The sequence below is a fragment of the Enterobacter sp. K16B genome (genome assembly GCF_020216105.1).
GTDB classification, from domain to species: Bacteria; Pseudomonadota; Gammaproteobacteria; order Enterobacterales; family Enterobacteriaceae; genus Enterobacter; species Enterobacter sichuanensis.
Genome location: NZ_JAIWJZ010000031.1, coordinates 55,203 through 100,336, shown reverse-complemented (window position 1 = coordinate 100,336; position 45,134 = coordinate 55,203). Strand labels below are relative to the sequence as shown.

Annotated in this window: 39 protein-coding genes, 1 other RNA gene and 2 pseudogenes; 27 read left to right on the top strand and 15 right to left on the bottom strand. The window is 55.0% G+C overall.

Annotation, left to right across the window (positions count from 1 at the left end; genetic code table 11):
- Window positions 1–137: 137 nt before the first annotated feature.
- Both aroH and LDK53_RS08650 read right to left on the bottom strand, forming a co-directional pair.
- Window positions 138–1,184 (bottom strand): 3-deoxy-7-phosphoheptulonate synthase AroH, encoded by a 1,047-nt coding sequence (gene aroH / locus LDK53_RS08655; protein WP_025757322.1) that lies wholly within the window; start codon window positions 1,182–1,184, stop codon window positions 138–140.
- 152 nt (window positions 1,185–1,336) lie between these two features.
- Window positions 1,337–2,170 carry a pyruvate, water dikinase regulatory protein gene (locus LDK53_RS08650; RefSeq protein ID WP_023311315.1) on the bottom strand — a complete coding sequence of 278 codons (834 nt, stop codon included), beginning with the start codon at window positions 2,168–2,170 and terminating at the stop codon, window positions 1,337–1,339.
- A 335-nt stretch (window positions 2,171–2,505) separates the two neighbouring features.
- On the opposite strand from LDK53_RS08650, the gene ppsA reads away from it, so the two are divergent.
- From ppsA to LDK53_RS08635, 3 genes are all read left to right on the top strand, one after another.
- Window positions 2,506–4,884, top strand: coding sequence for a phosphoenolpyruvate synthase (gene ppsA, locus LDK53_RS08645; RefSeq protein WP_025757321.1), 2,379 nt, complete (start codon window positions 2,506–2,508; stop codon window positions 4,882–4,884).
- A 233-nt stretch (window positions 4,885–5,117) separates the two neighbouring features.
- Entirely contained in the window at window positions 5,118–6,518 is a 1,401-nt protein-coding gene (locus tag LDK53_RS08640) for an MFS transporter (RefSeq protein WP_225285491.1), read from the top strand.
- A 3-nt stretch (window positions 6,519–6,521) separates the two neighbouring features.
- Entirely contained in the window at window positions 6,522–8,897 is a 2,376-nt protein-coding gene (locus LDK53_RS08635) for a glycoside hydrolase family 3 N-terminal domain-containing protein (RefSeq protein ID WP_225285490.1), read from the top strand.
- 5 nt (window positions 8,898–8,902) lie between these two features.
- On the opposite strand, the gene rprA is transcribed toward LDK53_RS08635, so the two are convergent.
- Together rprA and ydiK are read right to left on the bottom strand one after the other, a co-directional pair.
- An RNA gene (rprA, locus tag LDK53_RS08630) (antisense sRNA RprA) lies at window positions 8,903–9,010 on the bottom strand.
- A 209-nt stretch (window positions 9,011–9,219) separates the two neighbouring features.
- Entirely contained in the window at window positions 9,220–10,335 is a 1,116-nt protein-coding gene (gene ydiK, locus LDK53_RS08625; RefSeq protein WP_025757318.1) for an AI-2E family transporter YdiK, read from the bottom strand.
- A gap of 200 nt (window positions 10,336–10,535) precedes the next feature.
- On the opposite strand from ydiK, the gene LDK53_RS08620 reads away from it, so the two are divergent.
- The 3 genes from LDK53_RS08620 to LDK53_RS08610 all read left to right on the top strand — a co-directional run bounded on the left by LDK53_RS08620 (window position 10,536) and on the right by LDK53_RS08610 (window position 14,280).
- Entirely contained in the window at window positions 10,536–13,592 is a 3,057-nt protein-coding gene (locus LDK53_RS08620) for an FAD-binding and (Fe-S)-binding domain-containing protein (RefSeq protein ID WP_225285485.1), read from the top strand.
- The gene (gene menI / locus LDK53_RS08615; RefSeq protein WP_045285297.1) at window positions 13,589–13,999 is read left to right on the top strand and encodes a 1,4-dihydroxy-2-naphthoyl-CoA hydrolase; all 411 of its coding nucleotides are present in this window, start codon (window positions 13,589–13,591) and stop codon (window positions 13,997–13,999) included. Before LDK53_RS08620 ends, menI begins: the two co-directional genes overlap by 4 nt.
- Before the next feature lie 86 nt (window positions 14,000–14,085).
- Window positions 14,086–14,280 carry a YdiH family protein gene (locus tag LDK53_RS08610; protein WP_003857766.1) on the top strand — a complete coding sequence of 65 codons (195 nt, stop codon included), beginning with the start codon at window positions 14,086–14,088 and terminating at the stop codon, window positions 14,278–14,280.
- 44 nt (window positions 14,281–14,324) lie between these two features.
- Here the strand turns inward: LDK53_RS08610 and LDK53_RS08605 are convergent, their stop codons facing one another.
- Together LDK53_RS08605 and LDK53_RS08600 are read right to left on the bottom strand one after the other, a co-directional pair.
- Window positions 14,325–14,954, bottom strand: a complete 630-nt coding sequence (locus tag LDK53_RS08605) for a helix-turn-helix domain-containing protein (protein WP_225285481.1) — start codon at window positions 14,952–14,954, stop codon at window positions 14,325–14,327.
- Between the two features lie 66 nt (window positions 14,955–15,020).
- A complete protein-coding gene (locus LDK53_RS08600) occupies window positions 15,021–15,680 on the bottom strand; it encodes a helix-turn-helix domain-containing protein (protein WP_094918978.1) in 660 nt (219 codons plus the stop codon).
- 444 nt (window positions 15,681–16,124) lie between these two features.
- Here LDK53_RS08600 and LDK53_RS08595 point away from each other — a divergent pair, with 444 nt between their 5' ends.
- From LDK53_RS08595 to fliB, 7 genes and pseudogenes are all read left to right on the top strand, one after another.
- The gene (locus LDK53_RS08595) at window positions 16,125–16,655 is read left to right on the top strand and encodes a fimbrial protein (RefSeq protein WP_025757313.1); all 531 of its coding nucleotides are present in this window, start codon (window positions 16,125–16,127) and stop codon (window positions 16,653–16,655) included.
- 56 nt (window positions 16,656–16,711) lie between these two features.
- A pseudogene (locus LDK53_RS08590) lies at window positions 16,712–17,390 on the top strand (molecular chaperone).
- 44 nt (window positions 17,391–17,434) lie between these two features.
- On the top strand, window positions 17,435–19,975 hold the full coding sequence (locus LDK53_RS08585; RefSeq protein ID WP_225285477.1) for a fimbria/pilus outer membrane usher protein: 2,541 nt from the start codon (window positions 17,435–17,437) through the stop codon (window positions 19,973–19,975).
- 1 nt (window position 19,976) lies between these two features.
- The gene (locus tag LDK53_RS08580; RefSeq protein ID WP_225285473.1) at window positions 19,977–20,924 is read left to right on the top strand and encodes a fimbrial protein; all 948 of its coding nucleotides are present in this window, start codon (window positions 19,977–19,979) and stop codon (window positions 20,922–20,924) included.
- Window positions 20,925–20,935: 11 nt separating this feature from the next.
- The gene (locus tag LDK53_RS08575) at window positions 20,936–21,448 is read left to right on the top strand and encodes a fimbrial protein (protein WP_225285471.1); all 513 of its coding nucleotides are present in this window, start codon (window positions 20,936–20,938) and stop codon (window positions 21,446–21,448) included.
- A gap of 48 nt (window positions 21,449–21,496) precedes the next feature.
- Entirely contained in the window at window positions 21,497–22,159 is a 663-nt protein-coding gene (locus LDK53_RS08570) for a LuxR C-terminal-related transcriptional regulator (protein ID WP_225285468.1), read from the top strand.
- 88 nt (window positions 22,160–22,247) lie between these two features.
- The gene (fliB, locus tag LDK53_RS08565) at window positions 22,248–23,465 is read left to right on the top strand and encodes a flagellin lysine-N-methylase (protein ID WP_225285463.1); all 1,218 of its coding nucleotides are present in this window, start codon (window positions 22,248–22,250) and stop codon (window positions 23,463–23,465) included.
- A gap of 43 nt (window positions 23,466–23,508) precedes the next feature.
- On the opposite strand, the gene fdhF is transcribed toward fliB, so the two are convergent.
- The 4 genes from fdhF to ycgZ form a co-directional block, all read right to left on the bottom strand.
- The gene (gene fdhF / locus LDK53_RS08560) at window positions 23,509–25,659 is read right to left on the bottom strand and encodes a formate dehydrogenase subunit alpha (protein ID WP_225285460.1); all 2,151 of its coding nucleotides are present in this window, start codon (window positions 25,657–25,659) and stop codon (window positions 23,509–23,511) included.
- A gap of 190 nt (window positions 25,660–25,849) precedes the next feature.
- Entirely contained in the window at window positions 25,850–26,128 is a 279-nt protein-coding gene (locus LDK53_RS08555; protein ID WP_023327185.1) for a biofilm development regulator YmgB/AriR family protein, read from the bottom strand.
- 29 nt (window positions 26,129–26,157) lie between these two features.
- Entirely contained in the window at window positions 26,158–26,478 is a 321-nt protein-coding gene (locus tag LDK53_RS08550; RefSeq protein WP_045284951.1) for a hypothetical protein, read from the bottom strand.
- Between the two features lie 4 nt (window positions 26,479–26,482).
- A complete protein-coding gene (gene ycgZ, locus LDK53_RS08545; protein WP_024909397.1) occupies window positions 26,483–26,722 on the bottom strand; it encodes a regulatory protein YcgZ in 240 nt (79 codons plus the stop codon).
- A 337-nt stretch (window positions 26,723–27,059) separates the two neighbouring features.
- On the opposite strand from ycgZ, the gene LDK53_RS08540 reads away from it, so the two are divergent.
- On the top strand, window positions 27,060–28,280 hold the full coding sequence (locus tag LDK53_RS08540) for a diguanylate phosphodiesterase (protein WP_225285452.1): 1,221 nt from the start codon (window positions 27,060–27,062) through the stop codon (window positions 28,278–28,280).
- 188 nt (window positions 28,281–28,468) lie between these two features.
- A complete protein-coding gene (locus LDK53_RS08535; protein ID WP_025757302.1) occupies window positions 28,469–29,200 on the top strand; it encodes a MerR family transcriptional regulator in 732 nt (243 codons plus the stop codon).
- A 59-nt stretch (window positions 29,201–29,259) separates the two neighbouring features.
- On the opposite strand, the pseudogene LDK53_RS08530 reads toward LDK53_RS08535, so the two are convergent.
- Window positions 29,260–29,394: pseudogene (locus tag LDK53_RS08530) on the bottom strand (type VI secretion system tube protein Hcp); the annotation flags it as partial.
- A 181-nt stretch (window positions 29,395–29,575) separates the two neighbouring features.
- On the opposite strand from LDK53_RS08530, the gene LDK53_RS08525 reads away from it, so the two are divergent.
- The 9 genes from LDK53_RS08525 (at window position 29,576) to ldtE (ending at window position 37,263) form a co-directional block, all read left to right on the top strand.
- On the top strand, window positions 29,576–30,082 hold the full coding sequence (locus tag LDK53_RS08525; protein WP_225285448.1) for a YbjP/YqhG family protein: 507 nt from the start codon (window positions 29,576–29,578) through the stop codon (window positions 30,080–30,082).
- Window positions 30,083–30,334: 252 nt separating this feature from the next.
- Window positions 30,335–30,571 carry a hypothetical protein gene (locus LDK53_RS08520; RefSeq protein ID WP_225285446.1) on the top strand — a complete coding sequence of 79 codons (237 nt, stop codon included), beginning with the start codon at window positions 30,335–30,337 and terminating at the stop codon, window positions 30,569–30,571.
- Window positions 30,572–30,634: 63 nt separating this feature from the next.
- Window positions 30,635–31,003, top strand: a complete 369-nt coding sequence (gene sufA / locus LDK53_RS08515) for a Fe-S cluster assembly scaffold SufA (protein WP_025757299.1) — start codon at window positions 30,635–30,637, stop codon at window positions 31,001–31,003.
- 8 nt (window positions 31,004–31,011) lie between these two features.
- Window positions 31,012–32,502, top strand: a complete 1,491-nt coding sequence (gene sufB / locus LDK53_RS08510; RefSeq protein WP_225285444.1) for a Fe-S cluster assembly protein SufB — start codon at window positions 31,012–31,014, stop codon at window positions 32,500–32,502.
- 9 nt (window positions 32,503–32,511) lie between these two features.
- The gene (sufC, locus tag LDK53_RS08505) at window positions 32,512–33,258 is read left to right on the top strand and encodes a Fe-S cluster assembly ATPase SufC (RefSeq protein ID WP_225285442.1); all 747 of its coding nucleotides are present in this window, start codon (window positions 32,512–32,514) and stop codon (window positions 33,256–33,258) included.
- Window positions 33,233–34,504: a Fe-S cluster assembly protein SufD gene (sufD, locus tag LDK53_RS08500; protein ID WP_225285440.1), complete on the top strand. Its 1,272-nt coding sequence runs from the start codon at window positions 33,233–33,235 to the stop codon at window positions 34,502–34,504. Before sufC ends, sufD begins: the two co-directional genes overlap by 26 nt.
- Window positions 34,501–35,721, top strand: coding sequence for a cysteine desulfurase SufS (gene sufS / locus LDK53_RS08495; protein WP_047958366.1), 1,221 nt, complete (start codon window positions 34,501–34,503; stop codon window positions 35,719–35,721). Before sufD ends, sufS begins: the two co-directional genes overlap by 4 nt.
- Before the next feature lie 14 nt (window positions 35,722–35,735).
- Window positions 35,736–36,152, top strand: a complete 417-nt coding sequence (sufE, locus tag LDK53_RS08490) for a cysteine desulfuration protein SufE (protein WP_025757294.1) — start codon at window positions 35,736–35,738, stop codon at window positions 36,150–36,152.
- Between the two features lie 97 nt (window positions 36,153–36,249).
- On the top strand, window positions 36,250–37,263 hold the full coding sequence (gene ldtE, locus LDK53_RS08485; RefSeq protein ID WP_045284944.1) for a L,D-transpeptidase LdtE: 1,014 nt from the start codon (window positions 36,250–36,252) through the stop codon (window positions 37,261–37,263).
- Between the two features lie 60 nt (window positions 37,264–37,323).
- On the opposite strand, the gene lpp is transcribed toward ldtE, so the two are convergent.
- The 4 genes from lpp to LDK53_RS08465 all read right to left on the bottom strand — a co-directional run bounded on the left by lpp (window position 37,324) and on the right by LDK53_RS08465 (window position 42,187).
- Window positions 37,324–37,560 carry a murein lipoprotein Lpp gene (lpp, locus tag LDK53_RS08480; RefSeq protein WP_001082307.1) on the bottom strand — a complete coding sequence of 79 codons (237 nt, stop codon included), beginning with the start codon at window positions 37,558–37,560 and terminating at the stop codon, window positions 37,324–37,326.
- A gap of 309 nt (window positions 37,561–37,869) precedes the next feature.
- Entirely contained in the window at window positions 37,870–39,282 is a 1,413-nt protein-coding gene (pykF, locus tag LDK53_RS08475; RefSeq protein ID WP_045284943.1) for a pyruvate kinase PykF, read from the bottom strand.
- A gap of 377 nt (window positions 39,283–39,659) precedes the next feature.
- On the bottom strand, window positions 39,660–40,805 hold the full coding sequence (locus tag LDK53_RS08470; protein ID WP_025758305.1) for a trans-sulfuration enzyme family protein: 1,146 nt from the start codon (window positions 40,803–40,805) through the stop codon (window positions 39,660–39,662).
- An 11-nt stretch (window positions 40,806–40,816) separates the two neighbouring features.
- Window positions 40,817–42,187: a pyridoxal-phosphate dependent enzyme gene (locus tag LDK53_RS08465; protein ID WP_025758307.1), complete on the bottom strand. Its 1,371-nt coding sequence runs from the start codon at window positions 42,185–42,187 to the stop codon at window positions 40,817–40,819.
- 400 nt (window positions 42,188–42,587) lie between these two features.
- On the opposite strand from LDK53_RS08465, the gene LDK53_RS08460 reads away from it, so the two are divergent.
- From LDK53_RS08460 to LDK53_RS08450, 3 genes are read left to right on the top strand one after another with little or no spacing between them, the layout of a single operon-like run.
- Window positions 42,588–43,610 carry a methionine ABC transporter ATP-binding protein gene (locus LDK53_RS08460; protein WP_225285434.1) on the top strand — a complete coding sequence of 341 codons (1,023 nt, stop codon included), beginning with the start codon at window positions 42,588–42,590 and terminating at the stop codon, window positions 43,608–43,610.
- Window positions 43,603–44,271, top strand: a complete 669-nt coding sequence (locus tag LDK53_RS08455; RefSeq protein ID WP_047958370.1) for a methionine ABC transporter permease — start codon at window positions 43,603–43,605, stop codon at window positions 44,269–44,271. Before LDK53_RS08460 ends, LDK53_RS08455 begins: the two co-directional genes overlap by 8 nt.
- A 23-nt stretch (window positions 44,272–44,294) precedes the next feature.
- Window positions 44,295–45,107 (top strand): MetQ/NlpA family ABC transporter substrate-binding protein, encoded by an 813-nt coding sequence (locus LDK53_RS08450; protein ID WP_225285430.1) that lies wholly within the window; start codon window positions 44,295–44,297, stop codon window positions 45,105–45,107.
- Window positions 45,108–45,134 lie beyond the last annotated feature (27 nt).

The following is a 45,134-nucleotide window of genomic DNA, read 5'->3' as shown; positions in this document are numbered from 1 at the left end:
TTTGTGAAAAAAGGGTGAGGGGATCAACTTTGGGGGTGAAGTGCGGTTTGATGCCCTCACCCCGACCCTCTCCCACGGGGAGAGGGAGAAGGGCACAAATCGTAGGCCGGGTAAGCGCAGCGCCACCCGGCAGGATGTTAAAAGCGAGTGTCCACGGCGGCAGCCAGCTTCTCCAGCAGCAGTTCACTGTCTTCCCAGCCCAGGCACGGGTCGGTGATGGACTGCCCGTAAACCATCTGCTGTCCGGCAACGATCTTCTGCGTGCCTTCCTTGATGAAACTTTCGGCCATAATGCCGGCGATAGCGGTTGAACCGCTGCGGATCTGCTGGCAGATCTCATCGCACACATCCAGCTGGCGGCGATGCTGTTTCTGGCAGTTGCCGTGGCTGAAATCCACCACCAGATGTTCCGGCAGGTCGAATTCGGCCAGCGACTCGCAGGCCGCCGCAATATCTTCTGCATGGTAATTGGGCTTCTTGCCGCCGCGCATAATGATGTGGCCGTACGGGTTACCGCTGGTCTGGTAGATGGTCATGTGGCCGCTCTTGTCCGGTGACAGGAACATATGGCTGGCACGGGCTGCGCGGATGGCATCCACCGCGATACGGGTGTTGCCATCGGTACCGTTTTTAAAGCCCACCGGGCAGGAGAGGGCAGAAGCCATCTCGCGGTGGATTTGGCTCTCGGTGGTGCGCGCGCCAATGGCGCCCCAGCTGATCAGGTCAGCGATAAACTGCCCGGTCACCATGTCGAGAAACTCGGTTGCCGTCGGCACGCCCAGCTCGTTGACCTGTAACAGCAGCTTACGCGCCAGCTCAATACCGTGATTCACACGATAGCTGCCGTTCAGGTCAGGGTCGGAAATCAGGCCTTTCCAGCCCACCACGGTGCGCGGTTTTTCAAAGTAGGTTCGCATCACGATCTCAAGGCGATGCTGGTACTTATCCCGCAGCCCCTGCAGCCGTTTGGCATAATCCATCGCCGCATCCAGATCGTGGATGGAGCACGGCCCAATCACCACCAGAAGACGCGGGTCTTCACCATTGAGGATTTTTTCAATGCGTCGACGGGAGGCCGTCACATGTTCCGCAACGGTGGCGGAAACGGGATGCCGCTGTGCCAGTTCAGCCGGCGTAACCAGGCTGTCAATGCGCGCAGTGCGGAGTTCATCGGTTTTATTCATGGAATGTCTCAGAAAATTTTTGCTTCATCGGCAGACTACCGGGAAGTGATGGGCATCACCTTAAACCAATCCCTGCTGATTTCAAGTTCGGGGCGACACCGCCCCGTGGTTGCCGATGATGATACCTGAATCTGAGTTAATGTACTAGCATGTTAGTACATGCGGCGGTTAAGCCCCATGATGTCGAGAATTTTGGTAGCGATCTCTTCTACCGAATAGTTGGTGCTGTTCAGCCACGGGATCTGGTTTTTACGGTACAGCGCTTCCACTTCGGAGACTTCCATTCGGCACTGGCGCATCGAGGCGTAGCGGCTATTTTCACGGCGCTCTTCGCGGATGGCGGCGAGGCGTTCCGGGTTGATGGTCAGGCCAAACAGCTTGTGCTGCAGCGGCTTCAGGGCGGCGGGCAGCACCAGGTTATCCATGTCGTCAGCAATAAACGGGTAGTTGGCGGCGCGAATACCGAACTGCATCGCCAGATAGAGGCTGGTCGGGGTTTTGCCGCAGCGCGACACGCCCAGCAGGATCACCTGCGCCTGGTCGAGATTACGCAGAGAGATACCGTCATCGTGCGCCAGGGTGTAATCAATGGCGGCGATACGGGCATCGTACTTGGTCAGGTTACCGGGATTAAGCCCGTGGGTACGGTGGGCGATGGGCGTCGGGTCGAGCTTCAGTTCGCTTTGCAGCGGGGCCACCAGCGCCTGCACGATGTCCTGACAGAAGCCTTCACTCTGCAGAATGATCGAGCGAATCTCGGGGATCACAATCGAGTAAAACACCAGCGGGCGGACGCCGGTCTGCTGATAGATGGCGTCTATCTGGTCTTTCACCGCTTTGGCGCGGCTCTCATTTTCGACAAACGGCAGCGTGATGCTGTTAATCGAAACGGGGAACTGCGACATCACCGCGTGGCCCAGCACCTCGGCGGTGATCGCCGTCCCATCAGAAATATAAAAAACGTGGCGATCGACAGCACTATCCATTTTACCCACCCTGAATATCATACGTAATTGTCTGAAAGCATAAATTAAAAAAGTAATTTATACAGCAAAGAACTTATCCTAATTATGAATGAAACGCTGTTTTTGATTTTCCTGAAAAGTGGATTTCATTTTTCAAATAGCGACTTTATTTTTGGGGTTTCTGGCTGAATATAGAGGAATCATCGGCTTAATCGTTGATGGGAAAGTATCCGAAAAGTTGAAAATTTAAATTGCTTACACGATTCACCGTTTTTTTAGCGGAAATAAATATGCCACTATAAATACGTAGTCAGGCGTTACTTACTCCGATCAAATATCACAAAAGGATTGTTTCGATGTCCAACAATGGCTCGTCACCGCTGGTGCTTTGGTATAACCAACTCGGCATGAATGATGTAGACAGAGTTGGGGGCAAAAATGCCTCCCTGGGTGAAATGATTACAAATCTGTCAGGTATGGGTGTCTCCGTACCGAACGGGTTTGCCACCACCGCCGATGCCTTTAACCTGTTTTTAGACCAGAGCGGTGTTAACCAGCGCATTTACGACCTGCTGGATAAAACGGATATTGATGACGTTACCGAGCTTGCGAAAGCCGGGGCGCAGATCCGCCAGTGGATCATCGACACACCTTTCCAGCCGGAACTGGAAAAAGCCATTCACGACGCGTACAACCAGCTCTCCGCTGATGACGCACAGGCCTCTTTTGCCGTGCGCTCTTCTGCTACCGCAGAAGATATGCCGGACGCCTCGTTTGCCGGGCAGCAGGAAACCTTCCTGAACGTTCAGGGTTATGACGCCGTGCTGGTGGCGGTGAAACATGTCTTTGCGTCCCTGTTCAACGACCGCGCTATCTCCTATCGCGTGCATCAGGGCTATGACCACCGTGGCGTCGCGCTTTCCGCTGGCGTTCAGCGCATGGTGCGCTCGGATGTCGGTTCCTCCGGCGTCATGTTCTCCATCGATACCGAATCCGGCTTCGACCAGGTGGTGTTTATCACCTCTGCATGGGGTCTCGGTGAGATGGTGGTGCAGGGGGCGGTTAACCCTGACGAATTCTACGTCCACAAGCCGACGCTGGCCGCAGGCCGCCCGGCGGTGGTGCGCCGCACCATGGGCTCGAAAAAAATCCGCATGATCTATGCCCCGACGCAGGAGCATGGCAAGCAGGTGAAAATTGAAGATGTGCCGCAGGAGCAGCGCGATCGCTTCTCCCTGACCGACGCCGAAGTGCAGGAGCTGGCGAAGCAGGCGGTGCAGATCGAAAAACACTATGGCCGTCCGATGGATATCGAATGGGCGAAAGACGGTAACACCGGCAAGCTGTTTATCGTGCAGGCGCGACCGGAAACCGTCCGTTCTCGCGGCCAGGTAATGGAGCGTTATACGCTGCACGCGCAGGGCAAAATCGTGGCGGAAGGCCGTGCGATTGGTCACCGTATCGGTGCCGGTCCGGTGAAAGTGATCCACGACATCAGCGAAATGAACCGTATTGAGCCTGGCGACGTGCTGGTAACCGACATGACCGACCCGGACTGGGAACCGATCATGAAGAAAGCCGCGGCTATCGTTACCAACCGCGGTGGCCGTACCTGTCACGCTGCCATCATCGCGCGTGAACTGGGTATTCCTGCTGTTGTCGGCTGCGGTGACGCTACCGAGCGCATGAAGGACGGGCAGAACGTGACCGTCTCCTGTGCCGAAGGCGATACCGGCTACGTGTATGCTGATATCCTCGACTTCAGCGTGAAGAGCTCCAGCGTGGATACCATGCCGGACCTGCCGCTGAAGATCATGATGAACGTCGGTAACCCTGACCGCGCGTTTGACTTCGCCTGCCTGCCGAACGAAGGCGTAGGTCTGGCGCGTCTGGAATTCATCATCAACCGTATGATTGGCGTTCACCCACGCGCGCTGCTGGAGTTTGACGACCAGGATCCGAAACTGCAGAACGACATCCGCGAGATGATGAAAGGCTACGACTCGCCGAAAGAGTTCTACGTCGGCCGTCTGACCGAAGGGATCGCCACGCTGGGCGCGGCGTTCTGGCCGAAACGCGTGATTGTGCGTCTGTCAGACTTTAAGTCTAACGAATACGCCAACCTGGTGGGCGGCGAGCGCTATGAGCCGGAAGAAGAGAACCCGATGCTGGGCTTCCGCGGAGCCGGACGCTACGTATCCGACAGCTTCCGCGACTGCTTCGCGCTGGAGTGTGAGGCGGTGAAACGCGTGCGCAACGACATGGGGCTGACCAACGTCGAGATCATGATCCCGTTCGTGCGTACCGTGGATCAGGCGAAAGCCGTGGTGGACGAGCTGGCACGTCAGGGGCTGAAGCGCGGCGAGAACGGGCTGAAGATCATCATGATGTGTGAAATTCCGTCCAACGCCCTGCTGGCTGAGCAGTTCCTTGAGCACTTCGACGGCTTCTCTATCGGTTCGAACGACATGACGCAGCTGACGCTGGGTCTGGACCGCGACTCCGGCGTGGTCTCTGAGCTGTTCGATGAGCGTAACGAGGCGGTGAAAGCGCTGCTCTCTATGTCCATCCGCGCAGCGAAGAAGCAGGGTAAATACGTCGGGATTTGTGGTCAGGGCCCATCCGACCATGAAGACTTTGCCGCATGGCTGATGGAAGAGGGGATTGATAGCCTGTCCCTGAACCCGGATACCGTGGTGCAAACCTGGCTGAGCCTGGCGGAACTGAACAAGTAACCGCTAAAAAACGGATAAAGGCGAGGAGATATCTCCTCGCCTTTTTTATTTCCGCCCGAATATGCTCCCCATCACAAATAAAGTAAAAAACTAAATATCATAATTTGTCTGTTAATTTAGACAATTGTTAGCCCGCAAAGCGTTGCTAATACTTGAGCCTTACTGCGCATTTCCCTGGTGAAGATGCGCAACTGGTTGAAATACGTTTTAACCTGATAAAAAGGCAAATAACAATGACAATCTCCTCTGTATTGCGTACCAAAGATAAAATAGGTTATGGCTTAGGTGATATGGCCAGCGCGCTGGTCTGGCAAACGGCAACGCTATTTCTCGCTTATTTCTATACGGATGTTTTTGGTTTGCCCGCCGCGATTATGGGCACCATGTTTTTAGTTGTACGCGTGGTCGATGCGTTTGTCGACCCGTGCATTGGCGCGCTGGTGGATCGCACCCGGACGCGCCACGGTCGTTTCCGTCCCTGGCTGCTGTGGTTTGCCATTCCGTTTGGCGTGAGTTGCCTGATTACGTTCTATGTCCCGGATGTTGGGCCAACGGCCAAAATCGTGTATGCCTGCGTGACCTACGCTATTTTAAGCCTGATTTACTCCGCGATTAACGTGCCTTACTGCGCCATGCCGGGCGCGCTGACGCTGGACCCGCGCGAGCGTCACTCCCTGCAATCCTGGCGCTTTGGCCTGTCGTTTATCGGCGGGTTGATTGTGACGGTAATTGCCCTGCCGCTGGTCTCCTTGTTAGGCCAGGGCAACGTGCAGAAAGGCTATTTCTATGCCATGAGCCTGATGGGGCTGCTGGGGATTGTACTGTTCTTCTGCTGTTTCATGATGACCCGCGAGCGTTATTCTCCACGCAACGATACCTCCGGATCCATGTTCACCGATTTAAAACTGCTGGCCGGAAACAGCCAGTGGCGTATTGTGTTCCTGTTTAATATTTTACTGTTAACGGCGGTGGTGACGCGGGGTTCCGCCACGATGTATTACGTGAAATATGTGCTGTTGCGTCCGGAGCTGGTTTTCGCCTTTATTGTTTCCGGGATGGTGGCCTCCTTAAGCGGCGCATTATTATCCGAACGGCTGCTGGGGAAATTTGACCGCGTACGCGCCTATCAGTGGACCATTATTTCCTTCGTCATCTTCGGCGCGCTGATTTTCTTCCTGCCGCCTTCTCAGGTCTGGCTCATCTTTGGCCTCAATATCGTCTTCAGTTTTGTGCAAAACCTCACCACACCGCTGCAGTGGACCATGTTCTCCGATGTGGTGGACTACGAAGAGCACCGCAGTGGCCGCCGCCTGGACGGGCTGGTGTTCTCCACCGCGCTGTTTGCCATCAAATTTGGCCTGGCGCTGGGTGGGGCGGTCGTCGGCTGGGTGCTGGGCATGGTGGATTATGCACCCGGTGAGGCAGCCCAGGCGCCGCACGTGCTCTCGACCATTAACGCACTGTTCACCCTTATCCCTTGCGCGCTGTTCCTCTGCATGGTCGCGCTGCTGGCCATCTACAAACTGAACAGCCGGCTGGTGGACTCCATCGCCCGGGAGCTGGCCAGCAAACGTGAGGTAAGACCCGAAGCAGGGCAGCTCAGCCCGGCAACCCCTTCCGCACTACAGGAGTAAAACATGACAGTTATCTATAAGGACGCGGGACGTCCCGTGCACGAGCGCGTCGCCGATTTACTGGCACGCATGACCCCGGAAGAGAAGTTCGCCCAGATGCATGCGTACTGGCTGATCCTCGATGAAAACGGCAACCACCGCGAGCGTAGCGATCTGAGTGACGAATTTGCCGGCGTGAGCCAACAGGCTTCTCTCGGCGAACGGCTTAAGCTGGGCGTCGGGCAGATCACCCGTCCGCTGGGGACCCATATCGTTGATGCGAAAACCGGGGTACGCGCCGCTAACCGCCTGCAGCGGATGATGATGGAGGAGACGCGTCTCGGCATACCGGCGCTGTTCCATGAGGAGTGCCTGGTGGGGCTGCTGTGTAAAGACGCCACGCTGTTCCCGTCGTCGCTGAACTACGGTTCAACCTGGGACCCTGAACTGGTGCAGCGAGCGGCACAACAGATTGGTAAAGAGGCGCGGTCTGTGGGCTGCCAGCAGGGGCTGGCGCCGGTGCTGGATGTCTCCCGCGACGTGCGCTGGGGGCGAACCGAAGAGACCTTTGGCGAAGATCCCTGGCTGGTGGGCGTCATGGCTACCGCCTATGTTAAGGGACTGCAGGGCGACAAACGTGACCTGCTGGCGACCCTCAAACATTATGTGGGTCACTCGTTCAGTGAAGGCGCGCGTAACCATGCTCCGGTACACCTGGGTTTTAGCGAGCTTAACGACACCTTCCTGCTGCCGTTTGAAATGGCGGTGAAGCTCGCCAACGTCGGTTCGGTAATGCCCGCCTATCACGATATTGATAACCAGCCGGGCCACAGCGACAGCTTCCTGCTGACCACCGTCCTTCGCGAACAGTGGGGCTTCGACGGGATCGTTGTGGCCGACTACGGCGGCGTCAGCCTGCTGCATCAGCATCATGGGGTTTCCCACGATGCGGCAGAATCTGCCGCGCTGGCCTTCAACGCCGGGCTGGATGTTGAGTTGCCGAAAGATGACTGCGCACGCCACCTGGCCGAAGCCGTCGATCGCGGGCTGATCGCCATGGCGAAAGTGGATGAGATTGTGGGCCGTGTACTGACCGAAAAATTCCGTCTCGGCCTGTTTGAACAGCCGTATGTCGATGAAAACGGTATCGATCTGCAAAATGTGGTAACCCGTCAGGTCGCGCGGGAGGTGGCGACAAAATCGGTCACGCTGCTGGAGAACAACGGCATCTTACCTCTTGGCGGCAAACCCCGCGTGGCGGTGGTAGGGCCGACGGCAGACGATCCGCTGGCGTTACTCAGCGGCTACAGTTTCCCCGTGCATCTGATCATCAGCGATATGGTCGAGGAGACCTCTCAGGTGACGACGCCGCGCGCGGCGCTGGAGCATTACCTCGGCGCGTCGCAGGTTCGCTACGCTAAAGGGTGTCACATCATCGAAAAACGGATGGCGGGTGCGCCGGTCTTCCCGGGGGACAGCGGCGGCAAACCGATGCAGCAGTCGCCGGTTTCGCAAAGCACCGCCTTGATCCCCGAGGCTGTGAACGCGGCGCAGGAGAGTGATGTCGTCGTGGCCTGCGTGGGCGATCTCGCCGGGCTGTTCCAGAGCGGTACCGTGGGGGAAGGATCGGATACCGACTCCTTAAACCTGCCGGGCGTGCAGCAACAGCTGCTGGAGGCGCTGGTGGCGACGGGCAAACCGGTGATTGTCGTGATGACCGGGGGGCGTCCTTACCATCTTCAGGGCCTGGAGGAGAAGGTGGCCGCGCTGATCGTGGCGTGGGCACCGGGGCAGGAAGGGGGCTGGGCCATTGCGGACGTGCTAACGGGGCGTGCGGAGCCGCAGGGGCGTCTGGTGGTGAGCGTGCCGAAAAGCGCCGGCGCGATGCCGTATTACTACAATCACAAGCTCAAAAGCGGTGGTACGCCGTTTGCGTTCCATTTCGGTGCACGTTACCCGTTTGGCTTCGGCCTCGGCTGGACGACATTTAGCTGGGGGAACGCGAGCGTGGCTTCATCTGAGGTGTCGGTCGACGGCGAGGTGGCACTGAGCGTGGAGATCACCAACACCGGGGAACGCAGCGGCAGCGAGGTAGTGCAGGTTTACGTCAGGGATAAGGTCGCCACGCAGGTTCGGCCGCTCCAGGAGCTGAAGGCCTTCCAGCGCGTCACGCTCTCGCCGGGGGAAACCGCCACGCTCACCTTTACGCTGCCGGTGGAGATGTTCAACTTCACCCGTCGTGACGGGAAACGCATCGTTGAGCCGGGCGAGTTTGAGCTGCAGGTTGGCGCATCGTCGGCGGATATCCGCGAGGCGGTTACGGTTAATGTGACAGGGGAAACGCGGGTGCTGCCTGCTAAGTGGCGGATGCTCAGTACCTGTGAGGTTAAGCGCGCGTAGTCAGGATAAAAAAAAGCCCATCGTGGGAGATGGGCAAAGACTACACACAGCAATTCGTTGTTTCACTCAGGGGATTTCCATGCTTATAAATCAAGGTGTTGATTTATAACCGTGTGCTAATAGTAGGCATGTCCGCTTTTAGCGTCGATCGGATTCGTCTCAATAGTTAAAGAGACGTAAAGATTTCTTGAGGTTATGAGCAGATTGGGGGCAGGAATCGCGGGTCTGACCAGTGTGCAACGAATAAATACTTTAGCGGTGTTAAAGTATTGAGCGGGAGAATGTAGGCCGGGTAAGCGTCAGCGCCACCCGGCAACAAGGCTTAATGGGTATTCTTTTCTTCCAGCTCTTCCAGTTCGCTCAAAATCACGTCCGGATCAGTTCCCGGCGGTGGAATTTCATGCACCCAGGCGGAGAACAGACGCCAGGTGACGGCGAGAAGCACCGGGCCGATAAACAGGCCAATCATACCGAAGGCAATCAAGCCGCCAATCACCCCGGAGAGGATCAGGATCAGCGGCAGGTCAGCGCCCATGCGGATCAAAATAGGGCGAATGACGTTATCCATCGTGCCGACCACGCAGCTCCAGACCAGCAACACCGTTCCCCACGTGGTATCACCGGTCCAGTAGAGCCAGATGATGCTGGGGACCAGCACCAGCAGCGGCCCCAGTTGCGCAAGACAGGTCATCAGCATGACCACGGTGAAAACGGTGGCGTACGGTACGCCGGAAATCGCCAGACCAATACCACCCAGCACCGCCTGCACCAGCGCGGTCACCACTACGCCCAGCGCAACCGCGCGTACGGCCTGTGCCGCCAGCAGCACCGCCGCGTCACCCCGTTTACCCGCCAGGCGGGTAGCAAAGTGACGAACGCCTAAAGCCACCTGCTCACCGCGCCAGTAGAGCAGGGCGCTGAAGAGCAGCATCAGGGTACAGTGCATCATAAAGCGGCCAATATGCGCCGCCTGACCCACAAACCAGGTGGTGGTGGTGCCAATATACGGGCGAACTTTTGCCATCAGCGCGCTGCCCCCCATCTCCAGCAGGCTATGCCAGCCGCTGTAGAGCTTGGCCCCTACCAGCGGAATGCTGTTCAGCCAGGCGAGATCCGGCAGCGTCAGGTCGCCACTGGTAATGGCACGGATAACCGGGCCGCTGGAATCCACCAGACTGTTCACCAGCAAAGCAATGGGAATAATAAACAGCAGGAACAGCAGCAGCGTCATGACCAGCACGGCTAATCCGCGGCGGCCGAACAGCAACTTCTGCAAGCGCAGCAATAAAGGCCATGTGGCGACGACCACGGTCGCAGCCCAGGCGAAGCCGAGAATAAAGGGTTGAACAATCCACAGACACGCAATAATCATGAGGGCCAGGAACAGCACCGACAGCAAAATTTGCGCAACATCCCTGGGCTGGCGAACATTGACCATAAATGAAACTTTCCTTAATAAAACACCAGCGAGGCTGGCGGGAAGGGAAAACCGCGTCTCTCTAATCATTAATGATATCAGCGATTTTTGACAGGCGAATTCTGCCTGTAATTCAGCAGAGATTATAAGAAAAAAATGTGATAAAACTTTCCGGACACAACGCAAACGATTTCACATTACTCTAATTAGGGTCGACGGTCATGATCCCACAGATTTCTCAGGCACCTGGCGTCGTTCAGCTGGTGCTTAATTTTTTGCAGGCACTGGAGCAACAGGGTTTTACAGGTGATACCGCCACGAACTATGCCGACAGGCTGACGATGGCCACCGATAACAGTATTTACCAGCTTCTTCCCGATGCCGTCGTTTTTCCTCGTTCAACGGCCGACGTGGCGCTGATTGCCCGTCTCGCCACGCAGGAGCGCTTCGCCTCGCTGGTCTTTACGCCGCGCGGTGGCGGCACCGGGACCAATGGTCAGGCGCTGAACCAGGGCATCATTATCGATATGTCGCGCTATATGAACCGCATCATCGAGATCAACCCTGAAGAGGGCTGGGTGCGGGTCGAAGCGGGCGTGATCAAAGATCAGCTTAACCAGTACCTCAAACCGTACGGCTACTTCTTCGCACCTGAACTCTCCACCAGTAACCGCGCCACCATTGGCGGGATGATCAACACGGATGCCTCCGGTCAGGGCTCGCTGGTCTACGGAAAAACCTCCGATCACGTGCTGGGCGTGCGAGCGGTTCTGCTGGGGGGCGATATCCTCGATACCCAGCCGATGGCGGTGGAGCTGGCGGAAACGCTGGGCAAAGATAACACTGCCAGCGGGCGTATTTATCGTACCGTGCTGGAGCGCTGCCGCGACAACCGACAGCTGATCCTCGATAAATTCCCCAAACTGAACCGCTTCCTGACCGGGTACGACCTGCGTCACGTCTTTAACGATGACCTGACCCAGTTTGATTTAACCCGCGTGCTGACCGGCTCCGAAGGGACGCTGGCGTTTATCACCGAGGCGCGGCTGGATATCACCCGGTTGCCGAAGGTGCGTCGCCTGGTGAACGTCAAATATGACTCGTTCGACTCCGCGCTGCGCAATGCGCCGTTTATGGTGGATGCTAAAGCGCTGTCAGTGGAAACCGTTGACTCTAAAGTGCTCAATCTGGCCCGGGAAGATATCGTCTGGCACTCCGTTAGCGAGCTGATTACCGACGTGCCGGGTAAAGAGATGCTGGGTCTTAATATCGTGGAATTTGCCGGCGACGACGCAGCGCTTATCGACAGCCAGGTGACCACGCTGTGTCAGCGACTGGACGAACTGATTGCCCATGGCGAAGGCGGCGTGATCGGCTGGCAGCTCTGTAACGATCTGGCCGGTATCGAGCGTATCTACGCGATGCGAAAAAAAGCCGTGGGGCTGCTCGGCAATGCCAAAGGGGCGGCGAAGCCGATTCCGTTTGCCGAAGATACCTGCGTTCCCCCTGAACACCTGGCGGATTATATCGTTGAGTTTCGCGCCCTGCTGGACAGCCACGGTCTGAGCTACGGCATGTTCGGCCACGTGGATGCCGGGGTGCTGCATGTGCGTCCAGCGCTGGATATGTGCGACCCGCAGCAGGAGATCCTGATGAAGCAGATCTCCGATGAGGTGGTGGCCTTAACCGCCAAATACGGCGGTCTGCTGTGGGGCGAACATGGGAAAGGGTTCCGCGCGGAATACAGCCCGGCGTTCTTCGGTGAACAGCTCTATGCGGAGCTGCGTAAGGTGAAGGCGGCTTTCGACCCGCATAACCGCCTCAACCCGGGTAAAATCTGCCCGCCTGAAGGTGTCGAGGCCCCGATGCTGCAGGTGGACGCCGTCAAGCGCGGCACCTACGACAGACAGATCCCGATTGCGGTGCGATCCTCCTGGCGCGGCGCGATGGAGTGCAACGGTAACGGCCTGTGCTTTAACTTTGATGTCAAAAGCCCGATGTGCCCGTCGATGAAAATTACCAGCAACCGTATTCACTCGCCGAAAGGGCGGGCGACGCTGGTGCGCGAGTGGCTGCGCCTGCTCGCCGACCGCGGGGTTGATCCGCTCCGGCTCGAGCAGGAGTTACCGGAAAAACGCGCCAGCCTGCGCACGCTTATCGAGCGCACCCGCAACAGCTGGCATGCCAGCAAGGGCGAGTATGATTTCTCCCACGAGGTGAAAGAGGCGATGTCCGGCTGTCTGGCCTGTAAAGCCTGCTCCACCCAGTGCCCGATTAAAATCGACGTGCCGGAATTCCGCTCACGTTTCCTGCAGCTTTACCACACGCGCTATCTGCGTCCGGTGCGCGACCATCTGGTGGCGACGGTAGAGAGCTACGCGCCGCTGATGGCGCGAGCGCCAAAGACCTTTAACTTCTTTATTAACCAGCCGCTGGTGCGCAAACTTTCTGAAAAGCATATCGGGATGGTCGATCTGCCGCTGCTCTCGGTGCCCTCTCTTCAGCGCCAGCTCGTCGGGCATCGCTCGGCGAACATGACCCTGGAGCAGCTGGAGGCACTCACCCCTGAGCAAAAAGCGAAGACAGTACTGGTGGTGCAGGATCCGTTTACCAGCTACTACGATGCAGAGGTGGTGGCGGACTTCATCCGCCTGTCAGAAAAGCTGGGCTATCAGCCGGTGGTCCTGCCATTCTCGCCCAACGGCAAGGCGCAGCATATTAAGGGCTTCCTGACGCGCTTTGCGAAGACCGCGCAGAAAACGGCTGATTTCCTGAATCGCGTGGCGCAGCTGGGGATACCGATGGTCGGCGTCGATCCGGCGCTGGTGCTGTGCTATCGCGATGAATATAAGCAGACGCTGGGCGACAAGCGTGGCGATTTCAGCGTGCTGCTGGTGCATGAGTGGCTGCCGGCGGCTCTGGAAGGCAAAGCGGTTCAGGATGTCAGCGGTGAACCATGGTACCTGTTCGGCCACTGCACCGAAGTCACCGCATTGCCTGGCGCCCCCGCACAATGGGCCTCTGTCTTTGCCCGTTTCGGCGCAAAGCTTGAGAGCGTCAACGTGGGCTGCTGCGGAATGGCCGGCACCTACGGACATGAAGTGAAAAACCACGCCAACTCGCTCGGCATCTACGAGCTGTCCTGGCATCAGGCGATGCAGCGTTTGCCGCGAAACCGCTGCCTGGCGACGGGCTACTCCTGTCGAAGCCAGGTGAAACGGGTCGAAGGTAACGGGGTACGCCATCCATTGCAGGCTTTGCTGGAGATTATTGGATGATCTGGAAACGCGCTGTCACGCTACAGGCGTTAAACGCCATGGGCGAGGGGAATATGGTCGGGCTGCTGGATATCCAGTTTACCCGCATCGGCGAGAACGATCTGGAGGCGACCATGCCTGTCGATCACCGCACGCATCAGCCGTTTGGCCTGCTGCACGGCGGCGCCTCCGTGGTGCTGGCCGAAACGCTGGGCTCGGTGGCGGGGTACCTCTGCACCGAAGGGGAGCAGAAGGTTGTCGGACTTGAGGTGAATGCTAACCACATTCGCTCGGTGCGCAGCGGGCGCGTGCGCGGTATTTGCCGTGCACTGCACGCCGGTAGCCGTCATCAGGTGTGGCAGATCGATATTCTCGATGAGCAGGACCGTCTGTGCTGCTCATCGAGGCTGACGACGGCGGTGGTATAAATTTTCCTGATGTTTTTGCATTTGGTCAAAAACTAGCCAGTTGGTTGTGGTATACTGGTCAGGTTTTGTACATAAGCGAGGACATCATGGATACTGAAATAACCCCAACACAGCTGGCAATTGAATATTTACGTCGCGATAAGAGCAACCTGTCTCCGGCGCAGTACCTGAAAAAGCTGAAACAGCTTGAGCTGGAATTTACAGATTTGCTGGCGCTCTCTTCGAATGAGCTGAAAGAAGAGATCTATTTTGCCTGGCGGTTGGGCGTTCACGTCCATTGAGAGCGTAAAAAGGCCGCAACAGCGGCCTTTTTTGTCTCCGGAATTCAATATTTAGCGGGCAGTTTATTGATTTTAATGAGCCGTCCCTCTTCCATTTCGATAAACCCCCCGGTTTTTAAATCCGCGAGGATCCGCATCACGCCGCTGCGGGAAAGCTGGGTCTTGTCGCGAATGTAGCGCTCAGCGGTAATCCCCTGGCGATAAGACTCATCTTCATTCATCAATAACACCAGCTGCTGGCGGATCATCTCATAGGCCGTTGGAGCGCCCTTCGGCATGACGGTGTTGTAGAGCCGGTTGTACATAAACATCAGATGGTTAGACAGCAGCCCCCATAGCGCCTTCTCCTGAATGAGGACGTTGAGCTCCCGGGTAGGCAACAGGCCAATTTTGCAGGGGGTCACCGTTTTCAGGTAGTCGTCAAAAAAAATGTCATTCAGGTTGGCCACACCAAAAAACGCCGGGCTTTTCGCCGTCGACAGCATCAGATTGTCGCTGCGTCGGTAAATGGCCACGGTGCCTTCCAGGATCAAATAACTCATCCCCTGACCGTTGACCACCAGATCCAGTTGCTCCCCGCGACCGGTGTTACGAATCGCAGAGTAAGGTTGTAAGTGCGTAATCAGCTCTTGTGCATAAGGGGAGCCACGTCGTGGCGTTTCTGTGGTGGACATAACCTGAACCTGAAAGAATCATCTTTCTGATTATAGCGTTACTCGTTTTCGCCAGCACCACCTGGGTCAGTATTTCCTCGGTAAATGGTGTACATCAAGTAGCACGCCGCGCTCCATTGTAATGTACTGTCCGGTGCGCAGTTCGGCCAGGATCCGCATAATCCCGCTGCGCGACAGCCAGGTTCGACTCTGTATATACGCAGCCGCCGTGGTGTTCATCCGTATTGCTTCCGGCTCCTGCATCAACTCCACCAGTTGAAACCGGATGATGTCATAGGCCGACATCTGTGAGATCCGCGAGCAGTGTTCGTAGACCCGGGAGGCGGTATAGATCAGCAGATGCGAAAAGGGTTCCCATAAATTGTGTTGCGCAATCGTGCTGTTAAAACGTTCCAGCGAAACAGCCGCGAGTTCAGAGGTCTCCAGCGCCCGGACATACAGATGTTCTGACGAGAACTGGCTGCTGACGCCGAGAATAAACGGCGAGGATTCAGAATTTAATACAATGCCATCACCCCGCCGGTGCAACGCCACGCTGCCCTGCAGAAGTAAAAAACACTGGCGGTCATCGTGATGGTAATAGTGAACCACTTCCCCTCTGGACAGAATGCGTCTTTCTGTCAGGGGAAGAAGAGTATTAATTAATTTCTCGATGTGCTTATAGGGTTTTGCAGTCAGCACCGGGGTTTTTTCAATATCGACTTCGGGAGCCATTCGGGTGTTCATCAGAGACCTCACTTACGGATGCGATCATTTTTTGATCGGCATAAAGAATTATCTTAAAAAACAGCGAGTCGTGGAATGTTTACGGCAGGTCTAAAAATAGACCGCAAGATGTTGTGGCCCTAATTATATGAATTTTAAGGTTGTCTTTTACGGGTCTAAAAGTAGACCCGTAATAATGACATTGAGATAATTCTAAAGAGAATTGTTTTAATTTTGTTAAACATGAGTCTACAGCTAGACCTCAAATAGATTGTGCGCCGAAAAAGAGTTGTATAAATTTTACTCGTCGGCAGGCATAACCCGGAATGTTTAAGCTGAGCTATGAAGCGGCATTATTTAATGGGCTCCTGACAATATATAAATGACAAGGTGAGGTGGCGGTTAACAGCTTTAAACCGCTTTGTCGGGATTTCTGTAATAAATAAAGTGATACAGGATTTACTTATGAAAAATAAAATGATGATAGCAATGCTGGCAATCGGCTCCACTCTGGCAACGACGCACGCTTTTGCCGCAGCCGGTACCGTTAACTTTAACGGTAATATTCTGGATTCCGCCTGCGATGTGGATGTCGCGTCTCAGAATCAGGTCGTGGTATTAGGGGATTATTATAAAACGGAGTTCCCTACCACCGGCGCCAGAACGGCAGCAACGCAGTTTAATATTGTGTTGAAAAACTGTCCGGTGACGGTGACCAGCGCCAAAGTGCGTTTTGATGGTACGCCGGATGCCACCAATGCCAGCCTGCTGGCGATTGATTCGTCTGCGGCGGGTGCGGCGACTGGGGTAGCCATTAACCTGATGACGGCAGATAAGGCGGATCTCCCGCTTCATGGCAGCAACAGCTACAGCTATGTGCTGAGCAGCACGGCGGATAATACCCTGAGCTTCTATGCCCAGTATATTTCCACCGCAGCGACAGTGACAGCCGGCCCGGCAAACTCTGTCGCTAACTTCTCAGTGATCTATAACTGATATTTTGCAGAATCATTAAGGGGCCAACCCGGCCCCTTTGTTGTATGAGGTTTATCATGCGTTTTATCACCACGACAGGACTGGCCCTGGCGCTGTCTGCGCTCACGCTGACCACAGCCAACGCCGGCGTTATTATTGGCGGCACCCGCCTCATCTTCGATGGGGCAAAAAAAGAAGCGTCAATAAGCATAAATAATCCTGACAGTACGCCCTATTTAATTTCAGTCATGGATAGATATGCAGGAAGGGAATTCAGGTAAAGCGCCTTTTATTATTACACCGCCATTATATCGCCTGGATGGCGGACAAAAAAACATTGAGCGAATTGTGATGACGGGCGCATTGCCACAGGAACGGGAAAGTCTGTTCTGGCTGAATATTAAAGCGATTCCGTCGGCATCAAAACAGACGAACTCCCTGCAAATTGCAGTGAAAACCCGCATCAAACTGATTTACCGGCCTGAAGGTCTGCGGGCGTCAACACCAGAGGAACAGGCCAATAAATTAACCTGGCAACGAACAGGAAATAACCTTGAGGTCAAAAATCCCACGCAATACGTCATTAATTTTAATGAAATTACGCTGGCGGGGAAAAAACTGGATGACGTGACGTATGTTTTACCCGGCGCTTCAGCCCGGTTTGCATTACCGAATGAAGTAAGGGGAAATTCACTCACGTTTAAAATCATTAATGACTATGGCAGTCCCGGCGTTTTACACCAGGCCAGTTTGTAATGTGTTAGCAAACGGCAACGCCCGTATTTATCAGGTAATTCGTCATGACAGTAATAAACAGGATGCGGCCTGCACGCCTGGCGACGTTTATCGCCCTGGCGTTTGCCGGATCCTCTCCGACGCTCTGTGCCAGTGTGGCATTTAACACGGATCTGATAGAGCTGGATAATCCCGGCATGGATAAAGCCGATCTGTCGGCTTTTGAATCAGGCTCTCAGGCGCCGGGGAACTACCATGTCGATATTATTGTTGACGACGCGTTAGTGGAAACGGGGGATATTCGCTTTACCGCAGGCAAAAACGAGAATGGCGATGAGACATTGCAGCCGTGCCTGAGCAGTGAGCAATTAAAACGCTGGGGGGTTAAAACCGCATTATTTCCCGCACTCAGTGCGGAACCGGGCGAGTGTGTCAATCTTCAGGCGATACCGCAGGCCAGTGCAGATTTCCAGTTTAGCGCCCAGCGCCTTGTGCTCAGCATCCCTCAGGCAGCCATCGACCTGCCGGCGAGAGGTTATGTCCCGCCGCAGATGTGGGATGAGGGGATAACTGCAGCCATGCTCAATTACAGCCTGAGCGGGGCGACCAGCCGGGCGAAAACGGGCGCGGGGGCCAGCAGCAACAGCCAGTATGCGAACCTGCGTCCGGGGATCAATATCGGGCCGTGGCGTTTACGCAACTACACCACCTGGTCGCGGGATCCTTCCGGCAAGGATCAATGGGACACGGTCTACAGCTACCTGCAACGCGCCGTGATCCCGCTGAAAGCGCAGCTTACCGTCGGGGACAGTTCCGCCCCGGCGGATGTGTTTGACAGTATGCCGTTTCGCGGCGTCCAGCTGGCGTCGGACGATGACATGCTGCCGGATTCCCTGAAGGGCTATGCGCCTGTGGTACGCGGGATCGCACGCACCAATGCCCAGGTGGTGATCCGCCAGAATGGCTATCAGATCTACCAAAGCTATGTGGCGCCGGGCGCGTTTGAGATTAGCGATATGTACCCCACCGGCGGCGCGGGCGACTTAGACGTGACCATCAAAGAGGCGGATGGCAGCGAGCAGCATTTCACGCTGCCGTATGCCTCGGTACCGGTATTGCAGCGTGAGGGACGGCTGAAATATGCCCTCTCCGCGGGACAGTATCGCGCCTATAACAGCAGCGTGGAGAAAACCCCGTTTGGCCAGATCACCGCGATTTATGGCCTGCCGGATGGCATTACGCTCTATGGCGGCGTGCAGGGTTCCGGCAAGTACCAGTCCCTGGCGCTTGGAGTTGGTAAAAACATGGGCGATTTCGGTGCGCTTTCCGCGGATATCACCCAGGCCTGGTCATCACCGGCCGATACCGCAAAAACGCAGGGGCAGTCCTTGCGCGCGCGTTACAGCAAGAACCTGCTCAATACCGGCACAAATTTTTCGATTGCAGGATACCGCTATTCAACCCGTGGCTATTACGGGATGCAGGAAGTGCTGGATTCCTTCGGGGACAGCGGCGCACTTCAGGAGAGACGGCGCAATCGCGTGGAGCTGACGATGAGCCAGACGCTGGGTGGAAACCTGGGCGCGCTGACGCTGAGCGCCGCACGGGAGGATTACTGGAACGCCGATAAATTAATGGCGTCATGGAGCGTCGGTTACAACAATTACTGGCACAACATTAGCTATGGCGTGACCTGGACATTCAGTAAAAACGGCAGCCCGGCGTCATCCGGTAGCGGGAGTCCGAAATCCTGGGATCGCGACCAGCTTCTGGCGTTTACCGTCAGCGTGCCGCTGGACAAATTTCTGCCGCAGACGTGGGCCAACTATGGCCTGAACGCCAGTCAGAATAATGGCACAACACACAATCTCGGCATGAATGGGGTTGCTCTCGAAAACAGCGCCCTGAACTGGAATATCCAGCAGGGTTACGGCACCGATGGCGTGGGTTATACCGGCAATATGAACGGCGACTATAAAGGCACATACGGCGAGGTCTCGGCGGGCTATGGCTACGACACCAGTAGCGAGCGCCTGAATTATGGCTTACAGGGCGGCATCCTTGCGCATGCTGACGGTATTACGCTGTCGCAGCCGCTGGGGGAAACCAACGCGTTAATCAAAGCCCCTGGCGCGCACGGCGTCAATATTCGCAATCAGGCTGGCGTGCGGACGGATTACCGGGGCTACACGGTGGTGAATAACCTCTCCGTGTACCGGAAAAACGATCTCGCCCTCGATCCTGAGAATATGCCCGATGATGTGGAGCTGGAGATCAACACGCGCACGGTCACGCCAACACGCGGTGCGGTCGTGAAAGCCGATTACCTCTCGAAAGTGGGACGCCGGGTGCTGATGACCTTAATGGACAATAACCGTTTTGTGCCGTTTGGCGCGGTGGTCACGCTGGAGGGCGACACCAGCAGCAGTTTTATCGTCGGCGATCGCGGTCAGGTCTATTTAACCGGCCTGCGCGAACAGGGCACCGTTCTGGCGACTTGGGGGACGCAATCCCACCAGCAGTGTCGGGCGGATTTTAATCTGCCGAAAGGATCTCAGTATGGTGGCATCGCTGACATTAGCGTCACGTGTCGCCAGGAGCATTAATATGAAGTTCATCAACGCTATTTTACTGCTGTGTTGTCTGTGCGGCTGGCAAGTGGCCAGGGCAGGGACCTGCACCACTATTACGCCGCAGCTGTCGACGCTGTCGGTGGGGACCATTAATGTTCAACGTGATACGCCTGTCGGCACGGTGATTTTTTCCGGCACGGGAAGCATGACAGGCAGCTATCTGACAGGGTGTACCAATCCGTTAATGCTGGGTTTTAGCATGCGTTATAACAATGCCACGCTGAGCAGCTACGGCAATCATGTGTATAACACCAACGTCAGCGGCATTGGCATTCGGTTTTCTTCAAATGCCTATTTCGAGAACCCGAGCAATACATTCTCTTACAGTGCGCAGACCTCTTATGTGGACTGGTATGGCGGCCGGGTCGAGCTGGTGGTGACCGGCCCGGTGTCATCCGGTGCCTTAACGCCGGGGGTCATCGGCGTGGTCACGCTCCAGGGCAGCGACGGGGTTTATCGTGACGGGCTGACCGAGCAACTCACCGGCGGAACCATCAACGCCCTGGCATGCACGATCAATACGCCACAGCTGACGTTCCCGCTTGGTGATATTCCGGCATCCGCGTTTGGCACCGTAGTGGGGACCACGCCGGGCGTGGCGCAGAATACACAAAATCTGGGATTAACCTGCAGCGCTGGCACCAATATTACGGTCTCGCTCAGCGGAATACAGAATCCCGACAGTGCAAATACCAGCGTGATGGCCTTAACGGGGCAGGGGAGTGCCGGTACGGCAAAAGGTGTCGGCGTGCAGCTTTTATATAACGGTACGCCGCTGGCATTAAATAGCCGTCTGTTATTAAAACAGTCTGCGGGTGGACAAGAGACGCTCCCGTTAACGGCGCGTTATTACCAGACCTTAACCTCCGTTGAGTCCGGCTCCGCAAATGCCTCCGCCACGCTTAATCTGACGTACCAGTAACAGGTGGAGTGATGAAATTACATTATCAGCGTGGGCTTGTTCTTCTTTTATTCTGCGGGCACACGTTCGCGGCTGACAGCGTGAATCTTGGCGTCACGGGAAATATCGTTGCCTCGCCCTGTATCTTTAACGGCGGGAGCTCCAGTATGGATATTAATCTTGGGAATATACAGGCCACCAATATGGCGACGCCGGGGTCATCATCCGATCCGGTGCCTTTTAACCTGCTGTTTACCCAGTGTCCGGCGGGAACCCGTAGCGTCACGGTCTCGTTCACCGGAAGCCCCGATCCGCTCGCCGGGGCGGACTACTATATGAACAGCGGCTCGGCGACAAACGTCGCGGTCGCCATGCGTGAGGCCGGAACAGGGACGCTAAAGGGAACAGGTTCCAGCATAACGCAAACTATTGCGGCAGACAGAACCGCCACGATGGCCATGCAGGCGTCGGTCAAATCGGTTAGCGGCGGCGCGACGCCGGGGAGTATCAGTGCAGTCGTTGTGATGACGATGCAATATAACTGAGATGTCAGCGTTGACGTTCCTCACTCATTAAGGACAGTGGTACTTGCTATGTTGAATATTCTTATTCAGGAAGCCGATCAATTTTTTCGCAGTGGACTGCAGCATTTTTTTATGGATTTCTTTTTGCGTAATTTTAAACAGCCGATCCACTTCGCGACGCAATTTAGCCATGAAAACGTCAGCACTGCCGATATTATCGTGCTCTCCCTCTGTAAAGGGGAGACGCTCACCTGTATTCCAGAATTACAGGCCCGCCAGAAAGGGATCGTGATAGGACTGGTGGAGGATGCGCTGGGCGTTTCGGCATTTAACGCCTGTTTCCAGGATATTCTTTTTATTCCGCGTAATGTCTCGCTCGATAGCCTGAGCGAGATGCTGTTTCTCGCCTGGTATCGCACGCAGGCGCCCGGTTATATCTGGAAAAAAATAAGCTGCTGTGAGTGCCAGTATAAAATTTTATCACCTCAGCAAATTCGCATTATGGTGAATTTTTACCGGGGGCTATCGGTAGTGCAGGTGGCCCGGGCGCTGGAGATGAATGATAAAACTGTCTTTACGCATAAATATATGATGATGCAGAAATTTAATCTGCGAACGGATTTTGAACTGATTGCGCTGATTCGTAAAATGGTGGAGAAAAAGAGTTACCCGAACCTGCTGCGTGACTATCTGGTCAATCATTACGGGGAATGTGCTCCCTTGATGCAGTGAATTACAAAACATAGTGCACGGTTATGCGCCTTTAGAATAGCGAGCGCGTCATGGTACTTTTTATGCTTTATAAAATGACGCCTTCGCTATGCATATTCATAAAACTATCAAGCCGCTTTTTTTTACTAAGTTTCAGTGCGTTGGGCCAGAGTGCTTAATGTCATGCTGTCGTGGCTGGACGATCAATATTGATAAGAAAACCCACCAGAAATATCTCCTCTCCTCACACCCGGGTATTGCCGCCATTGCCAAAGAGAATCTCATCCTGCAGCGCAAGGGCAAGAGCAGCTATTCCAGAATCAGGCTCAACGAAAACGGGGACTGTCCGTTTATCGATGAAAACAAGCTCTGCATGGTACACCGTGATTTAGGGGAAGAGGCGCTGTCGCCTACCTGTAGTATCTATCCCCGCAATTCAACCCGCTATCAGGATGAGACGCGACATACGATGACGCTCTCCTGTCCGGAAGTGGTGCGACGTGTGCTGTTTGACCCGGATGCCATGCTGCTTCAGGAACAGGATGAGCTCGTGGCGCGCTATAAAACAAACCTGATTGGGCAGCGCCAGTCTGCTTCGCAGACGCAGCAGGTGATCCATCTCTTTGCCTGGAATATCATCCAGTCGCCATCCCGTAACATTGAAGAGAATTTAATGGCGCTGGCACAGTTTATTCTCTGTCTTCAGCACGTTAACTTTGATTTGCATAATAGATTTTCGGAAGTGGAACGTTTCTACGACGCGTTACTGACTGAACTACAAAGCGGAAAATCGCTGATGGATTCCGGTAATCTGGCCCGTTCAAACGCGATGAAATATCTTGCACTGTCGGTAATGGGAACCAACGTGGCGAAAGATTCGGCCCGGGACGGTTTTATTCTGGAAGGGCATCAGCACATTGCCGCGTATCTGAATATTGCCGGTTCAGACGACCCGGCCGACCTGGAGGCGAAGTTCGACAAGATTAATCAGCAGTGGCATACACTGTGTGAGGATTCCTGTTTGTCAGAGCCTTTTGTGTTACGCAATTATCTGCTGTATAAACTCTACAGCAGCTATTTCCCCGGCAAAAACACGGCAACCATCATGCGACAGTTTTATCGTATGGTGCTCGACTTTTTCTACGTCAAATGCATTCTCAGCGTAAAATCGATGCAGGGTGAAATCGACCAGCAGGTGGTGATGAAAACCATCGCCAGCCTGTCAGAAAAGACCATGCACAATACGACCATTGATGCGCGCATGGACTTTGCAATCAATAAAATCAACGGCGGAGATGATTTATCCTGCCTGCTGTTAATTGGATAAATGCGCAATGTGTCAGAGGCCCACACTGTGAGCCTCTTTTTACTTACACATTCACTGCGCTGATCAACCGGGTCTTCATCGATTGATAGGCAGACGCCGCATAGTCCTCAGCCCAGCGCTGGTCCTCAATCGCTTCCAGTTGCACCGCGCAGTACTTCGTTTCCGGCGTTTTGGAGATGGGGTCGAGATTATCCTGGGTCAGCTCGTTGCAGGCGCCGATCCACCACTGATAGGTCATGTAGACGGCCCCGGCGTTGATGCGCTCGCTGATGCTGGCGCGGGTAATCACTTTGCCGCGACGCGAACGCACCCAGACCAGCTGCCCGTCAGTAATGCCCAGTTTGTCCGCATCGGCAGGGTTCAGTTGCACCCGGCCGGGCTCGTCGGCCAGGCTTTGCAGCGCGGCGCAGTTCCCGGTCATGGAGCGGCAGGAGTAGTGTCCCACTTCGCGCACCGTACAGAGCACCAGCGGGTAATCGTCATCAGGCGTTTCTGCCGGCGCGCGCCACGGCGCGGCAAACAGTTGCCCCTTACCGGTTGGGGTGTCGAACTGATTATCTTTGTACAGGTACGGAGTGCCGGGGTGATCCAGCGTCGGGCACGGCCACTGCACGTGGCCCATCTCGCCCATTTTTTCATAGGTTACCCCGTAGAAAAGCGGGCACAGCTCGCGCATCTCATCCCAGATCTGCTGGTTAGTGTCGTAGTGCATGGGGTAACCCATCTCGGTGGCGAGCAGGCTGATAATCTCCCAGTCGCGCTTCACGTTGCCGCTGGCCTCGATGGCTTTGCCGAAACGCTGGAATCCCCGGTCGGCACAGGTAAAGACGCCGCCGTGTTCACCCCAGGAGGTTGCCGGGAGCAGAACGTCCGCCACTTCCGCCGTTTTGGTCATGAAGATGTCCTGAACCACGACAAAATCGAGCGCTTCAAAACCGCTGCGCACCAGCCCGAGATCGGCCTCCGTCTGCAGCGGATCTTCCCCCATGATGTAGTAGGCCTTGATCTTGCCTTCCAGCGCCAGGTGCGGCACTTCGGTAATGCGCGTCCCGACCCGATCGTCCATCGCCGCAGCGTCAATCCCCCAGGCGTCGGCGAACTTCTGCCGAACGGCCGGATCGGTGACGTCCTGATAGCCGGGGAACATATTGGGCAGCACGCCCATATCACATGCCCCCTGGACATTGTTTTGACCGCGCACCGGTCCGACGCCGACGGCAGGGCGACCGAGATTACCGGTCAACAGCGCCAGGCTTGCGAGCCCTTTGACCACATCAACGGCCTGACCAAACTGGGTGACGCCCATCCCCCACATCACGGTAGCGGAAGGGGCCGCCGAGAAGGTACGCATCGCCTGACGCACCTCACGGGCGGGGAGGCCGGTGAGATGTTCCACACGCTCTGGTGCATAGTCTTTTACCGTCTGCCGGTAGGCCTCAAGCCCTTCTGTAAAGCGTGCAACGTAGTTTTTGTCGTACAGCTCCTCTTCCAGCAGCACGTAGCCAAAGGCGTTCACCAGCGCCATGTTGCTGCCGTTTTTGAGCTGCAGATGCTGATCGGCAATTCGCGCCGTTTCAATGCGCCGCGGATCGCAGACGATAATTTTTGCGCCGTTTTCACGCGCTTTCAGCACGCGCCGGGCGACGATAGGGTGGGAGTCTGCGCAGTTATAGCCAAACACCAGCAGACATTTTGAGTTCTCAATATCGTTGATGGAATTACTCATCGCGCCATTGCCGAGGGTCTCCTGAAGCCCGGCAACGGATGGACCATGACAGACGCGCGCACAGCAGTCCACGTTGTTGGTGTTTAACACCGCACGGGCAAATTTCTGCATCACATAGTTTGTTTCGTTGCCGGTTCCACGGGAGGAGCCGGTGGTCATAATTGACCGCGGTCCGTGCTGCGCTTTAATGCTGCTGAGCCGGTGAGCGGTGTAACGGATAGCCTCTTCCCAGGTAACGGGGGTGAATGGCTCGCCTTTGTGGTAGCGGATCATTGGCTGGGTCAGGCGTGGGGTGAGCAGACGGGTATCGTTGAGGAAGTCCCAACCGTAAAATCCTTTCAGACATAAGGTGCCCTGGTTTGTTACCCCCTCTGCCGCTTCGGCACGGATGATACGGTTATTTTCTACGACAAGGTTTAATTTACAGCCTGCACCGCAGTACGGGCAGACGCTGGCGATCTTTTTCATCAATAACAGACCTGTTAAGAAATGAAGCAAAGTTGACTGGACAACCCAGTCCCGTACGTGGCTTTAAGCAGGAAGCGTGCCAGATTGGCTTTGCTGGTATTACAGGGTGTTATGCGGGGCGTTACGTGTCATCGTCAGGCTGTTCGTCAGTTTTGACGATGACACGTCGGGAGGCGTGGCAGGCAGGAATTCAGAGATCGTCCATCGTGTAACCCACCACGATTTCCAGCGTTTTACGAATGACGTCCGCCTGAACCACGTCGTTGGTGGCTTCCAGCGTCTGAATAAGCCATAAGATGATCGCTTTATTAGACAGGTGACCCTCGGAGGCCAGAACACAGCGTACTGCAGTAGAAAAAATAGCGGACTCTTCAGCAAAACGATCGCCTGCGTGACGGAAATATTCCGCCAGCGCACTGTCTAAAAAAGCAGAGTGGTATTCGGGTTGAAGCTGAATATTTTGTCTCATTTGTTCTCACCGTAGCTGTTAAATTGCAGTCAATGTATTTTTTTGGGGTCGGACGGTTTTCCACTTCCAAATAACGGCACTACATTGTCTCTGTTATCGTTGAGAGGTCCCTCTCTTCTCGTTCTTCCTTGTGCGGTTCTGCGACGTGTAAAGGCGAGATTGTTAGAGCCGATGTCGGCAATCACCCTCGCAAGTGTCTCCCGCCGCCGGGGATCCTTTTCACAGGCTTTCATCGCCCGCAGACGCTGTAGCAATCCTTCGGTTGTCACAGGCCCCCGCTCTTTCAACAGAGAGAGAACGGCTTCACCGATAAGCTTGTCGATCAGACTGTCTGCGTCACTGCTGTTCATAACCTTACCGTTCGAAGAGCAGACCAAGCAGCATGTGGTAATGCTCTTCCTCTTCCGGCCCATCCGCTTTCTCGAGTCGGCTGAGCAGCTTGGTACAGAGCGATTTGCGATTCAGGTTTCGCCCGTCGCTGAGAATTTCTACTACCACCTGACCCAGCGTCTCCTGTTGGGTCGGAAGGGCGGCCTTTTCGAAGTACTGTGCGATCGCTGCTGCGGAATCTGTGGCGTAACCTTTCTGCTGCATGTTTCGCTCCTGTAAAATTTTGTAATCACTAACGTTACATTTAAGGTATACACAATTTCAAAATCTGTACACCTAAAATGTACAGATTTTGAATTTTTTTATGATATATTTTATAAATTATTTTATTATCATATAGTTATAGAGTTGTCGCGAAGCGGTAACGTTACAGGATATTTTGTACAAAAAGTTCTGACGCTGGTAAGTTGTACAGCAGAGAAAAAAATCACATTAACTGCTGTAAATGATTGAGATGTAAATTATTTGTAGGGCAATTAATGTGCTATAAATGAAAATTACCCACGTCTTTCGTGGCCAAAACCCTAACCCCAGGAATAGCATGCTCACAACCATCATTTACCGCAGTCATATCTGCGAGGACGTTCCAGTGAAAGCGCTGGAAGCCATGGTCGCTGCTGCAAATCGTAAAAACCGGCAATCCAATGTCACGGGGATCCTGCTGTTTAACGGCACTCATTTTTTTCAACTGCTTGAAGGGCCGGTGGAGCAGGTAACTTCCATCTATGAGCAGATCTGTAACGACCCGCGTCACCATAACGTAGTGGAGTTAATGCGCGATCACGGTCCAGTCCGGCGTTTTGGTAACGTGGGCATGGAGCTGTTTGATTTACGCCAGTTCGACAGGGATGAGGTGCTGCAGCAGGTGCTCAACAGGGGAACGACCCGTTACCAGCTGACGTACAACGACCGCCCTCTGCAGTTTTTCCGTACCTTTATCGAAGCGACTGAAAAATCGAACTACTTTGAACTGCCGCCTGCGGATTCATGGGATTTTGTCACCGAAGAAACACCTTTGTCCGCGCAACCTGAAGTGGTCGCGAAAGGGGCGGATTGCAGCTTCGCCTTCCAGCCGATAGTCGATCCGTTTATGCAGCAGGTCGTCTCCTGGGAGGCGCTTCTCCGCACCCCGGACGGCGGCGCACCTGGGGTCTATTTTGCCAACCGGCCGCGTGACGAAGTGTATGCCTCGGATTTGCAAAGCAAACAGGTCGCGCTTTCCATGGCCAGCGCCCTGGGGTTACAGAACCAGGCGTTATCCCTGAATCTGCTGCCCATGACGCTGGTTAACATACCCAACGCCGTGGATTTCCTGCTTACCGCGATTGAAGCCAATGGCTTTGTGCCCGAGCAAATTGTGGTGGAGTTTACCGAAAGCGAAGCCATTTCCCGTTTTGATGAGTTTACGGATTCGGTCAGGCAGTTGAAAAGCGCGGGGATCAGCGTGACGATCGATCACTTTGGTGCTGGTTTTGCCGGGCTGCAGCTGCTGGCTCAGTTCCAGCCGGATAGAATTAAGATTAATCGCGATCTGGTTGCGAACGTGCACAAAAGTGGCCCCCGACAGGCCATTATTCAGGCGATCATTAAATGCTGTGCCTCGCTTGAGATTCAGTTCTGCGCGGTAGGCGTTGAGAAGGCAGAAGAGTGGATGTGGCTGGAGTCTGCGGGCATTTCCCAGTTCCAGGGGCACCTTTTTGCCAGCCCCCGGCATGGCGGGATACCGGCGATTGCGTGGCCGGAGAAGAGATTCGAAATCTGATAAGGTTGTACACATTTCGACGGACTTAACTGTACGACAGGCACATTTTATACAACAATGTATTAACAGGTGAGGGGCAACGTCGCCCGTTCACCTGAGCAAAATGTGGCCTTAATTATACAAATGGTTTGTACAATCTGATAAGGTTGGTGTAGTTAGGTATGGAAGTTCTGAGCGTGAGGGAGTTAATGGCCTATTACAGTATCGGCGAAGTGGCCGAACGATGCGGTATCAACCCCGTTACGCTGCGTGCCTGGCAGCGCCGTTATGGATTGTTGAAGCCGCAGCGCAGCGAAGGGGGTCATCGTCAGTTTGACGATGAAGATATCCTGCGTATTGAAGAGATCAAACGCCTGATGAAGAGCGGCGTTTCGGTCGGCAAAGTCAAAGCCTTGCTGGAAAACAAAGAAGTGTTGACGCAGGGCAACTGGCTCACCTTTCAGGAAGAGATGATGACCGTACTGCGTTACGCCAGTCCGGCAAAACTGCGCGCCAAAGTCGGTGAGTTTCGTCGCGATCACCCGATGGATGCGCTGATTGACAATATTCTCTCTCCCGTCCGCCAGCGGATGAACCAAGATCAAAACACGGTGCGCCACATGGCGAGCCTGTTTGATGGCGTACTGATTGAATTCGCGATTGCAAGCCTGGCGGAGTCCCGCAAGAAAGCCGGTAAAGACGCGCTCCTGATTGGCTGGGAATGCGATGATCGCACCCATTTGTGGCTCGAAGCCGCGCGCTTATCGCAGAAGGGCTGGCACATTGACGTTCTGGCGGAACCGATTGATGCACCGCGTCCTGAACTGTTTCCCGGGCAAAAAATCTTCGTCTGGACGGGGAAATCCCCAACCCCTCGCCAGCAGGAGCAGCTCGATCACTGGCGTGAGCAGGGATTTGCGGTTTCATTTCATCAGTCATAGTCAGAGGCCTTAAGGGCCTTTTTCTGAATAAACCTCATTACCCCCCCGAACCGTATAAGTCAACTTGTACGACGCTCATTCCATGCATCTGAAAACTGAATATTACCATCAAGAATTCTCCAGGTGATTTTTTCATATTGAATGCTGACACTTTCAATGTGATTCATTGTATCGTTCCCCGCCAGCTTAAAATTCTAGAAAACAGCACTTTTAATCCCACGTAGAATAAATGGTTAATATAATAATTCTATTCTTACTTACTTAAAGGAACTAAGAATGAGTTGGAATAAAGAAGCTGCAGTTTCGTATCTCCGTTCACACGCTCTGGGGCGATCTCAAAATGTAACCCCCCTTTAAAATTTACAGGATGCATTGATGAAAAGGATATTTCTTTCATTCGTTATGTTGCTGGTGGGATGTAGTTCGACTGCCAGTGATGATCAGGATGCGAAAGACGCTACCGAGTCATTTTATAAATCCTATCTTTCCGCATTCGGTAGTGATGATGCCAGGCCTTATCCTGCCGATGAACTGCGTAAATATGTTTCTGCTGATACGATTGCCCGGATTGATGCCATTCAGGAAATCTATGAACAAGAGTTAATAGAGTCTGACTATTTTACGTATACCCAGGATTATTCTCGCGAATGGATACCTGCGTTACGAGTGGAAAACGCAAGGCCATTTTTAAACGGTGAAGTAGTGCAGGTCATTGAGGGAGCCGGTGGAGGGAGAACTACGCACCTTGAAGTATTTCTGCGTCGTGAAGATGATGCATGGAAAATCTACCGCGTTCGTGACATAACGAATAATCACGAGCACCCAATATTTAATGCCGGAGCATTAACCCAGGCGAAAGCTGCAGCAGAAAGTGGGCTTTAAGCTGTAAAACACTCTTCCAGCCTCGGTGCATGCCGGGGCTTTTTTCTGGTGGTATGGGCACTGCAATTCACTCGTCACCCAAAGATTTCAGCAATATCCTCCATGCAGTGCCGATACCATTCAACCCGCGCATCGGCGGGTTTTTTATACCTTCCATTTAAGCTTCTCGTGCCGCTGTAAGCCCTGAGGAATAGGGAATTTCTGATCAACAGGCATTTTTCCCGAATACGTGAGCTCGAGAAGAAGAATAGCGTGACGAAAAAATTGCCTGTTTTCACAGAAGTCAGAAAAGCTATCTCAAAAATAGGCATTTCCGATGCATATTTTACTTTTCTCCTCTCTGTCATCACCGCTGCAACAAAATACATTATTAATCAATGCATTGAACAATTAAATCCATCCTGCCTGCATCCTTCCACAGGGTCTATGCTTAATAAAAGTAGGCAAAAAGGGCGGTTTAGCCGAATGCCCCTGCTGACAGAGGGTTGAAGTGATAATCGTTATCACTAACATGGTGTTATGCCCTGATGGCTTATCAGATGAGGTGGACCTATGGAACTGCATTCAGAAACCTTTAATCCTGCCGATTTTAGCTGGCGCGGTTTAACGCTGACGCCCGCGGCGGCGGCACATATTCACGAGCTGGTGGCGAAAAAGCCCGAGATCCTCGGTGTGCGTCTTGGGGTCAAACAGACCGGTTGCGCAGGCTTCGGTTACGTTCTCGACACCGTCACCGAGCCCGAGAAAGATGACCTGGTGTTTGAGACGGACGGTGCAAAATTATTCGTCGCACTGCAGGCCATGCCGTTTATCGACGGTACCGAAGTGGACTACGTCCGCGAAGGCTTAAACCAGTTATTCAAATTCCATAACCCGAAAGCCCAGAACGAATGCGGCTGCGGCGAAAGCTTTGGGGTATAGGCGGTACTATGTCTCGTAATACTGAAGCAACGAGTGAAGTAAAGACCTGGAGCGGTGGACACCTCAACTATAAAGAGGGGTTCTTCACCCAGCTGCAGACGGATGAGCTGGCGAAAGGCATTAACGAAGATGTCGTTCGGGCGATCTCGGCAAAACGTAACGAGCCCGAATGGATGCTGGAATTTCGCCTGAGCGCTTACCGCGCCTGGCTGGAGATGGAAGAGCCGCACTGGCTGAAAGCCCATTATGACAAGCTGAACTATCAGGACTACAGCTACTACTCTGCACCCTCCTGCGGCAGCTGTGATGACACCTGCGCCTCGCAGCCCGGCGCGGTGCAGCAAACCGGTGCGGAAAACAGCTTCCTCAGCAAAGAGGTGGAAGAAGCCTTTAACCAGCTGGGCGTGCCGGTTCGCGAGGGCAAAGAGGTGGCGGTGGACGCTATCTTTGACTCCGTCTCGGTGGCCACCACCTACCGCGACAAGCTGGCCGAGCAGGGGATAATCTTTTGCTCCTTCGGCGAAGCGATTCACGATCATCCGGAACTGGTGAAAAAGTACATCGGGAGCGTTGTGCCCTCTAACGACAACTTCTTCGCGGCGCTCAATGCGGCGGTGGCCTCTGACGGCACCTTTATTTACGTGCCGAAAGGGGTACGTTGCCCGATGGAGCTCTCGACCTATTTCCGAATCAATGCGGAAAAAACCGGTCAGTTCGAACGCACGATTCTGGTGGCCGACGAGGGTAGCTACGTCAGTTATATCGAAGGGTGCTCCGCCCCGGTCCGCGACAGCTATCAGCTGCATGCGGCGGTGGTAGAAGTCATCATCCATAAAGATGCCGAGGTGAAATACTCCACGGTACAAAACTGGTTCCCGGGCGACGGAAATACCGGCGGTATTCTGAACTTCGTCACCAAGCGCGCGCTGTGCGAAGGTGAAAACAGCAAGATGTCGTGGACCCAGTCGGAAACCGGGTCTGCCATTACCTGGAAGTACCCGAGCTGCATCCTGCGCGGCGATAACTCCATCGGTGAATTTTACTCGGTGGCGCTCACCAGCGGGCATCAGCAGGCCGATACCGGCACCAAGATGATCCACATTGGTAAAAACACCAAATCGACCATTATCTCGAAAGGTATCTCCGCCGGGCACAGCCAGAACAGCTATCGCGGGCTGGTGAAAATCATGCCGACGGCGACCAATGCGCGAAACTTTACCCAGTGTGACTCGATGCTGATTGGCGCAGACTGCGGCGCGCACACCTTCCCGTACGTCGAGTGTCGCAATAACACCGCCCAGCTGGAGCATGAGGCGACGACGTCACGCATTGGCGAAGATCAGCTCTTCTACTGCCTGCAGCGCGGGATCAGCGAAGAGGATGCCATCTCGATGATCGTCAACGGCTTCTGTAAGGACGTGTTCTCTGAACTGCCGCTGGAATTTGCCGTTGAAGCCCAGAAACTCCTCGCCATTAGTCTTGAACACAGCGTCGGTTAAGGAAAGCACATGTTAAGCATTAAAGATTTACAGGTTAGCGTGGAAGACAAAACCATCCTGCGTGGCCTCAATTTTGACGTCAAACCGGGTGAAGTTCACGCCATTATGGGGCCGAACGGCTCCGGGAAAAGTACGCTTTCGGCGACGCTGGCCGGGCGTGAAGATTACGAAGTCACCCACGGCTCGGTCGAATTTAACGGCAAAGATCTGCTGGAGATGTCACCGGAGGATCGTGCGGGAGAGGGCATCTTTATGGCCTTCCAGTATCCGGTTGAGATCCCGGGCGTCAGCAACCAGTTCTTCCTGCAGACGGCACTGAACGCGGTGCGTAAATATCGTGGTCAGGAGGCTCTGGATCGCTTCGATTTCCAGGATCTGATGGAAGAGAAGATCAAGCTGCTCAAAATGCCGGAAGATTTATTGACCCGCTCAGTCAACGTCGGCTTCTCGGGCGGCGAAAAAAAGCGTAACGATATTCTGCAGATGGCGGTTCTGGAGCCCGAGCTGTGCATTCTCGATGAGACCGACTCCGGTCTGGATATCGACGCCCTGAAGATTGTCGCCGATGGCGTTAACGCGCTGCGCGACGGCAAGCGTTCGTTCATTATTGTCACCCACTACCAGCGCATTCTGGATTACATCAAGCCGGATTACGTCCACGTGCTTTATCAGGGGCGTATTGTGAAATCCGGTGATTTCACGCTGGTTAAACAACTGGAGGAGCAGGGGTATGGCTGGCTTACCGAACAGCAGTAATGCGCTCCAGCAGTGGCACCGGCTGTTTGAAGCCCAGGGGGGGACACGTTCTGAGCAGGCGCAGCAGCATCTGCAGCAGATGCTGCGCCTCGGCCTGCCGACGCGTAAGCATGAGAACTGGAAATACACCCCGCTTGATGGCCTGCTGAACGGCGAATTTGTTTCTCGGCTGGCGGATATCAGCCCGGCCCAGCGTGATGCGCTGGCACTGAACGTTGATGCCCTGCGGCTGGTGTTTGTTGACGGGCAGTTCCGTCCTGAGCTGAGCGACAGCGCTGAAGAGAGCGGTTATACGATTACCCTTGATGATGAACGCCAGAGCCTGGCGGCTCCCGTGCAGCCGGAGGTGTTTCTGCATCTTACCGAGAGCCTGGCGCAGAGCGTGACGCATATCCACGTTAAGCGTAACCTGCGCCCGGCAAAACCGCTGTTACTGCTGCATATCACCCAGGGGCTCGACGGTGACGAAATCAATACCGCGCACTATCGCCATCATCTTGAACTGGCGGAGGGGGCAGAGGCCACGGTAATCGAACATTACGTCAGCCTTAACGAGGTCAGGCACTTTACCGGATCGCGTCTGACGATGAATGTCGCCGCTAATGCACGACTTCACCACATCAAGCTGGCGTTTGAGAATGGGCAGAGTCACCACTTTGCCCATAATGATATTGTGCTGGCTCAGGATGCCGCAGCTTTCAGCCACAGCTTCCTGCTCGGCGGGGCGGTGCTGCGCCACAACACCAGCACCCAGCTCAACGGTGAAAACACCACGCTGCGCATCAACAGCCTGGCGATGCCGGTTAAATCAGAAGTGTGCGATACGCGCACCTGGCTTGAGCACAACAAGGGCTACTGCAACAGCCGCCAGCTGCACAAAACCATCGTCAGTGACAAAGGGCGCGCGGTGTTTAACGGCCTGATTAACGTGGCGCAGCACGCCATTAAAACCGACGGGCAGATGACCAATAACAACCTGCTCCTGGGCCGCCTGGCGGAGGTGGACACCAAACCGCAGCTGGAGATCTATGCCGACGACGTGAAATGCAGCCATGGCGCCACGGTCGGAAGGATCGATGACGAGCAGATGTTCTACCTGCGTTCCCGCGGTATTGATCAGCAGGCGGCGCAGAAGATGATTATCTATGCGTTTGCCGCCGAACTGACGGAAGCGCTGCACGATGGTCAGTTAAAACAGCAGGTGCTGGACCGTATTGGCCTGCGTCTGCCTGGAGGCGAAGCATGAGTTTTCCCGTCGAGAAAGTCCGGGCTGATTTCCCGGTTTTGACCCGTGAAGTCAACGGGCTGCCGCTGGCCTATCTGGACAGCGCCGCCAGCGCGCAGAAGCCGAATCAGGTGGTGGATGCGGAGGCGGAGTTCTATCGCCACGGTTACGCCGCCGTGCATCGGGGGATCCATACCCTGAGCGCGGAAGCCACCCAGCGCATGGAGAACGTGCGCACGCAGGTGGCTGCCTTTCTCAATGCCCGCTCGCCCGAAGAGCTGGTGTTTGTGCGCGGCACAACCGAGGGGATTAACCTTGTCGCCAACAGCTGGGGCAACGCCCAGGTGCGCGCAGGGGATAACATCATCATTACCCAGATGGAGCACCACGCGAATATCGTGCCGTGGCAGATGCTCTGCGAGCGCGTTGGGGCGCAGCTGCGGGTGATCCCGCTCAATGTTGACGGGACGCTGCAGCTTGAGTTGCTTGACGGCCTGCTGGATGACCGCACGCGGCTGGTGGCGGTCACCCAGGTTTCCAACGTGCTGGGGACCGAAAACCCGGTCGCAGAGATCGTCGAGAAGGCCCATCTGGCGGGGGCGAAGGTGCTGATTGACGGCGCTCAGGCGGTGATGCACCACGCGGTTGACGTCCAGGCGCTGGACTGCGATTTCTACGTGTTTTCCGGCCACAAGCTCTACGGCCCGACCGGGATTGGCGTGCTGTATGTGAAAGAAGACATCCTGCAGGCGATGCCGCCGTGGGAAGGGGGCGGGTCAATGATCGCCACCGTTAGCCTGACGGAAGGCACCACCTACGCCCGTGCGCCGTGGCGTTTTGAGGCGGGTACGCCCAACACCGGGGGCATTATTGGGCTGGGGGCGGCGGTTACTTACGTTTCGGCGATCGGCCTTGAAGCCATTCAGGAGTATGAACAGCTGCTGATGCACTATGCGCTTGCGGAACTTGCCAGCGTACCGGATCTGACCCTTTACGGCCCGGCTGACCGGCAGGGGGTGATCGCGTTCAATCTCGGGAAACACCATGCCTATGACGTGGGCAGTTTCCTCGATAATTACGGCGTAGCGGTCCGTACCGGGCACCACTGCGCCATGCCGCTGATGGCGTTTTACCAGGTTCCGGCAATGTGCCGCGCATCGCTGGTGATGTACAACACAACGGAAGAGGTCGACAGGCTGGTGGCGGGGCTAAAACGCATCCATCAGCTGCTGGGCTAACAAGGAGGCGAAAGATGGCAGATCTGCCGGACAAAGATAAATTACTGCGTAACTTCTCGCGTTGCGCAAACTGGGAAGAGAAGTATCTCTACATCATTGAGCTGGGACAGCGTTTACCGCCGCTCAGCGAAGAGGCGCATTGCCCGGAGAACAGTATTCAGGGCTGTCAGAGCCAGGTATGGATTGTGATGGCGCAGTCGGATGACGGCACTATCGAACTGCGCGGCGACAGCGATGCTGCCATTGTTAAAGGGCTTATTGCGGTCGTTTTCATTCTTTATCACCAGATGTCGGCTCAGGATATTGTCGCGTTCGATGTCCGTCCGTGGTTTGAAAAAATGGCCCTGACCCAACACCTCACCCCGTCCCGTGCTCAGGGACTGGAAGCGATGATTCGCGCCATCCGCGCCAAAGCTGCAATCCTTAGCTAGACTTACAGAACAGCATTCATTCTGTTTCGCGAGGTGGTTCCCGCCTCGCTGGTTTTTCAGCTTTCTGGCATCCTGCCAGTGAATAAGGAATCTCAGCATGAAGCGCGCGTCTCTCATAACTCTATTACTTATCAGTTCGCTCGGTGCCCTTCATTCGGCCCGCGCGATGGACTATCCATTGCCGCCCGCAGGCAGCCGTCTGATTGGGCAAAATCAAACCTACACGATACAGGAAGGGGATAATAAACTGCAGACCATCGCCCGCCGGTTTAACACTGCGGCGCAGGTGCTGCTGGAAACGAACAATACTATTGCGCCGGTCAACCCTGCACCGGGCACCGTTATTACCATCCCATCGCAGATGCTGCTGCCGGACACGCCGCGTGAGGGGATTGTGGTGAACCTTGCCGAGCTTCGCCTGTATTACTTCCCGCCGGGGGAAAATATTGTTCAGGTCTTCCCGCTCGGTATCGGGCAGTTGGGGCTGGAAACCCCGGTCACCACTACGCGGGTGAGTCAGAAAATCCCTAACCCCACCTGGACGCCCACGCCGGGGATCAGAGCCCGCTCGCTGGAGCAGGGCATTAAATTGCCTCCTGTGGTCCCTGCCGGGCCAAATAACCCCCTGGGGCGCTACGCACTGCGTTTAGGCGTGGGTAATGGGGAATATCTCATTCACGGCACCAGCGCGCCGGACAGCGTCGGCCTGCGGGTCAGTTCCGGCTGTATGCGGATGAATGCTCCGGACATTAAAGCCCTGTTTGAACAGGTGCGGGTGGGCACGCGGGTACAGATTATCAATGAACCCGTGAAGTTCTCCGTTGAGCCAGATGGTAAACGCTATATTGAAGTTCACCGTCCGCTGGCGCAGGTGGAGGGGGAAAACCCGCAGGTCTCGCCAATTAGCCATTCCGCCGACTTTGCAACCTTTGTGTCTCAGGCGGGAAGTGATAAAGCGCTCATTGATAAAGCCCTGTCACGTCGTGCCGGGATCCCGGTTGTGGTCTCCGCTGGTAGCGGCCCGTCTGCCAGTAATAACGTGTTGTCGGTACAGAACAGTCGTGTGTCTGCTGCGGTTGCGGAAGATGAAGGGGAGAAGGTGACGCAGTAGTGGTTTGACGCAGGCAAAAAAAATGGCGCACAATGTGCGCCATTTTATTAACAGGTACTATTACTTACGGTATTTAGTAGCCTGGTTGTCCAGACGCTGGTTAGCGCGAGCTGCGTCGTCTTTAGCAGCCTGAACGTCGGAACGCATTGCGTTCACGTCGTTGCTCAGCTGGTCAACTTTAGCGTTCAGAGTCTGAACGTCAGAAGACAGCTGATCGATTTTAGCGTTGCTGGAGCAACCAGCCAGCAGAGTAGAACCCAGGATTACCGCGCCCAGTACCAGTTTAGTACGATTCATTATTAATACCCTCTAGATTGAGTTAATCTCCATGTAGCGTTACAAGTATTACACAAACTTTTTTGGGTTGAGAATATTTTTTTGATGGGAATACACCTATTTTTGATCGTTCGCTCAAAGAAGCACCGAATCAGCCCTTTTCGGGCAAAAATCTAAGGAAAAAAAGGCATTTATCATCGGATTCATCTTAGATAAATCGCAATTAAATAGAAAAACCCGATTTGCAATTTGAATGAGTTTGGCTAATGCCGGGAATAAAAAAAGCGCCCAATGGGCGCTTTTTATCCAAATTAATTCGTTCGGGAATTATTACAGCACGTGAACAGATGCGGTATTGGTGGTTCCGCTTGGTACCAGGGCACCAGAAACCATTACCACAACGTCGCCTTTCTGAGCCAGACCGCTTTCCAGAGCCAGAGCTTTACCCTGAATGTAGAAATCGTCAGTAGAGGCGATCTCTTTAACCAGGTGCGCAACTACGCCTTTGCTCAGCACCAGCTGACGAGCGGTGGTTTCGTTGGTGGTCAGGGCCAGGATGGTCGCATCCGGGAAGTATTTACGCACGGCGCGCGCAGATTTACCGCCCTGGGTCGCGACCACGATCAGTGGCGCTTCCAGTTTCTCAGCAGTTTCTACCGCACCGCGGCATACTGCTTCGGTGATACGCAGCTTGCGGCTGTCGTTGTTAAAGTCGAGACGGCTGGTCATCACGCGGTCAGTACGTTCGCAGATGGTCGCCATGATGCCGACCGCTTCCAGCGGGTATTTCCCTTTCGCGGATTCACCGGACAGCATCACCGCATCGGTACCGTCGAGGATGGCGTTTGCCACGTCGCCTGCTTCAGCGCGGGTTGGGCGTGGGTTTTTGATCATGGAGTCCAGCATCTGCGTTGCGGTGATAACCACTTTACGCGCGCGAACACACTTCTCGATCATCATCTTCTGCGCGAAGATCACTTCTTCAACCGGGATTTCAACGCCCAGGTCGCCACGTGCAACCATGATGCCGTCAGACGCTTCGAGGATTTCGTCGAAGTTGTTCAGGCCTTCCTGGTTTTCAATTTTGGAGATGATCTGGATCTTCTCGCCGCCGTGCGCTTTCAGGTGCTCACGGATTTCAACCACGTCGGAACGTTTACGGATGAAGGAGGCGGCAACGAAGTCAACGCCTTGCTCGCAGCCGAAGATCAGGTCCTGCTTGTCTTTTTCAGCCAGCGCTGGCAGCGCGATGGAGACGCCTGGCAGGTTAACGCCTTTGTTCTCACCCAGGTCGCCGTTGTTCAGCACTTTACAGATAACCTTGTTGCCTTCGATAGCGGTGACTTCCATACCGATCAGACCATCGTCGACCAGTACGGTGTTACCGACGGACAGGTCGCTGGTGAAGCCTTCGTAGGTCACTGCAACGATTTCGCTGTTACCGACCACAGACTTGTCAGTGGTGAAGGTGAAGGTCTGGCCCGCTTTCAGAGAGACGTCATTACCGCCTTCCAGTTTGATGGTACGGATTTCAGGACCTTTGGTATCCAGCAGGATGGCGGCTTTTTTACCGGTCTTGCTCATCACGTTGCGCAAGTTCTGGATGCGCTGGCCGTGCTCAGCGTAATCACCGTGGGAGAAGTTCAGACGCATCACGTTCATGCCGGCGTCCAGCATTTTGCTCAGCATCTCTTCAGATTCGGTTTTCGGGCCGATAGTACAAACAATTTTCGTCTTTTTCATGACAGTCTTAGTCTTTAAGTTGGGAAGGATATGGAAATCTCGCTCCGGGGGCGCACCGCCGCGGAGTCAAACCTGTGTTGCAAAAGAGTATATGACACGCACTAAGGATAGGAGACATCAAATGAGCGTGCAGAAGAAAGTGTGCCTGAGTGACAGCCCAACGAAGGAGAGGAGAAGTTGTACGTTGTTTTTTGTATTCCAAGCGCTGAAACCATTCACCAGGGGCCAGGCGCGCATTATACGCTGATTTTAAGATAAAAGGAAAATGGAAACGGTGTTTCAGAAATAATCTGTGCAGTTTCACATAATATTGTTATCAAGGCGTTAAGCCATGATGACAACTTATGGCGGCAGGTGAGTGACCTGCCGCAATTTGCTTATTTTTGCAGCGCCTGACTGAGATCGGCAATCAGGTCTTTCGGATCTTCAATCCCCACCGACAGGCGGATCAGCTGCGGCACAATGCCGTTTGCCAGCCGTTGCTCAAGAGGAATTGAAGCGTGGGTCATGCTGTAAGGCTGGCTCACCAGACTCTCCACGCCGCCGAGGCTTTCCGCGAGGGTGAACAACTTCAGGTTGCGGATAACCTCCGTTGCGCGTTGCGCATCGCCTTTTACCACCACAGAAATCATCCCACCCGGCAGGGCCATTTGCGTGCGGGCGAGGCGATACTGAGGGTGGGACTCCAGCCCTGGATAGAACACGTTTTCCACCAGAGGATGTTGCTCCAGCCATTGCGCAATCGCCAGCGCGTTGGTGCTGTGCTTTTCCACCCTCAGCGCAAGCGTGCGAATACCGCGCAGCGTCAGGAAACTGCTGAACGGATCCAGGACACCGCCCACCGCGTTCTGCAGATAGCCGAGCTTGTCTGCCAGCGCCGGGTTATCACCCACTACCGCCAGCCCGGCAACGACGTCGGAGTGGCCATTAAGGTATTTGGTGGCGGAGTGCACCACGATATCGAAGCCCGACTCAAGAGGGCGATGGATCACCGGTGACGCGAAGGTGTTGTCCGCCACGCTGATGACGTTATGACGACGAGCAATCGCCGCGATGGCCGCCAGGTCCGCCAGCTTCAGCAGCGGGTTGGTTGGGGTCTCAACCCAGACCATCCGCGTCTCCGGGCGAATGGCGGCCTCAAGCCCGGCCAGGTCGTCCGGCTTAACCCAGCTGACCTGCAGGCCGGTGCTGCGTTTGCGCACGTTCTCGATCAGACGATACGTCCCGCCGTAGACGTCATCGATGGCAACGATATGGCTGTCTTTATCCAGCAGTTCAAGCACCGTGGAGATCGCCGCGAGACCGGAGGCAAACGCGTAGCCGCGCGTGCCGCCTTCCAGTTCGGCAATGGCGGTCTCCAGCGCATGGCGGGTGGGGTTGCCGCTGCGCGAATATTCATAGCCGGTATGTTCCCCGGGAGCGGGTTGCGCAAACGTCGAGGTGGCGTAAATCGGCGGCATCACCGCCCCGTGCTGGTCGTTGAACTCGCCGCTGTGTACGCTCAGGGTTGCCAGGTTCTTCATCATCTCTTCCTTTATTGCTGTAGACGGTTGCGCCATGCGGTCAGCACGTCGCTGCGCGTAATCAGACCGAGAAAACGGTCGTTGTCATTAATCACGGCCACCAGACCGCGGTCGAAGATGGCGTGCAGGGCGCTCTCCGGGGCGTGTTTATCCAGGAACTCCACCTGACGCGTCATGGCCGCCGTCACCGGAAGCGCGAAGCGATCGCCGTCGCCGCCGATATGCCGCAGCAGATCCCATTCGTCGATAATGCCCACCACCTTGCCGTTCTCCAGCACCGGCAGCTGGGAGATGTCATACAGACGCATGCGCGCCAGGACAGTGGAGAGCGTGTCATCCGGGGCGGCGGTGACGGTGGCGCCTTCATCGTGGCGCAGGGCGATGTAGTCGGAGAGATCGCCGGCCTGAGGGCGCGTAAGCAACCCCTGCTGGCGCATCCAGTCGTCGTTGAACATCTTAGAAAGATATTTATTGCCGCTGTCGCAGGCGAAGGTCACCACGCGTTTCGGCGTGGTCTGCGCCTGGCAATACTTCAGCGCGGCCGCCAGCAGCGTGCCGCTGGAGGAGCCCGCCAGAATCCCTTCTGTTTTCAGCAGTTCGCGCGCGGTGGCAAACGCTTCGCGGTCGGTGATGCGCCAGGCGCGATTCACGCCTTCAATGTGGGCCAGCGGAGGAATAAAGTCTTCACCGATCCCCTCAACCAGCCATGAGCCTGCATCGTGGTAACGTCCGGTTTCGACCTGATCGGCCAGAACGGAGCCGGCCGGATCTGCCAGAACAAACTCCGTGTGCGGAGAGTGTTCGGCGAACCACGCCTGCAGACCGCCCAGGGTACCGCCTGAACCGACCCCGACCACGATAGCGTCGATGTTACCGTCAAGCTGCTCATACAGTTCCGGCGCCGTGGTGGTGCGGTGTGCCAGCGGGTTGGCGGTGTTATTGAACTGGTCGATGTAAAACGCACCGGGCAGCTCACTGGCCAGACGCTGGGCGTAATCCTGGTAATAGGCCGGATGGCCCTTATTGACGTCGGAGCGGGTCAACACCACCTGGGCACCCAGCGCACGCAGGTGGAAAATCTTCTCGCGACTCATTTTGTCCGGCACCACCAGGATCAGCGAGTAGCCCTTCTGGGCGGCGATCAGCGCCAGGCCCAGTCCGGTATTCCCGGCCGTGGCCTCAATAATCGTGCCGCCCGGCTGCAGCTTACCGGTGCGCTCCGCTTCGTTGATCATCGACAGCGCCACGCGGTCTTTAATGGAGCCGCCCGGGTTCTGGTTTTCGAGCTTCAGAAACAGCGAGCAGGGACCGGTATCGAGCTTGTGCAGCTGGATGAGCGGGGTACGTCCAATCAGTTCGGTGACGGAGTGGTAAATCGTCATGATGTTTTCCTTTCTGGAGGTCATGACGGGATGATAGGGCGGCGAAATTTTCGTAAGAAAGAACCATTCACTGCCTTTTAGAACAGAAAGGAATATATATGACGTTTTTGGATGTCAGGACAGCAAGACGTAAAGTTGTCTGGATGTGAGGATGGCTATATCGACATAAAATGCTGCAAAAATGAGCGTTTTTGCCGGGTGTCCGCCAGCAGATATGCATCAGGCAGATAATCATTGCTGAAATTGGTCTAAATGCTACCCTGCCTGTAAATCCGCTATTTATTCCCCAAAGTTATAACACATTCTTTTTTGTTCATTTAAAAGCTGATAACGCCTGTTTACTATCGTTTGGACATCCATACTGCTAAACCGCCACGAGCGGCACGGATAATAAATAAGAATGATCGTTCTCAGCAATATTTCGAAGGTTTTTGACAACGGAAAGGTGGCGCTCACGGCCGTTGATAATGTCAATTTGACGATAGCACAGGGGCAGATATACGGGATCATCGGTTACAGCGGAGCAGGTAAAAGCACGCTTATCCGCCTGCTGAATGGTCTGGAAAAACCGAGCAGCGGCAGCGTAACCATCAACGGGCAGAACATTTCTGCCGCAAAAGGTGAAGCACTGCGCCAGGCGCGTCTGAAGATCAGCATGGTGTTTCAGCACTTCAACCTGCTGTGGTCACGTACGGTCAGCGAGAATATTGCGTTCTCGATGCAAATTGCCGGCGTACCGAAAGCCGATATCAAGGCTCGCGTGGCCGAGCTTATTGAGCTCGTTGGCCTGAAAGGCCGCGAGCATGCCTATCCGTCACAGTTGAGCGGTGGGCAAAAGCAGCGCGTGGGCATTGCGCGTGCGCTGGCTAATCGCCCGGATGTGCTGCTCTGCGATGAAGCCACGTCCGCACTCGATCCGCAAACCACCGATCAGATCCTCGATCTGCTGCTGGATATCAACCGTCGCTTCCAGCTGACCATTGTGCTGATCACCCACGAGATGCATGTGGTACGCAAAATCTGCGACCGCGTGGCGGTGATGGAGAACGGTAAAGTGGTGGAAGAGGGGGACGTACTGAGCGTCTTCACCCATCCGCAGCAGCCGATCACCCGGCAGTTCGTCCGCCAGGTGAGCCAGTACGCTGAGGAAGAAACCTTTAATGCCGAACTGGCAAACGAGCTGGAAGGGACGGTCATCAGGCTGACCTTTACCGGGCACAGCACGCATAAACCGATCGTCGGTGAACTGACCCTGCGCTACGGCCTGCCGTTTAATATCCTGCACGGCAAAATGACGCAAACCGCCCATGGCGTGTTTGGCCAGCTCTGGGTGCACGTGGTGGCATCCGATGAACAACTGAACAATATCCTCGCCGACCTGCAGCACAGCGATATTGAAGGTGAGGTAATTAAACATGGCTGAGAATCTCTTTCCGCATCTTAAGTGGGATCAGCTCTGGGCGGCGACGCTGGAGACACTGTACATGACGGCGCTTTCCGGCGTGGCGACCTTCGTTCTGGGCATTGTCCTCGGTCTGGCGCTGTTTTTAACCGCGCGCGGCGGGTTGTTCCACAACCGCACGGTCTACAGCGTCATTTCCATTGTGGTGAACGTGTTCCGCTCGATTCCGTTCATCATTCTGATTGTGCTGCTGATCCCGTTCACCAAGACCGTTGTGGGCACCATTCTTGGCGCCAACGCGGCGCTGCCGGCGCTGATTGTGGGCGCGGCACCCTTCTACGCACGCCTGGTGGAGATCGCCCTGCGTGAGGTGGATAAAGGCGTCATCGAAGCCACACGCTCGATGGGCGCTCGACTGAGCACGTTAGTGTTTCGGGTTTTACTGCCGGAATCATCACCTGCACTGGTATCGGGTATTACGGTAACGCTCATTGCGCTGGTGAGTTACAGCGCCATGGCGGGGGTGATTGGCGCCGGCGGGTTGGGAAATCTGGCTTATCTGGAAGGATTCCAGCGCAACCATGGTGACGTCACGCTGGTGGCAACGGTGACCATTCTGATCATCGTTTTCATTATCCAGTTCTGCGGCGACGCCATTACTTCTCTGTTAGATAAACGCTAATAAATACACACAGGAACCACATCATGAAAAAGACACTGACACTGATCGCCGCTGCAACCCTGAGTGCCCTGAGCTTTGCCTCCTGGGCCGACACCCTGACCGTGGGCGCATCCAACACGCCGCACGCCGAAATTCTGGAGCAGGCAAAGCCGATTCTGGCGAAACAGGGTATTGACCTGGAGATCAAACCGTTCCAGGACTACATTCTGCCGAATACCGCGCTGGCCCGTCATGACATCGATGCCAACTATTTCCAGCACATTCCTTACCTGAACAGCGTGCTGAAAGATCATGCGGGCGATAAGGATTATGATTTCGTCAGTGCGGGGGCGATTCACATCGAACCTATTGGCATCTACTCCAAAAAATACAAGTCGCTGAAAGACCTGCCGGAAGGTGGCAAGATCATTATGCGTGACGCGGTTTCTGAAGAGGGCCGCATTCTTTCCATCTTCGAGAAAGAGGGCGTGATCAAGCTGAAGCCGGGCATCGACAAAGTGACCGCGCGTATCAGCGACATCGTGGAGAACCCGAAAAAGCTGCAGTTCACGCCTAACGTTGAAGCCTCTCTGCTGCCGCAGATGTACAACAACAACGAAGGCGATGCGGTGGTGATTAACGCCAACTACGCGATCGACGCCGGTCTGGATCCGGTCCACGACCCGATTGCGGTAGAGAGCGGTGAAAACAACCCGTACGCCAACATCATCACTGTTCATCGCGGTGACGAGAAGAAGAAAGATATCGTCGCGCTGGTGAACGTGCTGCACTCGAAAGAGATTCAGGACTGGATCCGCACCAAATATAAAGGCGCGGTTATTCCTGTTAATAACTAATTGACTGATTTTACAGATGAAGCCCGG

What these genes read in the sequence shown, in the direction of transcription:
- LDK53_RS08640 (WP_225285491.1), top strand. Translation starts at nt 5,118, where the DNA reads ATGACAATCTCCTCTGTATTGCGTACCAAAGATAAAATAGGTTATGGC.
- LDK53_RS08460 (WP_225285434.1), top strand. Translation starts at nt 42,588, where the DNA reads ATGATCGTTCTCAGCAATATTTCGAAGGTTTTTGACAACGGAAAGGTG.
- LDK53_RS08605 (WP_225285481.1), bottom strand. Translation starts at nt 14,954, where the DNA reads ATGTCCACCACAGAAACGCCACGACGTGGCTCCCCTTATGCACAAGAG.
- fliB (WP_225285463.1), top strand. Translation starts at nt 22,248, where the DNA reads ATGCATATTCATAAAACTATCAAGCCGCTTTTTTTTACTAAGTTTCAG.
- LDK53_RS08550 (WP_045284951.1), bottom strand. Translation starts at nt 26,478, where the DNA reads ATGAACAGCAGTGACGCAGACAGTCTGATCGACAAGCTTATCGGTGAA.
- sufC (WP_225285442.1), top strand. Translation starts at nt 32,512, where the DNA reads ATGTTAAGCATTAAAGATTTACAGGTTAGCGTGGAAGACAAAACCATC.
- lpp (WP_001082307.1), bottom strand. Translation starts at nt 37,560, where the DNA reads ATGAATCGTACTAAACTGGTACTGGGCGCGGTAATCCTGGGTTCTACT.
- LDK53_RS08580 (WP_225285473.1), top strand. Translation starts at nt 19,977, where the DNA reads ATGAAGTTCATCAACGCTATTTTACTGCTGTGTTGTCTGTGCGGCTGG.
- LDK53_RS08620 (WP_225285485.1), top strand. Translation starts at nt 10,536, where the DNA reads ATGATCCCACAGATTTCTCAGGCACCTGGCGTCGTTCAGCTGGTGCTT.
- aroH (WP_025757322.1), bottom strand. Translation starts at nt 1,184, where the DNA reads ATGAATAAAACCGATGAACTCCGCACTGCGCGCATTGACAGCCTGGTT.
- LDK53_RS08570 (WP_225285468.1), top strand. Translation starts at nt 21,497, where the DNA reads ATGTTGAATATTCTTATTCAGGAAGCCGATCAATTTTTTCGCAGTGGA.
- LDK53_RS08610 (WP_003857766.1), top strand. Translation starts at nt 14,086, where the DNA reads ATGGATACTGAAATAACCCCAACACAGCTGGCAATTGAATATTTACGT.
- ppsA (WP_025757321.1), top strand. Translation starts at nt 2,506, where the DNA reads ATGTCCAACAATGGCTCGTCACCGCTGGTGCTTTGGTATAACCAACTC.
- menI (WP_045285297.1), top strand. Translation starts at nt 13,589, where the DNA reads ATGATCTGGAAACGCGCTGTCACGCTACAGGCGTTAAACGCCATGGGC.
- ldtE (WP_045284944.1), top strand. Translation starts at nt 36,250, where the DNA reads ATGAAGCGCGCGTCTCTCATAACTCTATTACTTATCAGTTCGCTCGGT.
- sufE (WP_025757294.1), top strand. Translation starts at nt 35,736, where the DNA reads ATGGCAGATCTGCCGGACAAAGATAAATTACTGCGTAACTTCTCGCGT.
- LDK53_RS08600 (WP_094918978.1), bottom strand. Translation starts at nt 15,680, where the DNA reads ATGAACACCCGAATGGCTCCCGAAGTCGATATTGAAAAAACCCCGGTG.
- sufD (WP_225285440.1), top strand. Translation starts at nt 33,233, where the DNA reads ATGGCTGGCTTACCGAACAGCAGTAATGCGCTCCAGCAGTGGCACCGG.
- sufA (WP_025757299.1), top strand. Translation starts at nt 30,635, where the DNA reads ATGGAACTGCATTCAGAAACCTTTAATCCTGCCGATTTTAGCTGGCGC.
- ycgZ (WP_024909397.1), bottom strand. Translation starts at nt 26,722, where the DNA reads ATGCAGCAGAAAGGTTACGCCACAGATTCCGCAGCAGCGATCGCACAG.
- LDK53_RS08525 (WP_225285448.1), top strand. Translation starts at nt 29,576, where the DNA reads ATGAAAAGGATATTTCTTTCATTCGTTATGTTGCTGGTGGGATGTAGT.
- LDK53_RS08470 (WP_025758305.1), bottom strand. Translation starts at nt 40,805, where the DNA reads ATGAAGAACCTGGCAACCCTGAGCGTACACAGCGGCGAGTTCAACGAC.
- pykF (WP_045284943.1), bottom strand. Translation starts at nt 39,282, where the DNA reads ATGAAAAAGACGAAAATTGTTTGTACTATCGGCCCGAAAACCGAATCT.
- LDK53_RS08575 (WP_225285471.1), top strand. Translation starts at nt 20,936, where the DNA reads ATGAAATTACATTATCAGCGTGGGCTTGTTCTTCTTTTATTCTGCGGG.
- LDK53_RS08450 (WP_225285430.1), top strand. Translation starts at nt 44,295, where the DNA reads ATGAAAAAGACACTGACACTGATCGCCGCTGCAACCCTGAGTGCCCTG.
- LDK53_RS08555 (WP_023327185.1), bottom strand. Translation starts at nt 26,128, where the DNA reads ATGAGACAAAATATTCAGCTTCAACCCGAATACCACTCTGCTTTTTTA.
- LDK53_RS08535 (WP_025757302.1), top strand. Translation starts at nt 28,469, where the DNA reads ATGGCCTATTACAGTATCGGCGAAGTGGCCGAACGATGCGGTATCAAC.
- fdhF (WP_225285460.1), bottom strand. Translation starts at nt 25,659, where the DNA reads ATGAAAAAGATCGCCAGCGTCTGCCCGTACTGCGGTGCAGGCTGTAAA.
- sufS (WP_047958366.1), top strand. Translation starts at nt 34,501, where the DNA reads ATGAGTTTTCCCGTCGAGAAAGTCCGGGCTGATTTCCCGGTTTTGACC.
- sufB (WP_225285444.1), top strand. Translation starts at nt 31,012, where the DNA reads ATGTCTCGTAATACTGAAGCAACGAGTGAAGTAAAGACCTGGAGCGGT.
- LDK53_RS08540 (WP_225285452.1), top strand. Translation starts at nt 27,060, where the DNA reads ATGCTCACAACCATCATTTACCGCAGTCATATCTGCGAGGACGTTCCA.
- LDK53_RS08455 (WP_047958370.1), top strand. Translation starts at nt 43,603, where the DNA reads ATGGCTGAGAATCTCTTTCCGCATCTTAAGTGGGATCAGCTCTGGGCG.
- LDK53_RS08635 (WP_225285490.1), top strand. Translation starts at nt 6,522, where the DNA reads ATGACAGTTATCTATAAGGACGCGGGACGTCCCGTGCACGAGCGCGTC.
- ydiK (WP_025757318.1), bottom strand. Translation starts at nt 10,335, where the DNA reads ATGGTCAATGTTCGCCAGCCCAGGGATGTTGCGCAAATTTTGCTGTCG.
- LDK53_RS08595 (WP_025757313.1), top strand. Translation starts at nt 16,125, where the DNA reads ATGAAAAATAAAATGATGATAGCAATGCTGGCAATCGGCTCCACTCTG.
- LDK53_RS08465 (WP_025758307.1), bottom strand. Translation starts at nt 42,187, where the DNA reads ATGACGATTTACCACTCCGTCACCGAACTGATTGGACGTACCCCGCTC.
- LDK53_RS08585 (WP_225285477.1), top strand. Translation starts at nt 17,435, where the DNA reads ATGACAGTAATAAACAGGATGCGGCCTGCACGCCTGGCGACGTTTATC.
- LDK53_RS08650 (WP_023311315.1), bottom strand. Translation starts at nt 2,170, where the DNA reads ATGGATAGTGCTGTCGATCGCCACGTTTTTTATATTTCTGATGGGACG.